The organism is Bradyrhizobium nanningense (assembly GCF_004114535.1).
Classification (GTDB): domain Bacteria; phylum Pseudomonadota; class Alphaproteobacteria; order Rhizobiales; family Xanthobacteraceae; genus Bradyrhizobium; species Bradyrhizobium nanningense.
The window spans coordinates 171636-228001 of sequence record NZ_LBJC01000007.1 but is presented as its reverse complement, the minus strand read 5'-3'; the positions used below and the strand labels follow the sequence as shown (position 1 = coordinate 228001).

The window sequence follows — 56366 nt, the reverse complement described above, 5'->3', positions numbered from 1 at the left end:
CTGAGCGGGCCCATGCCGCGCTATCGCGTCATTTCTCGGCCGAGCTTGCCAAGCGTCTGGCCGCCAGCGGCGAGGGCGAGGGAATCGAAGTGCAGTGGCGAGATGTCGCCACCATTTTCACAGACATTACGGGCTTCACCTCGCTGGTCGAGACCGCCCCGCCCGAGGCATTGGGCAAGCTGCTCAACGAGTATGTCGGCGGCATGACCGAGGTCGTCTTCGCTCACGAGGGGACGGTTGCAAAGATCATCGGCGATGCGATCCAGGTGCTCTTCAACGCGCCCGGGGATCAGCCGGATTATGCCACGCGCGCGGTCGCCTGCGCCCACGCGCTCGATGCCTGGGCGGAGGAGTTTCGCGCGCGGCAGCATGCCCTAGGCATTACCTTCGGTGCCACCCGTATCGGCATTCACGCCGGGCCGGCGCTGGTCGGTAATTTCGGCGGCAACCGCTACTTCGACTACACCGCGTATGGAGATTCCATCAACATCGCGGCGCGGCTGGAGGCCGCCAATAAGCATCTGGGGACGCGCATCTGCGTCAGCGCCAGCGTTGCGGAGTCAGCTGAGAATTTTCAAGGGCGCCCCGTGGGGGAGCTGATGCTGCGCGGACGCAGCGAGCCGTTGCGCGCGTTCGAGCCGCTGCCACAAGCCAAATTCGAAGCGCCGGCAACGGCGCTGTATGCGGAGGCTTTCGCCAAGATGGCGGCCGGCGACGCCGCGGCCATGCCGGCCTTTGCCGCGCTGGTCGGGATGCACGCCGACGATTCCCTGGCCGGCTTTCACCTGAAGCGGCTGCTCAACGGCGCCAAGGGCATTCGCATGCAGCTTGAATAGGAGTGCGTCATGATCCGTGAGTTCTCTGCCGGCAATTACCGCTTCATTCCGTCGGTGTTTCAATATTCAGCGGGCGCCGCCGCGGATGATGGCTACGAGATCGAGCGTGTCCGCTTCGATCGCCTGGTCCCGCTTGCGGAAGGGTTTGCGCTGGCGGCAAAGTTCATCCAGGAGGCAGGCCGTCCGCTGACGGCGTTCTGCGCCTGCGAGCTGCGCTCGCCGGCGGCCTTCAGCGAGGAAGGCTTTCGCGCGTTCAACCTGCATTATGTGAAGACACTCGCTGAATGGGGCATCTTCGACGGCACCACCAATCCGGTGGCGCGCAGTAATGTCTGTCCAGAGATCGATCCGCCGTCCGAACCCTCGTTCTATGCGTTCTCCTTCACGCGACCGACCCGCTCCAAGGCGCCGTCATTCGTGATCGCCGGCGGCGCCGAGGCGCGCGAAGGCGGCGGGACCTATGTCGAGCGTACCGTGCGCTATCGTGATCTCAGCCCGGAGGGGCTGCGGGACAAGGTGCGCTTCACCACCGCGCAGATGGAGACCCGGATGGCGGCCTTCGGCTTCGGCTGGAAGGACACGACCGGCGTGCAGGCCTATTCCGTCCACGACTTCCACCATGCCCTCGTCGACGAGCTGGTTCGCCACGGCGCGCTGCGCTCCGGCCTGACCTGGCATTTCGCCCGCCCGCCGGTGGTCGATCTCGAATACGAGATGGATTGCCGCCGCGTGATGCGGGAAGCGGTGATCTGAGTTCCTCATCCAGACGAGCGGCCATCAGGCCGCGTCTCGAAGGATGGCCGCGAGCGACGGCCTTCATGGTTCGAGACGCGCGCGAAGGGGCGCGCTTCTCACCATGAGGAACTTCTACCGCTGCCTCGGGTCGAGCGCGTCGCGCAGGCCGTCGCCGAGCAGGTTCAGCGACAGCACCACGAGGAAGATCGCAAGTCCCGGCCAGATCGCCATCCACGGCGCCTGTGTCAGGAAGCGTTGCGCGGCGTTGAGCATGCTGCCCCAGGACGGCGCCGGCGGCTGCTGGCCGAGACCGAGGAAGGACAGCGCGGCTTCGGCGATGATGGCGGCGGCGATCGAGAGCGTCGCCTGCACCAATAGCGCGGGCAGGATGTTCGGCAGGATATGCGAGAGCGCGATCCGCCACGGCGGATTGCCGAGCGCGCGCGCAGCCTCGACGTAGTCCTCGGCCTTGACGACGAGCACCTGGCCGCGGGTCAGGCGGACGAAGATCGGCGTCGCCGAAATGCCGATCGCAATCATGGCATTGCCGAGGCTCGGTCCGAGGAACGCCGCGAGCGCGATCGCCAGGATCAGGAACGGGCAGGCCAGCATCGCGTCCGTGATCCGGCTGATCAGCGCATCGATGAAACCGCCGCGATAACCGGCGAGGAGACCGAGCGGCACGCCGATGCCGAGCGCAATCGCAACAGAGATGAGGCCCGCGAGCAGCGAGGCGCGCGCACCGTGGATGACCCGGCTGAGAATGTCGCGGCCGAGCTCGTCGGTGCCGAACCAGTGCGCCGCATTGGGCGGCTTGCGCACCAGGCTCCAGCTCGTCGCGATGGGATCATAGGGCACGACGAGTGGGGCAAGCACGGCGAGCGCGATGAACATCGTGAGCACGACCAGCCCGAACACCGCCGCCTTGCGCTTGAACAGCCGCCGACGTGCACGGCGGGCCGGGCTATCCAGCTCGTCAGCTTGCGTGAGAGGGCCGGGCAGCGCGGCATCGGTCATGGATCTAGCCCCGCAGCCGCGGATTGACGAGGATATAGGCGATGTCGGCAACGAGGTTCAGCGTGATGTAGATCGTTGCCGTCACCAGCACCACGCCCTGCACCACGGCATAATCGCGGTTGAAGACGGCATCCACGATCAGCTTGCCGAAGCCGGGAATGGAGAAGATCTGCTCGGTCAGAACGGCGCCGGACAGCAGCGTGCCGAGCTCGAGCGCGCCGAGCGTGATGACGGGCGTCAGCGCATTGCGCATGGCGTGCTTGAGGATTACGGAGCGCTCCAGGAGTCCCTTGGCGCGCGCGGTGCGGACGTAGTCGCTCTCCAGCACCTGGAGCATGGCGCTGCGCGTATGCCGCATCAGGACCGCGGCAATCGCATTTCCGAGCACGAAAGCCGGCATGATGGTGGCAGCTAAGCTCGCGCGCCAGTTCTCGGTGAGCGGCACGTAGCCGGACGCCGGCAGCCAGCCGAGCTCGATCGAGAACAGGAAGATCAGCATGATCCCGAGCCAGAAATTCGGCGTCGAGATGCCCCACAGCGCAAACAGGTTCGCGCCATAGTCCCAGGCCGAACCTTTCTTCACGGCGGCGACGATGCCGGCGGGAATGCCGATCAGGAAGGCGATCACGATCGCTATCGAGCCGAGCTGCAATGTCACCGGCAGCTTCTGCGCGATCAGCTCACGCACCGGCATCTTGTTGCGCAGCGACTCCCCGAAATCGCCCGAGAGCACGCCCTTGATCCAGTACGCGTATTGCACCGGGATGGGCTGATCGAGCCGGTACTGGCGGCGGATCTGCTCGATCACGGCCGGATCGCGCTCTTCGCCCGCCATCACCAGCGCAGGGTCGCCCGGCAGCAATTGCTGCAGCGAGAAGATCAGCACCGAGACGAAGAACAGCGTCGGCACGATCTGCACGAGTCGGCGGGCGAGAAAGTTCAACATCCTCGCAGCGTCACTTCAGCTTGAGTCCGACCACGCGCACAAGGCCGTCGGGCATCTGCTTGTAGCCTTCGAGCCTGGTCGTGTGCGCGATGATGATGCGGCGGTGGTAGATGTAAAGGAGCGGCTCCTCCTCCTGGACCAGTTTGGCGAGCGTCTCATAGCTCGCCTTGCGCTTGGTGGGATCGGTGACCAGCCGCGCGTCTTCCAGTGCCTTGTCGGCTTGCGGATTGTTCCACGCGCCGTAGTTCTGCGGCGCGCCACTATGCAGGAACACGAAAGTGTTGCCATCGGGGTCGACGCGGCCGCTCCAGGCGAGCATGTAGGCCTGATAGTCGCCGGCCTCGGCCTGCTTCAGCCCGGTTGCGAATTCGGTGAGGCGTATCTTCATGTCGAAGCCGGCTTCGGCCGCCATCGACTGGATCACCTGCGCAGGCGTCTCGGTCTCGGCGCCCTTGGGCACCAGGAAGTCGACGCTGACCGGCGGCGTCACGCCGGCTTCCTTCAACAGCGCCTTGGCCTTCTCGACGTTGCGGGGACGGACCGGAAGCGATTTCTGATAGTAGGGATGATCGGGGTTGACCCATTGATTGCCGACCTGAAACTCGCCGTTGAACACGACCTGGTTGATCGCCTCGCGATCGATGGCGAGGTCGAGCGCCTGCCGTACCTTGGCGGATTGGCTGAGCGGGCCCTTGGCCTTGTCCTTGCCGATGTTGAGCGTGATGCCCTGATAGCCGAGCTCGATCGCGGTCGCGACCTTCAGACGCGAGTCGGCGCGCACCTCCTTCAGATCAGTGGCGAGCACGCGCTCGATCAGGTCGAGGCCGCCGGATTTCAGGTTCGCGAGCCGCACGGTGGCATCGACGATCGGCTGGAACACGATCTTGTCGATGAAGACATTGTCCTTGTTCCAATAATCGGCGAACTTCTCGAACACGATGCGGTCCTGCTGCACCCGCTCGACGAATTTGTAGGGGCCGGCGCAGACCGGGCGCAGGCCGAACTTGTCGCCGGCTTCCTTCGCCGCTTTCGGCGACATCATCATCCCGGCGCGGTCGGTGAGCTGGGCGAGCAGCGGCGAGAATGGCGACTTCAGCACCAGCTTGACGGTGAGGGGATCGACGACCTCGATGTGATCGACCGAGGCGAGCTCGGGCTTGCGGAACGAGCCGGGGAACGTCAGATGGCGCTCCAGTGAGAATTTTGCGGCCTCGGCATCGAACGGCTCGCCGTCGTGGAATTTCACGCCGGGGCGCAGCTTGATGACGAGGGCCTTGCCGTCGTCGACGGTCTCGCTCGACAGCGCGAGCTGCGGCACGATGTTGAGCTTCTCGTCGATGTCGAACAGTTTGTCGCAGAAGGCGGAGAACACGATGCGGCCGACATAGGTGCGCGCCATCGTGGGGTCGAGGATATCAGGGTCTTCGGCGAGGCCGATGCGCAAGCTGGTCTGGGCCTGCGCGGCTCCGATCGACAACAGGACAGCGGCGGCAATTGCGGCCAGGCGAAACATCTTCATCGGCAATCCCCATTGTTTCGGCTATTTCGTTGCGGGCGCGGCGTCTTGTATACCAACCCCGGCGGGGCTCCCGCCTTCCGTCTTTTGGCTGAAGGCCGCCACCAATTTTGCAAGCGCCGGCGAAAACCCGCCGGCCGCCGGCAGAATGGCATCGGCAGACGGCAGCTCCGCGGTGCGGTGACAGGCGGTGGCGTGGCCCGTGCCGTCGGCCAGGAGCGCCGGTGCCTCGTTGCGGCAGCGCTCGATCACGAACGGGCAGCGGGTGTGGAAGCGGCAGCCGGTGGGTGGATTGAGCGCGCTCGGGATTTCGCCCTCCAGCAGGACCGTCGTTCGCTTTGCCTTCGGTTGGGGTAACGGGATCGCGGACAGCAGCGCCCGGCTATAGGGATGACGTGGCGAGGCGAACAACGCGTCGGCCTCCGCCGTCTCGACGATCTGGCCGAGATTCATCACCGCCACGTGGTCGGCGATGTGCTTGACCACGGCGAGGTCGTGCGAGACGAAGATGTAGGCGAGGCCAAGCCGGTCCTGGAGCTCGCGCAGCAGGTTGAGGATCTGCGCGCGGATCGAGACATCGAGCGCCGAGACCGGCTCGTCGCAGATGATCAGCTTCGGCTCGACCGCGAGCGCGCGGGCGATGGCGATGCGCTGGCGCTGGCCGCCGGAGAATTCGTGCGGATAGCGCCGCGCCAGGCGCGGCTCCAGCCCGACCAGCCGCAGCAGGTCGGCGACGCGCGCGCGCCGCTGCGCGGGCGGCATGAGATCGTGCAGGGCCAGCGGCTCGGTCAGGATCTGGCCGACGGTCATGCGCGGATTGAGCGAAGCGTAGGGGTCCTGGAAGATGATCTGCGCGTCGCGGCGGAAGGCGCGTAAGCCGCCGGCGTCGAGTGCGAGCAGGTCGCGCCCGTCGAACCGCACCGTGCCTGCGTCCGGCTCGATCAGCCGCAGCACCAGACGGCTGACGGTGGATTTGCCGCAACCGGATTCGCCGACGAGCGCCAACGTCTTTCCAGCGTCAAGTGAGAAGGAAACGCCATCGACCGCCTTGACGTGCGCCAGCGGCCGGCCGAACAGCGAACGCTCGGTGACGAAATGCTTGACCAGACCCCTGACTTCGAGCAACGCCATCACGACACCAAACGTTCGAGCGGCGCGCGGATGCAGCGCGAGAGGTGGCCGGGGCCGACTTCGATCAATGGCGGCGGTGCATGGGTGCAGGCCTCCAGCACGAAGGGGCAGCGCGCGGCGAAGCGGCAGCCGGCCGGTGGCTGCGCCATGTTCGGGACCATGCCTTCGATCGTCGCAAGCTGTTCGGCGCGATGGTCGAGCCGCGGGATCGAGCCGAGCAGGCCGACGGTGTAGGGATGCTGAGGCGCCGAGAACAAGTCGTCGACCGGGGCGCGCTCGACGATCTCGCCGGCATACATCACCGCGACCTCGTCGCACACTTCTGCAACGACGCCGAGATCGTGGGTGATCAGGATGATGGCGGCGCCGCTCGCGGCTTTCAGCTCGCGCATCAATTCCAGGATCTGCGCCTGCAAGGTGACGTCGAGTGCGGTGGTCGGCTCATCGGCGATCAAGAGGTGCGGATCGCAGGCCAGCGCCATCGCGATCATCACGCGCTGGCGCATCCCGCCGGAGAGCTTGTGCGGATAGTCGTCGATCCGACGCTCGGGCGAGGGGATATGGACGCGGCGCAGCAGCTCGATCGCCCGCTCGCGCGCGCTGCGACGCGAGCCGCCGCGATGGCGCAAGATGGTCTCGATGATCTGGTCGCCGATGGTGAAGCTCGGGTTGAGCGAGGTCATCGGCTCCTGGAAGATCATCGCGAGCCGGTTGCCGCGTAGGTCGCGCAGGGTCTGGTCCGGCGTCTGCAGGAGATCGAGGCCGTCGAACCGGATCGCGCCGGATATCTCCGCGCTTTGCTTCGGCAAAAGGCCCATGATGGCCAGTGACGTCACGCTCTTGCCGCAGCCGGATTCGCCGACGAGGCCGAGCGTCGCGCCGTTGGCGACGCTGAGATCGACGCTGTCGACCGCATGGGTGATGCGGCCGTCGTCGCCGTGGAAGCGGATGCGCAGGTCCCTGATCTCGATGAGGGGGCTCGCGCTCATGATCGTCTTGCGCGCGCGGCGTTGATGCTGGCGTCGATGACGCTGCGGTCGGTGTTGCCGGCCGGATTCTGCCGCGTCGGCATCGACGCGCGAAAGTGCACCCAGAGCTCATGGCTGACGCTTTCGAGCCGTTCGAGCTCGCCGAGCGGATCGGGATGATCGTCGGCGCGAATGTCCAGCGCCGGCCATTCCTCCTCGCCATGGATCAAGAGCGCAGCCGACTGCTTGCCGCGCTTGTCGCCGCCGGCGGCTTCCCCTGCGCGCATCGCCGCGAGCAGGCGGCGCGGGAAGGGCAGGCTGTCGTTGGCGATATAGGTCTTTGCCGTCTCGGCGAGCACGTCGGCGCCCGCGAGCATATTGCCGGCGACCGAGTAGCCACTGCCTGCGATATGCCCGCACCAGTCGACGCAGTCGCGCCCGGTATGTGCGGCGATCGCGCCGCTCGCATCCATGATGTGGACCTGCCGGCTCTCGCGGCCGTCGTCCACCGCGAGCAGCGCGGCGAGCACGCCATGCGCGTTGAGGCGCTCGCGTAAGAGCTTCACCCCGTCGATGCCGTAATAGGGATTGACGAATGCCTGTGTCGCGATGGCGCCGAGACCGGCGGCAATATACGGCACGTGTGCGCCGACGGCGAAGAACCGGGTCGCAACCGCGATGCCGAACTGGCCGGTGGCAGGATCTTTCGCGATGATCGACCAGGTCATATGCTGCCTATCAGCGTCCCGCGGCGTAACCTTGCATGCCGCGCGGATTGGCGGCGGCGCGCCGGCGCGGACCGACACGGGAGGCCGCGGTGAGGCGGCCTTCGGACCAGTCGGGACCGACCTCGACGATATGCCCGCGCTCGCGCAGATTCTCGATCGTCGCCTTCGGCACGCGGTTCTCGACCACGAGCACGCCGGGACGCGCGGTGCGCGGCCAGAACGAGATCGGGAAATGCTCGGAGTGCCAGGCTGGCGCGTCGATGGCTTCCTGCAGATTGAGATTGCAATGGACGTGGCGCAGGAAGAATTGCGTGATCCACTGATCCTGCTGGTCGCCGCCGGGCGAGCCCCAGGCGAGGTAGGGCTCGCCATCGCGCAGCGCCATGGTGGGCGACAGCGTGGTGCGTGGCCGCTTGCCCGGGGCGAGCGAACTGGGTTGGTTCTCCTCCAAATCGAACATTTGTGCGCGGCTGCCGAGGCAGAAACCCAATTCGGGAATGACAGGCGAGGATTGCAGCCAGCCTCCCGACGGCGTCGAGGACACCATGTTGCCAGCCTTGTCGATGATGTCGAAATGCACGGTGTCGCCGCGTACTTCGCCGAAGCGCCCCACAGTCGGTTCACCGGCGCCTAAAGCGCCGACGGCCTCGCGTTGGCCTTCAGCGCGGCGCAGCTTGACCACGCCGCCAAGGCCCTCGATCGCGCCGGGCCGGAGATCGAGCGAAGCCTTGTCGGTGACGAGCTTGCGGCGCTCGTCGTTATAGGCGTCCGACAGCAACGTTGTGATCGGGATCTCGCTGAATTTTGGGTCGCCGTAGAATTTTTCGCGGTCGGCGAAAGCGAGCTTGGCGCACTCGATCTGCAGATGGATGAACTCGGGTCCGGCCGGATCGAGGCCGTCGAGCGCAAAGCCCTTCAGCAGCGCGAGCTGTTGCAGCGTCACCGGGCCCTGGCTCCAGACACCGGCCTTGCAGACGGTGTAGCGGCCATAGTCGTAGGTAAGGGGCGCCTCTACCGTCGGCTGCCAGCGCGCCATGTCGTCGGCCGAGAGCACGCCGCGATGCGGCGAGCCGCTGACGTCCATCACTTCCTGGGTCCGGCAGAACTTGTCGATGGCCTCGGCGACAAAGCCTTGCGACCAGGCTTTGCGCGCGCGCTCGATCTCGGCGTCGCGGTCACCGCCGCCGCTCTCGGCCTCGCTGAGAATCCGGGTGTAGGTCGCAGCCAGCGTCTTGTTGGTGAACAGCGTACCCGGCTTCGGCACCTCTCCGTTCGGCAGGTAGACGGCGGCGGAGGTTGGCCAATGCTTGCGGAACAACCGCTCGACGGTCTGGATCGTGGCGCAGGCGCGCTCGACCAGCGGGTAGCCGTCGCGGGCGTAGGAGATCGCCGGCTCCAGCACGTCGCGTACGCGCTTCGTACCGTAGTCGCGCAGCAGCATCATCCAGGATTCGAAGGTGCCGGGGACGCAGGCGGCGAGCAGGCCGGTGCCCGGCACCATGTCGAGGCCCTCGCTCTTGTAATGCGCGATGGTGGCGCGCGCCGGGGCCGGGCCCTGGCCGCAGATCACCTCAGTGCGGCCGCGCTTGACGTCGTGCACGATGACCGGCACGTCGCCGCCTGGGCCGTTCAGGTGCGGCTCGACCACCTGGAGCGTGAAGGCGGTGGCGACGCCGGCGTCGAAGGCGTTGCCGCCCTTCTCGAGGATGGCCATGCCGACAGCGGTCGCGATCCAGTGTGTGGTGGCGACGACCCCGAACGTGCCCTCGATCTCGGGGCGCGTCGTGAAGGGATCGGGATTGATCTTGCTGGCCATGGGCTACCTCATTTGCGGCGCGCGCAATTGATCACAGCGGCAGGCCGCCGCCAAATGCGCAGGCTGCATGGCACGCGCGCGTCACGCCGGGACCGGCGCGGTGTTAACTGCGTGGCAGGCGACGCCGTTGATCAGTTCCGGGGTCTCCTTGCGGCAGAGATCGAACGCCAGCGGACAGCGCGGGTTGAAGGCGCAGCCAGAGGGCGGGTTGATCGGGTTCGGGATCTCGCCCTTCACGGGGATACGCTGGCGACCGCTCATGGCAAGATCAGGCACGGCGCCCAGCAGCATCTTGGTGTAGGGCATGCGCGGATTGGCGAACAGCTCGCGCCCCTCCGCGATCTCGACGATGCGGCCGAGATACATCACGCCGACGCGGCTCGCCATGTGGCGGACCACGGCAAGGTTGTGGCTGATGAACATGTAAGTCAGGCCGAACTTGTCCTGGAGGTCGCGCATCAGGTTGAGAATCTGCGCCTGCACCGAGACGTCGAGCGCCGAGGTCGGCTCGTCGCAAACGATGAACTCGGCATCCGATGCGAGCGCCCGTGCAATCGCGATGCGCTGGCGTTGGCCCCCGGAGAATTCGTGCGGAAATTTCAGCCGGTCGTCGGGATGCAGGCCGACCAGGGTGAGCAACTCGCCGACGCGGGCCTGGATGTCGCGCTCGCCCTGGATCAGGTCGAAAGCGCGGATCGGCTCGGAGATGATGGCATCGACGCGGAAGCGCGGGTTCAGGCTCGCATAGGGATCCTGGAAGATCATCTGGATGCGGCGGCGAAGCTTTCGCCGCGCCGGCGCCTGCCGCGGATCGGTCATCGAGATGCCGTCGATCAGGACGTCGCCGGCGCTCGGCGGCAGCAGTCCAACGACCATCCGAGCGACCGTGGTCTTGCCGGAGCCGGACTCGCCGACCAGCGCAAACGTCTCACCCTTCCTGATGTCGAAGGTGACGTGATCGACCGCCTTGAGATATTCGAGGTGCCCGCCCTCGAGCACGCGGTTGAGCCAAGGCTTTGAGACGTCGAATACCCGGCGCAAATTCGTGGCCTGAACGAAGGGGGCGCTCATGCCGCGCTCTCCGCCGGTACGCTGTCGTAGAGATGGCAGGCGACTGATTGTGCGCCGCGCGGCAGTGGCTCCGGCCGCTCGACCCGGCAGCGGTCGAAGGCGAAGGCACAGCGCGGATTGAACGAACAGCCGCGGGGGATCGCCGACAGGCGCGGCATCGAACCGGGAATCTGCTGCAGGCGTTTGTCGTCGCCGGCAAGCGTCGGGATCGCGCCCATCAGACCCTTGGCGTAAGGGTGCAGTGGATTTCTGACGACATCCTGAACCGGTCCGATCTCGGCGACCCGGCCGGCATACATCACCGCGACGCGGTCCGAGGTCTCCGCGATCACGCCCATGTCGTGCGTCACCAGCATCACGGCAGTGCCGTGGTCGCGGCCGAGCCGCTTGATCAGCGAGATGATCTGCGCCTGCACGGAGACGTCGAGCGCGGTAGTCGGCTCGTCGGCGATGATCAGCTCGGGTTCGGCGCAGATCGCGAGCGCAATCACGACGCGTTGGCGCATGCCGCCGGAGAATTCATGCGGATAGCCGTCGATGCGCTTTTCCGGCGCCGGAATGCCGACCTCGGCCAGCAGGTCGATGGCGCGGCGGCGGGCGGCCGTCTCGGACAGGTTCAGATGGGTCCTGATCGTCTCGATGATCTGGTCGCCGACCCGGTAGAGCGGATTGAGCGAGGTGAGGGGGTCCTGGAAGATCATGCCGATCCGCTTGCCACGGATGCGGCGCATCTCCTCCGGCGGCAGATTGTCGATGCGGCTGCCGGCGAGATGAATCTCGCCGCCGGCGATGCGGCCGGGGGGATCGATCAGGCCGATCACGGCGAGGCCGGTGACGGATTTGCCGGCGCCGGATTCGCCGACCACGCCCAGCACTTCGCCCTTGGCGATGTCGAAGGAGACCCCGTCGATAGCGCGCAGCGTGCCGCGGCGGGAAGCGAATTCCACCTGAAGGTTGCGCACGGAGAGAATGGTTTCGGTCATGAGCGAGGCGTACTCATCGAGGTGTTGCTCATCGGAGTTTCGGGTTGAGCGCGTCGCGCAACCAGTCGCCGAGCAGGTTGATCGACAGGATCAACCCAGCCAGCGCGAGGCCCGGGAAGGCGACGATCCACCATTCGCCGGCGAACAGATAGTTGTTGCCGATGCGGATCAGCGTGCCGAGTGAGGGCATCGTGTCGGGCAGGCCGACGCCGAGGAAGGATAGCGTCGCCTCGGTGATGATGGCCAGCGCCAGGTTGATGGTGGCGATGACCAGGATCGGACCCATCGTGTTCGGCAGCACGTGCCGCAGCATGATCTTCGGCGCGGGCAGGCCGATCAACTGCGCGGCGGCCACGTAATCCTTGTTCTTCTCGACCATCACGGAGCCGCGCACCGTTCGGGCATACCCTACCCAGAAACTCAGGCCGATCGAGATCACCAGCACCACCAGCATGCTGGTGGCATCCAGCCGGTTGCCAAAGATCGATTTCGCGATGCCGTTGACCAGAAGCGCGATCAGAATGGCGGGGAAGGTGAGCTGCACGTCGGCGATCCGCATGATCACGCCATCGACCGCGCCGCCGAAATAGCCGGCGATCAGGCCGAGCGCGATGCCGAGCGCGCCGGCGAAGATCACGCCGGCAACGCCCACCGCGAGCGAGATGCGCATCCCGTAGAGGATGGCGGAGAACACGTCGCGGCCCTGCTCGTCGGTGCCGAGCAGGAAGGGGCTCTGACCGTCGGCGGTCCACAGCGGCGAGATGCGCGAATTCATCAACTGGAGCTGCGCCGGATCGAACGGGTTCTGCACCGCGAGGGCGGAGGCAAAGATCGCGAGCAGGAAGAACAGCACGGTAATGGCCGCCGCCACCATGGTCAGCTTGGAACGGCGGAACGAATAGAAGATGTCGCTGTCGAGCGCGCGGCTCAGCCAGCTGCGGCCGGCATGAGCGGGCGGCGCGCTCTGCTGGTCGGGATTGGAGGCGACTGCGTCGGACATGCAGGGCTGCCTTATATGGCGCGGCCGACGGTCGCGCGCAGGCGCGGGTCGACCACGGTGTAAAGAATGTCGACCACCAGATTGATGGTGACGAAGATCAGCGAAACCATCAGCAGATAGGCGGCCATGATCGGGATGTCGACGTTTTGCACGGCCTGCACGAATAGAAGTCCCATGCCCGGCCATTGGAACACGGTCTCGGTGATGATCGAAAAAGCAATAACCGAGCCAAACTGAAGTCCGGCCACCGTGATCACGGGAATCAGCGTGTTCTTCAGCGCGTGGCCGAAATGGATGGCGCGGGTGGTCAGCCCCCGGGCGCGGGCGAAGCGGATATAGTCGGTTCGCAGCACTTCCAGCATCTCCGCGCGCACCAACCGCATGATCAAGGTCATCTGGAACAGGCCGAGGGTGATCGAGGGCATGATCAATGCCTTCAATCCCGACAGCGTGAGCAGGCCCGTGCTCCACCAACCGAGCTTGACCACCTCGCCGCGGCCGAACGAGGGCAACCAGCCCAATGTCACAGCGAACAGATAGATCAGGAGAATGCCGATCAGGAAAGTCGGCAACGAGATGCCTATAAGCGAAACCGCCTGGAATAATTTGGTCAGCATGGTGTCGCGCCGGAGCGCCGAATAGACGCCCATCAGGATGCCGAACACCATTGCAAACACGGTGGCGCAGATCGCGAGTTCCAGCGTGGCGGGCATACGCTCCATCAACAGCGTCGAGACCGGCTGGCGGAACTGATAGGAGACGCCGAACTTGAACTGCGCGGCATCGGCGAAATAGCGCGCGAACTGCACCGGCACGGGGTCGTCGAGGCCGAGCGATTTGCGCACGATTTCGCGTTCGGCCGCCGACGTGTCGATCGAGACGATCTGGTTGACGGGGTCGCCGGCGAAACGGAACATCGAGAAGGCGATGATGCCGACGGCGAACATGACGCCGATGGCCTGAACGGCGCGGCGAAGAGTGAAAGCGAGCATGCCTTCCACTATCCTTGGGTGTGCGTGCGGCCGACGACTTTGTCAGCCGGAAAAGGAAAGGTCCCGGACGCCTGGCGCGCCGGGACCTCGTGTTCAACTGATGCTATTCCTTCTTGGTCGCCCAGTGGAACATCACCAGGTTGTCGGCGCGCTGCGGCAGGTTGACCTTTTTCGATACGCCCCAGGCCAGTGCCTGCTGATGCAGCGGGATGTAGGCCCAGTCCTTGATGCTGATTTCGTAGGCCTGCTTGATCAGCTGGTTGCGCTTGGCGGTGTCGGTTTCGACCAGCACCTTGTCGGTGATCGCGTCGAACTCCTTGTTGCAATAGCCGCCGAGATTGGCCTCGCCGCGCGAGGATTTCGCATCGTCGCGGCAGCCCATGATGTCGTAGAGCACGTTGTGAGAGTCCATCGTGCTCGGCGTCCAGCCCAGCAGATAGAACGAGGTCTGGTAGCCGCCCTGTTTGAGCACCTTGGCGAAGTATTGCGCCTTCGGCTGCGCCAAGAGATTGATCTTGACGCCGATGCGGGCAAGCATGCCGACGACGGCCTGGCAGATTGCGGCGTCGTTGACGTAGCGATCGTTCGGGCAGTCCATCGTGACCTCGAAGCCATCAGGGTAGCCGGCTTCAGTCAGGAGCTTCTTGGCGCCGTCAGGGTCGAATTTCGGTCGTGTGAACTCCTTGGACAGCGCGAACAGTTCCGGCGCGATCATCAGGGCCGACGGCGTCGATAGCCCGCGCATCACGCGCGTCTTGATTAACTCGATGTCGATCGCCTTGTAGAAGGCTTCGCGGACACGGGCGTCCTTGAACGGGTTCTTGCCCTTGATGTTGGAGTAGAGCAGTTCGTCGCGGGTCTGGTCGAAGCCGATGAAGATGGTGCGCAGCTCCGGCCCCTTCAGCACCTGGGCGTTCGGGCTGGAATCGACGCGGGAGATGTCCTGGATCGGCACCGGCTCGATGACGTCGACTTCGCCCGAAAGCAGTGCGGCGACGCGCGTGGCATCGGAGGAGATCGGGGTGAAGATGATCTCCTTCAAATTACCTTCCATCTTGCCCCAGTAATTGGGATTCGCCTTGAACACCGTCTTCACGCCGGGCTGATGGCTTTCGATGATGAAGGGACCGGTGCCGTTCTCGTGCAGCGAGGCGTAGCTCGGCGTGGTCGCCGCCACCGGCGTCGGATCGACGACGTTGTTCTCCTCGGCCCATTTCTTGTCCATGATGTACCAGACATCCCACGAATTATGCAGGATGGGATTGGGCGAGGGCAGGACGAAATCGACGGTGTAGTCGTCGACCTTGACGACCTTGACGTCGGGCGCAAGGCGGGTCTGCATATTGGACCCCTTCTTGCGGACGCGATCGGCGGAGAACACGACGTCGTCGGCGGTGAAGGGGTCGCCGTTGTGGAATTTCACGCCCTTGCGCAAATGAAAGCGCCAGCGGGTCGGCTCGGGGGTTTCCCAGCTCTCCGCCAGCGCCGGAATGATCTTGAGCTCTTTGTCGCGCGCGGTGAGGCCTTGATAGACGTGACCGAGATGGGCGTGGGTCGTGCTCTCGTTGAGCGTATAGGGGTCAAGGGACTTCAGGTCACCCTGGTTGGCATAACGTAGTGTCTGGCTCGACGCCGGCGTGACCGCCAACGCAAGCGTACCGGCGAGCGTCGCCGCAAACAGACTTCGACATACTGACATTCTTGACCCTCTCCACACCGCCGCGCCGGTGGTTTTTGATTGTTCGGCCGGCCGATTAGTCCATGTTGCCCAGAGTTCTCGACCGGTGCAAGCGCCATTCCAGCAAGGAACGCGCCAAGTTGCGCCGCTGTGCAGCAATGCTGACCAGCGAATTGGGGGGGGGAAGGCCTGGTGGGAGATATTCGACTTTCGACCTGTGAATTTCCCCGGATCAGGGCGGTGACGCCTTCGCTGCGGGGCGTCGCCAAGGGGTTGATTGACCATACCCCTCGATTGCGGAAACCGGCACCTTGCCGTCCGCCTCAGGTCGCTTGCGTTGCACACCGTGTCGCGGCGATACTCCGCCGGGCCGCTCGAATCTCATCTGGAGGGGACATGAAAGTAAACATCGAAATCGACTGCACCCCTCTCGAGGCCCGCCAGTTCTTCGGCCTGCCTGACGTGGGGCCGATGCAGACGGCGGTGATGGACAAGTTGCAGCAGCAGGTGCTCAGCAACATCGAGAAGGTTTCGCCGGAATCGCTGATCCAGAGCTGGTTCACGTTCGATCCGAAGATCGCCGAGCGATTTCAGGATATGTTCGTCACGATGGCCGGCCTCGGCGGCACGCGCAGCAGCGACAAGAAAAAATAGTGTCGCCCGGACAGGAGGGGAAGCTGGAGCGAGGCCGGCTTCGTCCGCCGGGTCTCGGCATGTTGCTCGCCGAAGCCCGTGGCCTGTTCGAGCTCAATGCGAGCCTCTTGCTGTCGCCGGTCCTGATGCGGGCGCCGAGGGGCGACGGCCATCCGGTGCTGGCGCTGCCAGGCTTTCTCGCCAGCGACCTCTCGATGGCGCCGATGCGCCGCTATCTCAGCGAGCTCGGCTACGAGGCACAGGCCTGGCGAATGGGCCGCAACCTCGGCGGGCTGGAGCGCATGCGGGAAGCCCTGCGCGCCCGTCTTGCCGAGATTCATGCCGTGAGCGGGCGCAAGGTCAGCCTGGTCGGGTGGAGTCTCGGCGGCGTCTATGCCCGCGATCTCGCGCTTTGGGCACCCGACATGGTCCGCTACGTCATCACGCTCGGCAGCCCCTTTGCCAACGACGTGCGGGCGACCAACGCCACGCGGCTCTACGAGGCGCTGTCCGGTGAGCGGGTCGAGGATTTTGCGGAAGCGCGCGAGGCAATCGCCGGCGATCTGCCGGTGCCGACCACCTCGATCTATTCGCGTGCCGATGGTGTGGTCAATTGGCGGACCTGTCTGCTCCGTCCCTCCGACCGTGCCGAGAACATCGAGGTGTACCTCGCAAGCCATATCGGGCTCGGGGTGAACCCCGCAGCGCTGTGGGCGGTCGCGGACCGGCTGGCGCAACCGGAAGGGGAATTCTCGCCATTCGACCGGGCGGGGCCGTTTGCCATTGCATATGCCCCGCCGGAACAGGCAGTATCGGCCTGACGAGAAGCGCCGGGCAAGGCGCCCGTCAAATCTTGCGGGAGGGAACTATGGCTGACGGTAAGAAGCTGTCGTCGCTGGACGCGTCGTTTCTCTATCTGGAAACGCCGGAAATGCCGATGCACGTCGGCAGCATGGCGATCTTTCGCCTGCCCGACGACTACAAGGGCGACTTCTTCGAAGACTTCAAGGCGATGATCGTCTCGCGCCTGCATATCGCGCCGATCCTGAAAGCGCGGCTGGAGAAGGCGCCGCTCGACATCGATCATCCCTCCTGGGTCGAGGACGACCAGTTCGACATCGATCGTCACATCTTCCGCGCCAGCCTGCCGCAGCCGCGCGACCGCGCCACGCTCGAGCGCATCGTCGGCTGGATGCATGCCAAGCTCCTGAACCGCGCCCGGCCGCTGTGGGAGTTCTACGTGTTCGAGGGCATGAAGGACAACGAGGTCGGGCTCTATTCCAAGATGCACCATGCCGCGATCGACGGCGGCGCCGGGGCGGCGCTGACCAACATGATCTACGATATCTCGCCGATCCCGCGGAAGGTCGATCCGCCGGCGGCAGGATCCAAGCCGGGCCAGGAGCCGCGCGACATCGCCGCGAACCTCTTGGATTCCTATCAGCAGCTGTTCAGCCAGCCACTCGATGCCTCGGCGGCGGCGAAGAACCTGCAATTGCCGCGCACCGGCAAGAGCGACATCGGCTCGATCCTGTTCGACAATGCGATGTACCAGATCGAGAGCGCCGTGCGCTTCGCCGGTAACATCCCGACCGTGCTCAAGAGCGTGTCCGACGTGCTCGGCAAGGTCGCCGATCCCAAATCGCGCGAGAGCCTCGCCAGCATGGTGTCGCCGCCGACCATGCTCAACAAGACCATTTCCTCCGAGCGCAGCTTCGCCGGCGTGTCGATCCCGCTGTCGCGGGCGAAGGCGCTCGCCAAGCAGGCCGGCGGCAAGCTCAATGACGTCGTGCTGGCGCTCGCCTCGGGTGTGGTCCGCCGCTATCTCCTGCAATACGGCACGCTACCGGCGAAATCGCTGACGGCTGCGGTGCCGATCTCGCTGCGCGAGGAGGGCAACACCGAGGCCAACAACCAGGTGTTCGGCATGATCTGCGCGATCGCGACCAATGTCGCCGATCCCAAGGCGCGGCTCGAGGCCATCATCGCGCAGTCGACCAAATCCAAGGAGATGTCGCACCCCTTGCGCGCTTTGATGCCGCAGGTCTCCAACATCTCGATGCTGGGCGCGCCCATCATGGTGCAGATCCTGGCCTTGCTCTACAGCCGCTCGAACCTCTCGGACGTGCTGCCGCCGGCCGCCAACATCACCGTGTCCAACGTGCCGGGACCGCGGCAGACGCTCTACGCCGCCGGCGCCGAGCTGCTGCACATCTTCCCGGTGTCGATCTCGACGCACGGGCAGGCGCTCAACATCACTGTGCAGAGCTATCGCGACCAGCTCGATTTCGGCTTCATCGTCGGCGCCAACATCATTCCGCATGTGCAGGTGATGTGCGACATGCTGCCGGAGGAGTTTGCCGCACTGGAAGCTGCCTACGTGCCTCCGGCGGCGGACATCAAGGGCGCCGCCGAGTAGGAATGTTGCCATGATCGAAATGCCGCCGCTCAAGTTCGCGACGACGAACGGAATCCGCATGGGCTATTACGAGGCTGGCCCGGCCGACGACAAGCCGCCGGTGGTGCTGTGCCACGGCTGGCCCGAGCTCGCCTTTTCCTGGCGCCATCAGATCAAGGCGCTGAGCGAGGCCGGGATCCGGGTGATCGCCCCGGACCAGCGCGGCTATGGCGCGACCGACCGGCCTGAGCCGATCGAGGATTACGACATGGAGCATCTGACCGGCGATCTCGTCGGTCTGCTCGATCATCTTGGGATCGGCAAGGCGATCTTCGTCGGTCACGACTGGGGCGGCTTCGTCGTCTGGCAGATGCCCTTGCGGCACCCTTCGCGCGTCGCCGGTGTGGTTGGCGTCAACACGCCGCATTGGGATCGCGCGCCGATCGATCCCATTGCGCTGTTCCGCCAGCGCTTCGGCGACCAGATGTACATCGTCCAATTCCAGGATCCCGCGCGCGAGCCGGACAAGATCTTCGGCAGCCGGGTCGAGCAGACCTTTGACGCCTTCATGCGTAAGCCGGCCGCGCGCCCTCCGGGTGCGCCCGAGGAACAGCCGATTGCCGGCATTGGTGCTTCGCCCCGCATCAACCTGGCGTTCCCGCAGATGATCGCGAATTACGACGCCAGACATGATCCGCGCACGCCGATTCTGTCGGCCGACGAGAAGAAGATGTTCGTCGACACCTTCACGAAGACCGGCTTCACCGGCGGCATCAACTGGTACCGCAACTTCACCCGCAATTGGGAGCGGTCGAAGGGCCTGGACCACCACATCCATGTGCCGTCGCTGATGATCATGGCAGAGAACGACGCGGTGCTGCCTCCCTCGGCCGCCGACGGCATGGAGAAGCTGATCGGCGATCTCGAGAAGTATCTGGTGAAGGATAGCGGCCATTGGACGCAGCAGGAGAAGCCGGAAGAGGTCAGCGCCAAGCTGATCGAATGGCGTAGAAGGCGGTTTGGGTGATCGTCATTGAGCTCGTCATTGCGAGGAGCCCGCGACACATTGCGAAGCAATTTGCGCTGGCGACGAAGCAATCCAGACTGCCGCCGCGGATATATTTCTGGATTGTTTCGCTTCGCTCGCAATGACGACATTGAAGCAGGGGGACTACATTTCGATGTCATCCAAGAACCGTCTGGACCCGATCCCGCATCCGCCGACCAAGCCGGTGGTCGGCAACATGTTGTCGCTGGATTCGGTCGCCCCCGTGCAGCACCTGACACGGCTCGCCAAGGAGCTCGGCCCGATCTTCTGGCTCGACATGATGGGCTCGCCGATCGTGGTCGTCTCCGGACATGATCTCGTCGACGAGCTCTCCGACGAGAAGCGCTTCGACAAGACGGTGCGCGGCGCGCTGCGGCGCGTGCGTGCGGTCGGGGGCGATGGCCTGTTCACGGCCGATACCAAAGAACCGAACTGGAGCAAGGCGCACAACATCCTGCTGCAGCCGTTCGGCAACCGCGCCATGCAGTCCTATCACGCAAGCATGGTCGATATCGCCGAGCAGCTCGTCCAGAAATGGGAGCGGCTCAACGCCGACGACGAGATCGACGTCGTTCACGACATGACCGCGCTGACGCTGGACACGATCGGCCTATGCGGCTTCGACTATCGCTTCAATTCGTTCTACCGGCGCGACTACCATCCCTTCGTCGAGTCGCTGGTGCGCTCGCTCGAAACCATCATGATGACCCGCGGCCTGCCGTTCGAGCAGCTCTGGATGCAGAAGCGCCGCAAGACGCTCGCTGAGGACGTCGCCTTCATGAACAAGATGGTCGACGAGATCATCGCCGAGCGACGCAAGAGCGCGGAGGGGATCGACGACAACAAGGACATGCTGGCCGCGATGATGACCGGCGTCGATCGCGCGACCGGCGAGCAGCTCGACGACGTCAACATCCGCTACCAGATCAACACGTTCCTGATCGCGGGCCACGAGACCACCAGCGGCCTTTTGTCCTACACGCTTTATGCGATGCTCAAGCATCCGGAGATCCTCAGGAAGGCCTATGACGAGGTCGATCGCGTCTTCGGACCCGATGTCGATGCGAAGCCCACCTATCAGCAGGTGACGCAGCTCACCTACATCACGCAGATCCTGAAAGAAGCGCTGCGGCTGTGGCCGCCCGCGCCGGCCTACGGCATCTCGCCGCTGAACGACGAGACCATCGGCGGCGGCAAGTACAAGCTTCGGAAAGGCACGTTCACCACGATCCTGGTGACCGCACTGCATCGCGATCCCTCCGTCTGGGGACCGAATCCCGATGCCTTCGATCCCGAGAATTTCAGCCGTGAGGCGGAGGCGAAGCGGCCGATCAATGCCTGGAAGCCGTTCGGCAATGGCCAGCGCGCCTGCATCGGACGCGGCTTTGCGATGCACGAGGCCGCGCTCGCCCTCGGCATGATCCTGCAGCGCTTCAAGCTGATCGATCATCAGCGCTACCAGATGCACCTGAAGGAGACCCTGACCATCAAGCCGGAAGGCTTCAAGATCAAGGTGCGCCCGCGCGCCGATCGCGAGCGCGGTGTTTATGGCGGGCCCGTTGCGGCTGCACCCTCAGCGCCAAAGGCGCAGCGCAAGCCCACCACGCGGCCCGGTCACAACACGCCGATGCTGGTGCTTTACGGCTCCAATCTCGGCACCGCCGAGGAGCTCGCGACGCGCATGGCGGACCTTGCCGAGATCAACGGCTTTGCCGTGCATCTCGGACCGCTCGACGATTACGTCGGCAAGCTGCCGCAGGAGGGCGGCGTGCTGATCATCTGCGCCTCCTACAACGGCGCGCCGCCTGATAACGCGACGCAGTTCGTCAAATGGCTTGGCGGCGACTTGCCGAAGGATGCCTTTGCCGGTGTGCGTTATGCCGTGTTCGGTTGCGGCAACAGCGACTGGGCCGCGACCTATCAATCGGTGCCGCGCCTGATCGACGAGCAATTGTCGAAGCATGGCGCGCGCGCGGTCTATCCGCGCGGCGAAGGCGATGCGCGCAGCGATCTCGACGGCCAGTTCCAGAAATGGTTTCCAGCAGCCGCCCAGGTCGCGACCAAGGAATTCGGCATCGACTGGAATTTTACGCGGACCGCGGAGGACGATCCGCTCTATGCGATCGAGCCGGTGGCCGTGACCGCGGTCAACACCATCGTGGCCCAGGGCGGAGCGGTGGCGATGAAGGTGTTCGCCAACGACGAGCTTCAAAACAAGGCTGGACCCAATCCGTCGGAGCGCTCGACGCGTCATATCGAGGTGCAGCTGCCGTCCAACGTCAGCTACCGCGTCGGCGATCACCTCAGTGTCGTCCCGCGCAACGATCCGACGCTAGTCGATTCGGTGGCCCGCCGTTTCGGCTTCCTGCCAGCCGACCAGATCAGGCTGCAGGTTGCCGAGGGACGCCGCGCGCAATTGCCGGTAGGCGATGCGGTGTCGGTTGGCCGCCTGCTCAGCGAGTTCGTCGAGCTGCAGCAGGTCGCGACGCGCAAGCAGATCCAGATCATGGCGGAGCACACGCGATGCCCTGTCACCAAGCCGAAGCTGCTGGCCTTCGTCGGCGAGGAGACGGAGCCGCTCGAGCGTTATCGCGCCGAGATCCTTGCCAAACGCAAATCGGTGTTCGACCTGCTGCTCGAATATCCCGCCTGCGAGCTGCCGTTCCATGTCTATCTGGAGATGCTCTCGCTGCTGGCGCCGCGCTATTACTCGATCTCGTCCTCGCCGTCGGTCGATCCGTCGCGCTGCAGCGTCACGGTCGGCGTGGTCGAGGGGCCGGCTGCTTCCGGCCGCGGGGTCTACAGGGGCATCTGCTCGAACTATCTCGCCAATCGTCGGGCGGGCGACGCGATCTACGCGACCGTGCGCGAGACCAAGGCCGGGTTCCGACTTCCCGACGATCCGGCGGTGCCGATCATCATGATCGGCCCGGGCACCGGCCTTGCGCCGTTCCGCGGCTTCCTCCAGGAGCGCGCCGCGCGCAAGGCGAAGGGCGCCGCGCTCGGGCCATCGATGCTGTTCTTCGGCTGCCGCCATCCCGATCAGGATTTTCTCTATGCGGAGGAGCTGCAGGTGCTTGCCGCAAGCGGCATCACCGAGCTGTTCACCGCGTTCTCTCGCGCCGACGGACCGAAGACCTATGTGCAGCACGTGCTTGCCGCGCAGAAGGACAAGGTCTGGCCGCTGATCGAGCAGGGCGCGATCATCTATGTCTGCGGCGACGGCGGCAAGATGGAGCCCGACGTGAAGGCGGCCCTCGTTGCGATCCATCGCGAGAAGAGCGGCAGCGACGCGACCGCCAGTGCGCGGTGGATCGACGAGATGGGGACGAAGAACCGCTATGTGCTCGACGTCTGGGCGGGAGGGTAGGCGAGGATCACCCTGTAGCCCGTATGAGCGAAGCGACATCCGGGATTTCGCCTCACGAGCGGTCCCGGGTATCGCTTCGCTCACCCGGGCTACGAATTATTCGTGCTAAACGTCAGGGATGATTCCCTGGGAAAAGCTCGACACCGCAAAAATCCCCGGCTCCGACGAGGAGCTCCGCCTGATGCGGCGGGGTAAGGAGTTTTCCATCAAGCTCGGCACCAACGAGCTGATGAACAATCGCTTGTCCGGCTCGGAGGCCGCGCTGGCGACGCTCGCGGCGAAGCAAATCGAGAAGGTTGCCAAGCCCGTCGTCCTGATCGGCGGCCTCGGCATGGGCTTTACGCTGCGTGCGGCGCTCACTGTGCTTGGGCCCAAGGCGAAGATCGTGGTGTCCGAACTGGTACCGGCGGTGGTGGCCTGGGCGAAAGGTCCGATGGCTGAGGTCTTCGGCGACAGCCTCGACGATGCCAGGGTGAACGTCCGGGAGATCGACGTCGGTGAAATCATCCGCGCGCAGCGGTCGGCCTTCGACGCCATTCTCCTCGACGTCGACAACGGGCCGGAAGGGCTGACCCGCAAGTGCAATGATGCGCTCTACAGTGCGAGCGGGCTCTCGGCGGCGAAGGCGGCGCTGCGGCCGGCCGGCGTGCTCGCGGTCTGGTCGTCGGGACCCAACCCCGCCTTCACCAGGCGTCTCCGTACCGCCGGCTTCGACGTGAATGAAGTCAATGTCCGCGCCACCGGACGAGGCGGTGGCGCGCGCCACGTGATCTGGATCGCGCGGAAGGCTTAGGCGGCCTGTGCAGCCGCGCCATGCGCGTGCTTGTCGATGGCGCCGATGATCTCGGGCCAGAAGCGCATCGGTAGGGCGTGCCCCATGCCTTCGATCATCAACAATTTTGCGTTCGGGATTGACGCCGCCGTGTCCTTGCCGCCCTCCGGCCGCACCAGCGGATCGGCGGTGCCGTGAATGACCAGTGTCGGTGTCTTCACGGCGTGCAGCCTTTCCTTGCGGCTGCCGGACGCCAGCACGGCGCGGAGCTGTCGGCCGACGCCGGCCGGATTGAGTCCGCGCGCGAACACGCGCTCGGCACGCTCAGCGTCGAGCGCTTCCTCCTCCGGAAAATGTCCGGCGCGGAGGACCTTCCAGGTCTGGCCGTAGCGGACCATGAATTCCTCCTTGCTGCGCGGTGGCGGCGCCATCAGCATCGCGGCAGCCTCGCGCGACGGCGGCGGTATGCGCGGATTGCCTGTCGTCGACATGATCGATGTCAACGAGCGGACCCGGTGCGGAAACGACAGCGCCGCCTCCTGCGCGATCATGCCGCCCATGGACGCCCCGACCAGATGCGCCGATTTGATGCCGAGCGCATCCATCAGCCCGACCGTGTCCTTCGCCATGTCGATCAGTCTGTAGGTCGCGGCGACGGGAATCCTGAGGAAGCGCAGCTTCAGCAGCTCGAGCGGCGTCAGGCGCTTGCCGCCGATGAGATGGCTGGATTTGCCGATATCGCGGTTGTCGAAGCGGATCACGCGGAAACCGCGCGCGGCGAGCTGCTCGCAGAACGCATCGTCCCAGTGGATCATCTGCGCTCCGAGCCCCATGATCAGCAGCAGCGGTTCGGCATTGTCGTTGCCAAAAATCTCGTAGCAGATGTCGATGCCGTTGGCGCGGACGGTCTGGGGCGGCTGATGGGTGGTCACGGGTCCCTCCTGCTGATCGATGCTGTATCGCACGGTTTGCCGCAACAAAGAAGCTGTGCGCGACACCGGGCCTCTGCTTCCCGGTTGACCACTCCCCCGCAACGGTGTCGTATGGCGGAAAAGAAAGGGCATCGAAGCTCTCGATTTCAGGAGGACGCCGATGACCGACAAGATCAACGACCCCGTCGCCATGTGGCAGAAGATGGTCGGCGAGATGGAGAAGGGGTTCAACTCTTTCGCCAATCAAGCCATGTCGTCGCCAGAATTTTCACAGGCGATGAACCGTGCGGGCGGTGCTGCTGCAGGTGCTCAGAAGCAGCTCGGCGAGCTCATGGAGAAATACCTCGTCACGATGAACCTGCCGAGCCGGGAGCAGGTCACCGGTCTTGCGGAGCGGCTGCAGTCGATCGAGGCTCAGATCGGCGAGATGAAGTCGATGTTGAGCCAGATGGCGGCGAGTTCCGGCATCACGCAAGGCTTCGATAGCGCGCCGCGGCCGCCGCGCACCAAGCGTCCGCCCTCCGAGAACGGAGAGCCGACATGAATGCGCCGGCGGGACTTGATTTCGCGTCCATCCCGGAACGCATCCAGTCCGAGGTGCAGCGCGCAATCCAGCGCAGCATCAAGGGTGTCGAGTATTTCTCGACCTCGGGACCTTCGCTCGGCTCGACGCCGAAGGACGTGCTGCATTCGCGCGGCACCATGAACCTCTATCACTACCGGCCGATGTCGGACGAGATCTACCGCGTGCCGGTGCTGATCGTGATGGCGACCACCAACCGCGGCTACATCCTCGACCTCGTCCCCGGGCAGAGCTTCATCGAGTTCCTGCTCAAGCGCGGTTATGACGTCTACATGCTCGACTGGAGCGCGCCGCGGCCCGAGGAAAAGAGCCTGCGGATGGAGGACTATGTCCTCGACTTCATCCCGGATTGCGTCCGCCGCGTGCAAGCCGATTCCGGCGAGCAGGACGTCTCCGTCATCGGCTACTGTTTCGGCGGCGTGCTGTCGCTGCTCTACGGCTCGATCCACAAGGACGGGCCGATGAAGAACCTGATCTGCTTCACCACCCCGATCGACTTCCGCGAGATGAAGCTGTTCTCGAACTTTTCCGACCGTCGCTATTTCGACGTCGACCATCTCGTCGACAGCGTCGGCAACGTGCCGCCGGAAATGATCCTGTCCTCGTTCGAGATGCTGCGCCCGGCCTCGCGCACGGTGAGCCAGATCCAGCTTTGGGAGAACATCTGGAACGACGAGTTCGTCAAGTCGTATCGCATGTTCGACCGCTGGGCGACCGACACGCTGCCGCTCGCGGGCGAATATTTCCGCACCATTACCAAGGACCTGATGTGGGACAACAAGCTGTTCAACGACACCATGTCGGTCGGCGGCCGTGCGGCGAAGCTCGAAGACATCAAGGTGCCGATCCTGCATGCGGTCGCCGAGCACGACCACATCGTGCCGTATGAGGCCGCCAAGCACCTGATCGCGAAGATTGGATCTGCGGACAAGGAAGAGGTGATGCTGAAGGGCGGTCACGTCTCGCTGGTCGCGGGTGCCAACGCCGTGAAGCGGCTATGGCCGAAACTGGATTCCTGGCTGGGAAAGAGGTCGACATGAGCGAGCAGCGTTCTTATCCGCGCCACGTCAAGACGGACGCCGGCGATATCGAGATTCGCCTGATGGCACCTTCGGACGAGGCCGCAGTGCTCGCGTTCGGTAAGGGCCTGCCGACCCACGACTTGCTGTTCCTGCCTCGCAATATCAGCGAGCCGAAGGTGCTGTCGGCCTGGATCAAGGAGATCGAGCGCGGCGCGATCACGAGCCTGCTCGCGGTCAAGGACGGCAAGGTCGTCGGCTGCGGCACGCTGGTGCGCGATCCCCATTCCTGGTCGCCCCATGTCGGCGAGATCCGCATGGTGGTCTCGCTCGATGTGCGCGGGAAGGGGGTGGGGCGGGCGCTGTCGCAGGAGACCTTTGCGCTCGCGCTCGGGGCGGGCCTGGAAAAGCTCTCGGTTCAGATGACAGTCGACCAGCAGGCGGCGATCACCGTGTTCGAGAGCCTCGGCTTCAAGGCCGAAGCCTTGCTGCGGGACCACGTCCGGGACGTCGACGGCAAGACCCACGACATCGTGGTGCTCGGTCACAACATCGCGCAGGTCCAGGCCCAGATGGAAGCCTACGGGCTGCCGGGCGCGGTGCAGCACTAGAGGCCGCCCCAGAAGGCGGCTCGCGCCGTCGGAGGCCAAGTGGCCAGGGAGGCATCAGGATGCCTCCTATTAGGTCGTTCACGATTTCGTGATATCGCGCTGCAATATGTATATTGCATCGCACAATTAACTGTGCCATATAAGTCATGCCCCGGGCCAATGCGGACGGGGTGAGCCCATAGCTCAGACCAATGAGGATGGAGAGAACCCCATGACCGCTGAAACCAACACCGCTTTCGAGGGCTTCAAGGACGCTTTCAAGAACATCCAGAATCTGGAAGTTCCCGAGGCCGCCCGCGAGTTCGTCAAGAAGACCGCCAACACCGCCAAGGACCGTGCTGCCGAGGCTTTCGCAGGCTCGGAGCGCGTGACCGCCGCCGTCGAGAACGCGGTGACCGAATCCGTTGCCGAGGCCGGCAAGATCAGCCGCAACATCCAGCAGGCGATCTACGAGGACGCCGAGGCGTTCTTCTCGAGCATCGACAAGCTGGCGTCCGCCAAGTCGTTCAGCGAGGCCGTCGAGATCCAGTCGGGCCTGCTCCGTTCGCGTGGCGAAGTGTTCGTCTCGCGTGCCAAGGCGACCGCCGACTATTTCGGCAAGCTCGCTGCTAATGGTGCGAAGTCCGCCCAGGACAATTTTGCCAAGGTCTACAACAAGACCGCCTGATCCGGCGCCCTGCGCAGAAACTGGAATTTGAGGCCCGCTTCGGCGGGCCTTTTGTTTTTGGTTTGCGTTCCCCGGATGCAGTGCAGCGCGCCGCCTGGCGATGCGAAGCGTCGTCCAGGTGGCGTGGTGCACTGCTGATCCGGGGTCCACGCTGGGTCCCGGCTCTGCGGCGCATCGCTTCGCGCTGCACCGCGTCCGGGACACGGGAAGATCGACGCGCTAAGTATCTACAATGAACGCACCCGCCACCTTGTCCTTCGACACCCCCGGCGATGCCGACCGCGCGGCCGAACTGCGCCGCGTCAAGGCGCTGGCGATGCTGGTGCTGGCGTCGACGCTTGCGCTCTTCATCGTCGCAAAATGGCTCCTGCCGGTGCATCCCGTCTTTGGCTTCATCGCCGCCTTCGCGGAAGCCGCGACCATCGGCGGCCTCGCCGACTGGTATGCCGTGGTCGCACTGTTCAAGCGGCCGCTGGGCCTGCCGATCCCGCATACCGCGATCATCCAGAGCAATCAGGCCCGCATTGCCGACAAGCTCGGCGAATTCATCCAGGTGCATTTCCTCGAGGCAGGTCCCGTCGAGGCCAAGTTGAACGAGATCGATTTCGGCTCCTTCGTGGCCGACTGGCTGCGCGACCGCAAGCGCAGCGATGATCTTGCGCGCTTCGCGCTGCGGCTGTTGCCCGAGGCCGTCTCGGCGACGGAGAGCTCGGGCCTGATGACCTTCATCATCCGCCGCATGTCATCGCAGGTCCAGGCGATCGATCTTGCGCCGCTTGCCGCCGGCACGCTGCGCGGCTTCGTGGCGGAGGGACGCCACCAGATCCTGTTCGACGATCTCCTGCGCGTGATGCACGAGACGCTGACCCAGAAAGAGACGATGGGGATGATCCGCGAGAAAGTACGCGCGGAGTTGCCGACCCTGCTCCGGCTCTATCGCGCAGACAAGTTTCTGGTGAACAAGATCGTGGCATCGGCGACCGCGTTCTTCAACGAGGTGCGCAGCGATGCCAAGCATCCGTTCCGCGGCGAGTTCGACCGCATGGTGCTGAGCTTCGTCGACCGGCTCGGCACCGATCAGGCCTATATCGACCGCATCGACGGCTTGAAGCGTGACCTGCTGGCGCGGCCCGAGCTCGCGGATCTCGCCCGTACCGTCTGGGCCAACACGCGCTCCTTCATCGAGCGCAGCGCCTCAGGCGAAACTCAGGTGCTGCAGCATCATCTCGCCGGCATGTTCGTCGCGGCAGGCGAAGCGCTCGCGGGCGATGCCGAGCTGCGCGGCGAGATCAACAAGGGCCTGGTGACGGTGCTGCGCAGCTTCGTCGCCGACCAGAAGAGCGGCGTTTCGATCTTCATCTCCGATCAGGTCAAGGCGTGGGATATGGCGCAGCTGATTTCGCTGATCGAAATCAACATCGGGCGCGACCTGCAATACATCCGCTTCAACGGCTCGCTGATCGGCGGCCTCGCCGGGCTCGCGCTCTACTCCGTAGAATTCCTGCTTCGATGGCTGTGACTTTTGCGTCACGGCCGTTAGCATTAACGCGCGGGCCTATTGTCGCCCCGCATCTCTCCCGCTTGAATGTCGGGAACCGGCCGCCTAGCTGATTCATGTTGCGCTGCGGAACGATCAAGAAGCCGGCGTATTGGAATTCATGCCCATTTGCCGGCCATCGCGGCCGGCGTCTTCCCAGGGGAAACATTGATGACCGCTACTGCCCAGACGCTGCGCCCGCCGTCCAGAACTCTGATGTTTCTGGAAGGGCGCGCGATCCACGAGTTCGGCGCATTCCTCGGCGCGCTGCCGCTGCTGAGCCTCGCGCCGCGTGGCGACGGGCATCCGGTTTTGGTCCTGCCGGGCCTGGTGGCGTCCGATGCGTCGACGCGCGCGCTGCGCGGGTTTCTGACCAGCAAGGGCTACGCGGTGAGCGGCTGGCGCCAGGGCCGCAATTACGGCCTGCGCGACGGCGTGCAGCACGCGATGGTCGATCTGGTCCAGGAGCTCAACGAGACCCACGGCCGCAAGATCAGTCTTGTGGGCTGGAGCCTAGGTGGCCTCTATGCACGGCAGCTCGCCAAGATGATGCCCGAGCACGTGCGCCAGGTGATTACGCTCGGCAGCCCCTTCGCCGGCAATCCACGCTCCACCAACGCCTGGCGCGTCTATGAATGGGCGAGCGGTCGGAAGTCTGACGAGGTCGATCCGCAGTTCGGCGGCGAGCTCGCCGTCCCGCCGCCGGTGCCGACCACCGCCATCTTCAGCCGCACCGACGGCGTCTGCGCCTGGCAGGGCTGCATGGAGAAGACGGGAGCGCAGACCGAGAGCATCGAGGTCGAGAGCAGCCATTGCGGCATGGGCCATCATCCCGCCGTGGTCTACGCGGTGGCCGACCGCCTCGCACAGAAGGAAGGCCAGTGGCGTCCGTTCGATCGCAGCGGCTGGCGCAGCCTGGCTTATCCCGATCCGCATCGGTAGTTTCTTCGCCTCTCCCCGCAAGCGGGGAGAAGGAGAAGTAGCGGCGTCGCTCCCGTCCATTGTCGCGCCCGCACCAAACGCGCTATGCCTCGCGCATGGCGCATCCGCTCTCTCGCATCATCGACCAGCTCAAGCGCGAACCGTCGCGCACTGGCTCCATCGTCATCACCGTGTTCGGCGATGCCATCGTGCCGCGCGGCGGCGTGGTGTGGCTCGGCACACTGCTGGAATTCTTCGAGAGTCTGGACATCGACAATGGGGTCGTCCGCACCGCGATGTCGCGGCTTGCGGCAGATGGTTGGCTTACCCGGGAGAAGGTCGGTCGCAACAGTTTCTATCGGCTTGCCGATAAGGGACGCCAGACCTTTGAAGCTGCCACGCGCCACATCTACGATCCGCCGCCGTCTGACTGGACCGGACGCTTCGAGCTGCTCCTGATCGGCAACGGCGAGGATCGTGACGTCTCGCGCGAAGCGCTTCGCAACGCCGGCTTCGGCAGTCCGTTGCCGGGGGTTTGGGTTGCGCCGTCGGGCGTGCCGGTGCCGGAAGAAGCCGCGGGCGCCATCCGTCTCGAGGTCTCGGCGGAGGATGACAGCGGGCGTCGTCTGCTCAGTGCGAGCTGGCCGCTGAATCGCACCGCGGACGCTTATCTGAAATTCATGAAAACGTTCGAGCCGCTGCGCGCCGCGATCGCGCGCGGCACGGCTTTGTCTGAGGCCGACGCCTTCACCGCGCGCATCCTGCTGATCCACTATTATCGCCGTGTCGTGCTGCGCGATCCCTTGCTGCCCGAAAGCTTATTGCCGGCGGACTGGCCGGGCAGGGCGGCCCGCGAGCTTTGCGGTGAGATCTATCGCGCGCTGCTCGCTCCATCCGAGCAATGGCTCGATGGTCATGGAACCAACGAAAAGGGGCCATTGCCGCCGGCGCGAAAACTCCTGGAACGAAGGTTCGAGGCCTGATCTTTATGTTACAGAAATATCTTGCATGAGCTAATTCTTGTTATATATTGCCTCTCAATTCATCGGGAGGATGCGCATGTATACCCAGGCGCTCAACACGGCCGAGACCGACGACCGCGGTCTGGAAGACGCAGCCAAGGCTGCGCAATTCCAGGCCCGCATCGACGCCGAGGAGCGCATCGAGCCGAACGACTGGATGCCGGCGGCCTATCGCAAGACGCTCACCCGCCAGATCTCCCAGCACGCCCATTCCGAGATCGTGGGCATGCTGCCGGAAGGCAATTGGATCACGCGCGCACCGACGCTGCGCCGCAAGGCCGCGCTGCTCGCCAAGGTGCAGGACGAGTGCGGCCACGGCCTCTATCTCTACGCCGCCGCCGAGACGCTCGGCGCCTCGCGCGAGGAGCTGGTCGACGCGATGCTCGCAGGGAAGGCCAAGTATTCCTCGATCTTCAATTATCCGACGCTGACCTGGGCCGATATCGGCACCATCGGCTGGCTGGTCGACGGCGCCGCGATCATGAACCAGATCCCGCTGTGCCGCTGCTCCTACGGTCCCTATGCGCGCGCGATGATCCGGGTCTGCAAGGAGGAGTCCTTCCACCAGCGCCAGGGCTACGAGATCATGCTGACGCTGTGCCGCGGCTCGGACGAGCAGAAGGCGATGGCGCAGGATGCGCTGAATAGATGGTGGTGGCCGGTGCTGATGATGTTCGGCCCGCCCGATGCCACGAGCCAGCACAGCGACACCTCGACCCGATGGAAGATCAAGCGCTTCTCCAATGACGAGCTGCGCCAGAAGTTCGTCGATGCCACCGTGCCGCAGGCGCAATATCTCGGTCTCACCATTCCCGATCCCGGCATGATTCAGGACGCCGAGGGACACTGGCGCTACAGCGAGATCGACTGGGCCGAATTCAAGCAGGTGCTCGCCGGCAACGGCCCTTGCAATCGCGACCGCATGGCGGCGCGCCGCAAGGCGCATGAAGACGGCGCCTGGGTGCGCGAGGCGGCCGCAGCCTATGCCGCGAAGCGCACGCAGCGTCAGACCGCGCAAGCCGCCGAATAGGGAGATCGAGATGGCCACGCCGAACACGCCGCTGTGGGAAGTCTTCATTCGCAGCCGCAACGGGCTCGCGCACAAGCATGTGGGATCGCTGCATGCGAGCGACGCCACGATGGCGGTGCAGGCCGCCCGCGACATCTACACCCGCCGCGGCGAAGGCCTGTCGATCTGGGTCGTGCCGTCCAGCGCGATCACCGCGAGCGATCCCGCTGAGAAGGCCATGATGTTCGAGCCGGCGGAATCGAAGATCTACCGGCATCCGACGTTTTACGAGGTGCCCGAGGAAGTGGGGCATATGTGATGGCGACCGCCAACATCGAGGTCTCCGAAACGCCTCTGGTGCTGTACGCGCTGCGCCGCGCCGACGATGCGCTGATCCTCGGCCATCGGCTGTCGGAATGGTGCGGGCACGCGCCGATGCTGGAAGAGGATATGGCGCTCTCCAACATCGCGCTCGACCTGATCGGCCAGGCGCGCGAGCTCTACAGCTACGCGGCCAAGGCGGAAGGCGGGGACAACGACGAGGACAAGCTCGCTTACTTGCGTGATGTCAGGCAGTACCGAAACCTGCTGCTGGTCGAGCAGCCCAACGGCGACTTCGCCCAGACCTTGGTGCGGCAGTTTTTCTATTCCGCCTTTGCCGACCTCTACTGGCGCGCGATGATGACCTCGCGCGACACGACGCTGGCCGCGATCGCCGCCAAGTCGGAGAAGGAGAGCGCCTATCATCTGCGCCACGCCTCGGAGTGGCTCATCCGGCTCGGCGACGGCACTGATGAGAGCCATGCCCGCGCGCAAGCCGCGATCGATCACCTCTGGGCCTTCACTGGCGAGATGTTTGCCGTCGATGACGGCGCGCGTGGTCTGATCCATGCCGGCATCGCCGTCGATCCCGGTCCGTTACGCGGCCGCTGGCTGCAGACGATTACCGATGTCGTCAGCGAAGCCACCCTGGTCCTGCCGCAGAACGACTGGATGCAGCAGGGCGGCCGCGCGGGCCGCCACAGCGAGCATCTCGGCCATCTCCTGTCCGAGCTGCAATCGATACAGCGCACCTTTCCGGGGTTGACATGGTGAGCGTGCTGGAGCGCGACAGCGAGCTGCGCCGGCGCGCCTGGGACGCCGCGGCGAGCGTGGTCGATCCGGAGATACCCGTCTTGACCATCGCCGATCTCGGCGTGCTCCGCGATGTCGTCGTCGACGGCGACCATGTCGAGGTTGCGATCACCCCGACCTATTCGGGCTGTCCGGCCATGAATATGATCGCGCTCGAAATCGAGATCGCGCTGGAGCGCGCTGGTTTCCATCATCCGACGGTGCGAACCGTGCTGTCGCCGGCCTGGACCACCGACTGGATGAGCGAGGAGGGGCGCCAAAAGCTGCGCGCCTATGGCATCGCGCCGCCGCAGGCCGCGAGCTCGCGCCGCGCGCTGTTCGGCGCGCAGGCCGTGGCCTGCCCGCAATGCGGCTCGGAAAACACCGAGCTGCTCTCCGAATTCGGCTCGACCTCCTGCAAGGCGCTGTGGCGCTGCAGATCGTGCCGCGAACCTTTTGACTATTTCAAGTGTCATTGAGGCACACAATGCCAACCCCATCGTCATTGCGAGCGCAGCGAAGCAATCCAGTCTGCTTCTGTGGTGACACTCTGGATTGCTTCGTCGCAAGGGGTCCTCGCAATGACGGCGGAGAGACCAATGTAGGATATCTCTGATGTCAGCAGCCGCACCACGCTTCCATCGCCTGGCCGTCCGCGACCTCCGCCGCGAGGCATCCGACGCCGTCTCGATGACCTTCGCCATTCCCGGCGAGCTCGCGCGCGATTACGCCTTCACGCCCGGCCAGTATCTCACGCTCCGCACCACGCTGGACGGAGAGGAGGTGCGCCGCTCTTATTCGATCTGCTCCGGCCCCGACGATGGCGAGATCCGCATCGCCGTGAAGAAGGTCGACGGCGGCGCGTTTTCGAGCTGGGCAGCCGAAGAGCTCAAATGCGGCGACGAGCTCGACGTGATGACGCCGACCGGGCGCTTCGGCGTGGTCCCGCCGGCAGACCGGGCGCGCGTTCATGTCGGCTTCGCCGCAGGCTCCGGCATCACCCCGATCCTGTCGATCATCAAGGCCGTGCTTGCGCGCGAGCCGGACAGCCGCTTCTTCCTGTTCTACGGCAACCGCACCACCGACAACATCATGTTCCTCGAAGCGCTCGAGGAGCTGAAGGACCGCTTCATCGATCGTCTCTCGATCTTCCACGTCATCTCCGGCGAGGAGCAGGACATCCCGATCCTGCATGGCCGGCTCGACGGCGACAAAGCGAGGGTGCTGCTGCGCTCGCTGGTGCCCGCGGCCAGCGTCGATCATCTCTATATTTGCGGGCCGCTTGGCATGAGCGAGGACATCGAGGCAACCTGCCGCGAGCTCGGCATCGTGCAAGACCGCATCCACGTCGAGCGCTTCGTCTCCGAATTCGGCGGCAAGCCGCGGCCGAAGAAAGTGTTTGCGCCCGATGCGCCGCCGAAAGCGATCGCCTCGCTGATCATCGACGGCAAGCGCCGCGACGTGCCGGTGGCCGAGGACGAGGCGATCCTCGATGCCGCGCTGCGCGCCGGCGTCGATCTACCCTTTGCCTGCAAGGGCGGCATGTGCTCGACCTGCCGCGCCAAGCTGGTCGAGGGCGAGGCGCCGATGGATATCAACTATTCGCTGGAGCCGTGGGAGCTGAAGGCGGGCTTCATCCTGACCTGCCAGGCCAAGCCGTCGTCGGAGCGCGTCGTGGTCGATTATGACCATGTCTGAGTAGGCGCATCAGACGCCGGCGATGCAAATGCGTCGCATTATTTGACAGTCTTGGCCAACCAGCAGAACATCATGTGCAAGCATTTGACCGGGAGAGGCGCGTGAACCTCAAAGCCGCTTTGTCGCCTGAGAATGTTGCCCGTGCCTGCGCTGACGCGATGTGGGCGGACGACGATGCCTCCAAGGGGCTCGGCATGGAGATCGTCGAGATCGGCCCGGGCTTCGCGACGCTCGCAATGACGGTGCGGCCGGACATGGTCAACGGCCAGCGCATCGCTCATGGCGGCTTCATCTTCACGCTCGCCGATTCCGCCTTCGCGTTCGCCTGTAACTCGCACAATGATCGCGTCGTTGCGGCGCAGGGACAGATCACCTTCATCAGGCCGGGCAAGCTCGGAGATCGTCTCGTTGCGAAGGCGCGCGAGATCACGCGCGCGGGGCGCTCCGGCATCTATGACGTGCGCGTCACCGTCGGCGACGCAACAATTGCGGAATTCCGCGGACATTCACGGGTCATCCCCGGCACGTGGCTGCCGACCGAAGAACCGTAAAATCAATAACACAATGAAAAGAAAACCGATGATGTGGGGAAACGAAGATGAACCTGACGAGGCTCAAGCAAGGCGGCGGCTATAGCCCCGAGATGGATGCGCATGAGCGTGCCTCGCGCGACGAGATCATGGCGCTGCAGAAGCGGCGGCTGGCCTGGTCGCTGAAGCACGCCTATGACAACGTCGCACATTATCGCAAGGCTTTCGACGCGGCAGGCGTGCATCCGTCCGACTTTCGCGATCTGCCCGATCTCGCGAAGTTTCCGTTCACCGTGAAGACCGATTTGCGCGACAATTATCCCTTCAACATGTTCGCCGTGCCGCGCGAGAAGCTGGTGCGCGTGCACGCCTCCTCCGGCACGACGGGCAAGCCGATCGTCGTTGGGTATACGCAAGCCGATATCGACACCTGGTCCGAGGTGATGGCGCGATCGATCCGTGCCGCCGGCGGCCGCACCGGCATGATCATCCACAATGCCTATGGCTACGGTCTCTTCACCGGTGGGCTCGGCGTGCACTATGGCGCGGAAAAACTCGGCTGTACCGTGGTGCCGATCTCCGGCGGCATGACCGAGCGGCAGGTTCAGCTCATCAACGATTTCCGGCCCGACATCATCACGGTGACGCCGAGCTACATGCTGGCGATCCTCGACGAGTTCAAGCGCCAGAGGCTCGATCCGCGCCTGTGCTCGCTCAAGGTCGGCATCTTCGGCGCCGAGCCCTGGACCAACGCCATGCGCGGCGAGATCGAGGACGCCTTCGACATGGACGCGACCGACATCTATGGCCTGTCCGAGGTGATCGGCCCCGGCGTCGCGCAGGAATGCATCGAGACCAAGGACGGCCTGCACATCTGGGAGGATCATTTCTACCCCGAGGTGATCGACCCCGAGACCGGTGCGGTGCTGCCGGATGGGGAGAAGGGCGAACTGGTCTTCACCTCGCTGACCAAGGAAGCGTTCCCGGTGATCCGCTATCGCACCCGCGACCTGACGCGGCTTCTTCCCGGCACGGCACGCCCCGGCATGCGTCGCATGGAGAAAGTGACCGGTCGCTCGGACGACATGATCATCCTGCGCGGGGTCAATCTGTTCCCGACCCAGATCGAGGAGGTGCTACTCGCTACCGATTGGTGCGGCGGGCACTTCATCCTGGAACTGACCCGCGAAGGCCGCATGGACGAATTGACCATCATCGCCGAGGCGCGGCCCGAAAGCTGGGACGGCCGGGGCCTCATCGACCACGCCGACCGGATCTCGACCCATATCAAGAACACGATTGGGATTAGCTCCAAGGTGAGGGTGGTCGCGCCCGCCACGCTGGAGCGCTCGCTCGGCAAGGCCAAGCGGCTCTACGACAAGCGGCCCAAAGACTAAGTCTCCCCCCTCATGGTGAGGAGGCGCGTTAGCGCCGTCTCGAATCATGCAGGCCCGGCTCGCGCTGCGGGCCTTCATCCTTCGAGACGCCTGCTTCGCAGGCTCCTCAGGATGAGGAGAGGCGGTTGACTCGACCGGTCCCAAAGGCGACAAGGCCCGCGAGAAATCGCGGGTCTTTTCATGTCGCCAGTTGATGCCAAATCGGTCGAAGCGCGCTGCGTGCGCCTCAAGGCCAAGGCCGAAAACGCCGCCGCGCTTGCGCCGGTGGTCGAGCGTCACGTGCTAACGCGCGGTTCGAACGATCTCCTGATCGAGGTGAAGGCCGCCGCCGTAAATCCCTCCGATGTGAAGGCCGCAACCGGGCTGATGCCCTATGCCGTGTTCCCGCGCACGCCGGGCCGCGACTATTCCGGCATTGTCATCGACGGGCCAGCCGGCACCGTCGGCCGCGAGGTGTTCGGCTCCTCCGGCGATCTCGGCATCCGCCGCGACGGCACCCATGCCAGCCATTTCGTCGTCGAGGCCGATGCCGTGGTGGAAAAGCCGAAGAAGGTGTCATGGGAGGAGGCAGCCGGCATCGGTGTGCCCTTCGTCACCGCGATGGAAGGCTTTCGCCGCGCCGGCGTGCCGAAGAGCGGTGAGACCGTGCTGGTGTTCGGCGTCAACGGCAAGGTCGGCCAGGCCGCGGTGCAGATCGCGACATGGCAGGGCGCGAATGTCATCGGTGTGGTGCGCAGGGCCGAACCTTACGAAGGCCACAGCAACGCACCGATCGAGGTGATCGATGCCTCCGCGACGGACGTCGCAGCGCGCGTGCGCGCATTAAGTGGCGGCAAGGGCGCCGACATTGTCTTCAACACGGTGGGCGATCCCTATTTCCAGGCAGCGCACAAGTCGCTCGCCTTGCGCGGTCGCCAGATCCTGATTGCCGCGATCGACCGTATCGTGCAGTTCAACATCCTCGAATTTTATCGTGGCCAGCACACCTATGTCGGCATTGACACGCTCGGCCTGTCCTCAGTCGCAACTGGCGCGGTGCTGCGCGACCTGGGTGCGGGCTTTGCGAGCGGCCAGCTGAAACCGTTTCCGATCAAGGCGAATGCCGTCTATCCGCTTGAGCGTGCCAGGGAGGCCTATGTCGCCGTCGCCGGCTCATCGCGGGATAGGATAATTCTGCGGCCATGAAGTTCGTCATTGCGAGCGCAGCGAAGCAATCCAGCGGCTTTCCGCAGTGGCAGTCTGGATTGCTTCGCTGCGCTCGCAATGACCGAGAATGGCGAGAGGTCTGAGAATAATCGATGGAATCCTCCCAACTCGTCATCCTCGCCGGCCTCGGCATCGGTCTCGTTTACGGCGCCGTGGGTTTGCTCAGCGGCTTCTGCCTGATGAGCAGCATGCGCGGCTGGCTGGCCGAGGGAGATGGACGGCTGGTGCGGACCTATGCGCTGGCAATCGCGGTGGCGATCGCCGCGAGCCAATTCCTCGCCGGCAATGGCATGGTCGATCTCGGCAAGACGATCTACCTGCAACAATCGTTCTCGGCGCCGGTTCTATTCCTCGGCGGCCTGCTGTTCGGTTACGGCATGGTGCTGTCGAACGGCTGCGGCTCACGCGCGCTGGTGCTGCTCGGCCGCGGCAATCTCCGCTCGTTCGTCGTTGTGATCGTGCTCGCCATCGCCGCCCAGATGACACTCAAGGGCCTGATCGCGCCGGCGCGCATCGCGCTGGTTCAGGTCTCGCAAACCACGGTCAGCGTGAATTCGCTGCCGTCCCTGCTAGCGATGCTCGGTCTGACGGAAGCGGTTTCGCACGCGCTGGCCGCTGCCGTGATGGTCGTCGCGTTGATCCTGTTCGCCTTCACGCATCCGGCGTTCCGCCGCTCGCCCGGTCAGATCGTCGCGGGCATCATCGTGGGCCTGCTCGTCGCCGGCGGCTGGTACGTCACCGGCTATCTCGGTGCCGACGACTTCAATCCCATCCCGGTGACCTCGCTTACCTTCATCGCGCCGATCGCCGATAGCCTGCAATACGCCATGCTCTCGACCGGCCTGACGCTGAACTTCGGCATTGCGACGGTCGCCGGCGTCTTCTCCGGCAGCCTGGTCACCGCGCTTGCCACGGGCCGCTTCAAGCTCGAAGGCTATTCCTCGCCAAGCCACATGCTGCGCTCGGGGAGCGGCGCCGCGCTGATGGGCATTGGCGGCGTGATGGCATTCGGCTGTTCGATCGGGCAAGGGCTCACCGGCGTGTCGACGCTCGCACTGGGCTCGTTCGTCGCGCTCGCAGGCATCATGCTCGGAACCACGGCAGGCCTGCGCGGCGTGCTCCGGGTTCAGCCGCTCGCTGTGGCCTGACTTCGCAGGAACCGGTCGCCTAGCGTCGCAAGGCCGATGCCGCTGACGATCAGCCCGGCCGCGACAGCGAGACTCACGTCGATGGGCTCACCGAGCAGGATCGCGGCGCTGGCAATGCCGACGAGCGGCGTTCCCGTGGTGCCGAGCGCCGTCGTCAGCGCCGAGATGCTCTTGTTGACCATCGACATCGCCCAATAGGCCAGCGCTGTCCCGATCAGGCCGGAATATAGAAACAACAAGACGAGTCTCCACGACCATTCCGCATGCGGCAGGCCATCCGTGACCAATGCTGACCCCGTCAGCACGATCGTCGCGACGAGCACCTGCCAGATCAGGAGTTGGAGGGGCGATGCGATCCAGCGGTGCGCGCGGATGTAGATGATGTTCGCGGCCCAGCAGATCGCGGCGAGGATCACCATGCCGGCGCCGGCCAGGACGTTGAGATTCGCCCAGTCGATCGATGTCGGGTTCAGGATCACGACGAGCCCGACCAATCCGAGCAGGGCGCCGGCGAGCTTCGGCGCGGTCAGCATATCCTTGCCGAGCAGCGGCGCGGCGATCGCAACCCAGAGCGGCGTGGTGTAGCCGAGCACGATGGCCTTGCTCGCGGGCAGGAAGCGCACACCGGCCGCCACCAGGACCGAGAACAGCGTCATGTGCAGCAGCGCCACGCTCAGGACGACAGGAATGTCGCGCCGCTCCGGGATCACCAGGTTCTTAGTCAGTCCGAGGATCACGAACAATCCAGCCAGCGCGATCCAGCTGCGGATCGCTGAGGTCCACAATGGCGGAAGGACCTGGACGAGATGCTTCGTGACCGACCAGTTCACGCCCCAGGCCAGCACGACGATGAGGAACAGGCCGATGGCGGCGCGGGGGGACAGGGAGTTCATCGCAAGGTCCTTGAAGCAGTCCAGTCCGGTGGATAGCATTTCGTCTGGCTCCTGAAAAAGTGCCAGAGCGGAAAGGAATAAGGTGCCAGTCTCGGAAGGTATGATCTCTGCCCTGATCGATCTGAGGCGGGTCGACGGCGAAAGGCTTGTGGTGCAACTGACAGGCCAGCTTCGAAGCCTGATCGCGACCGGACGTCTCGGCAAAGGCCGCGCATTGCCGTCGAGCCGACGGCTTGCAAGCGATCTCGGCGTTTCGCGCAACACCGTCACTTATGCGTTCGAGCAGCTTGCCGCCGAAGGATACCTCGAAGCGTCGCACGGTCGCCGTCCGGTGGTCACGTTTGACGGCGGCGAACGGGTCCAAGGTCCGCGCGTTGTCACGTCGCGCCTGGGCTCTCGCAATCCGCGGCTCTCGCCCTGGGCTTCGAGGCTCAAGCAGACCGACTGGCCGATGTCCTATCAGGCGCCGCTAAAACCGCTGCGTCCGGGGCATGGAGATTTCCGGGAATTTCCAAACGATGTTTGGGCCCGCTGCCTGCGCCGCAGCATCGTGCGTGCGGCCAAACGTGATCTCGGACTGGTGAACCGAACGCGCCTGCGCGAGGCGCTGGCGCATTATCTGGCGACCAGCAGGGGCGTCCGCGCCACGGCGGAGCAGATCCTGATCTTGCCGAGCGCGCAGGCCGCCCTGACCTTGATTGCGGCGGCGCTCATCACGCCCGGTGACGAGGTCTGGGTCGAGAACCCCGGTTACCCCGGCGCCACGGCTGCCTTCCGGGCGTCCGGCGCGCGCGTGACCGGCATCGGTCTCGATGGACAAGGCATGCAGCGAATGCCGGGGCTGCCGCCTCCGGCGCTGATCTTCATGACTCCCTCGCACCAGCATCCAACCGGACGGCTGATGTCGCTTTCCCGCCGCACCGAGTTCCTTGGGCCGAGCAGGCCCGACAAGGCATGGATCGTCGAAGACGACTACGATGGCGAATTTCACTATGACAGCCGGCCGGTGCCGGCCTTGCAGGGGCTCGATGCCCATGGTCGCGTGTTCTATGTCGGAACGTTTTCGAAGGCGATGACGTCGGATATCCGGCTCGGTTATCTCGTTGCGCCGCCGGCGCTGGCCGGCACCTTGGAGATTGCGCAGCGGCACATCGGCCTGATCGCCGCCAGCCACATTCAGGAGGCGCTCGCCGAGTTCATTGTCGACGGCCATTTCCTCGCGCATCTGCGCAGGATGCGCCGACTCTATCACGCGCGCCGCGATCACCTCGTCGAGGGACTTCAGCGCCATCTGGGCGAGGTGCTCTCGGTCGAAGTGCCCTCCGGCGGCATCCAGCTTGTGGCTCGCCTCAAGCACGGGCGCGCCGATCAGGCGGCGGTCAAGCGGCTGATCGACGCCGGCGTTGAAGCGCGGGCATTGTCCAGCCTGTCGCTGGGCCGGCCGCGTGACCATGGCTTGCTGCTCGGCTTTGCGGCTTGGCGAGAGAGCGAAATCAATGCGGCATTGCGGACGATGGCATCGTGCTTCTAAAGCAGCATGGCTTTACGTTGAATCGATTGTCGCGGGTCGTTCACCTCTCCCGCTTGCGGGAGAGGTCGGCGCGAAGCGCCGGGAGAGGGCTTTCTCCTCTTGGGCACTGTCCCACTGAGGATACACCCTCTCCCCAGCCCTCTCCCGCAAGCGGGAGAGGGAGTGCACTTCCGTCGTTGCCGCGATAAAGCCTCATCCCATCGTGCTTCTAGCGATCGCGCGCTAATCCGTGGCCTTCGTCACGATGCGGATCTCCGACGTCAGCGTCCGGTGCACCGGACACTTGTCCGCGATCTCCATCAGCTTCTTGCGCTGCTCGGCATCGAGCACGCCGTCGATCGTGATGTCGCGTTCGATCTGGTCGAGCATGCCCTCGCGTGTGTCGCACTCCGCACAGTCCTTGGCGTAGATCTTGGAGTGCTTCAGCCTGACGGTGACGCGGTCGAGCGGCAGCGACTTGCGGTCGGCATAGAGGCGCATGGTCATAGAGGTGCAGGCGCCCAAGCCGGCAAGCAGGAAATCGTAGGGCCCGGGGCCTGCATCTTCGCCGCCGGCAGCGATCGGCTCGTCCGCCACAAGCCGATGCGGGCCGACGGTGATGATCTGGTTGAACTTGCTCTTGCGGGTCTCCTGCACCACGACCTGACGCGGCGCCTCGGGGAGGTCCATCGCCTTCGCAGGCTGTGCCGCGTCGATGTAGCGGTTCGCCCAGGCCGCGATCACGTCGGCCGCGTAGAGCGCGTCGGCGGGCTTGCTCAGCAGATGATCGGCGTGATCGAGCGAGACGAAGCTCTTGGGGTGCCTGGCGGCAACGAAGATCTTGGTGGCGTTGTCGATCCCGACGGTGTCGTCGACCGGTGAGTGCATCACCAGCAGCGCTTTGTGCAGGCCGGTGATATCCCTCATCAGCTCGTGCTCGGCGATGTCCTCGAGAAATTCGCGCTTGATCCGGAACGGGCGTCCCGCAAGCGAGACCTCGACCTCGCCCTGCGCGCGGATGTCGTCGAGATGCTCCCTAAAGAGGCCGGTCACGTGCGCCGGGTCGGAGGGGGCCGCGATGGTCGCAACCGCCCTGGCTTCCGGGATCTTCCCGGCGGCCGCAAGGATTGCGGCGCCGCCGAGGCTATGCCCAATCAGGATCGACGGCGCCCTGCGGACGCTGCGCAGATGATCGGCGGCGCGCACGAGATCGGCGACGTTGGAGGAAAACGTCGAATTGGCAAAATCGCCCTCGCTCGAGCCGAGCCCGGTGAAGTCGAAGCGCAGCACCGCGATGCCCTTGGCGGCGAGCGCGACCGCGATGCGCTTGGCCGCCAGCGTATCCTTGCCGCAGGTGAAGCAGTGTGCGAACAGCGCGTAGGCCGCGGGCTCGCCGTCTGGCAACTCCAGCGCGGCCGCCAACTGATGGCCGCCTTCGCCCGTGAATTGAAAGCGTTCCGTCGGCATGGGCTTCCCCTTGTTGCTGCTTGAAGTCTAGTCGCCTGAATAGCGCTGCTCGGCCCAGGGATCGCCGCGGTTATGATAGCCGCGGACCTCCCAGAAGCCCGGCGCGTCCTCGGTCAGGAATTCGATGGCCTGCAGCCATTTCGTGCTCTTCCAGAAATAGAGATGCGGCACGACCAGCCGCACCGGGCCGCCATGCTCCTCCGTCAGCGGCTGGCCGGACCAGCTATGGGCGAGCAGCGCATCCTCGGCGGCAAAGTCTTCCAGTGCGAGGTTGGTGGTGTAGCCGTCATAGGAATGCAGCGCCACGAAGCGTGCATCCTCGCGCGGTTGGCAGGTCGCGAGCAGCTCGCGCGTGGCGAGCCCTTCCCAGTCGTTGTCATAGCGCGACCAGGTCGTCACGCAATGGATGTCGGAGGTGAACCGGGCCTGCTTCTGCGCCGCGAACTCCGCAAAGGTCCAGAACACGGGGCTCGCGATTGCACCGTAGACGTCGAGCCGCCAGCGCTCGCGCGAGATTGGCGGCACGACGCCGAGGTCGAGCACCGGCCAGTCCTTGGTGAGATGCTGGCCCGGCGGCAGGCGCTGGTCTTCCGGGCGTGCGATCTTGCCCGTGAGGAAGCGGCCTTCGCGCGCCCACTTCTCCTTGGTGCGGGTCAGCTTGCTGTCGGGCGGCTCGTTGTCGTCAGACATGGCCAACTCTTGCCGATGCCTCGATCGCCGCTTGGCATTGGCGACGTCGAAATGCTCGGAGGTCGGTTGGGTTGCCTGCTCAGTCACGTCCGGCCTCTCCGCTGTCTGGAAAGGCTTACATCGCCTTTCCGAGCAAAAATGGCAACTGGCGGGGGCCTCGCACCGTGCCTTGCGACCAGGTCACCGTGCCTGCCGGATCGAGCCGGAAGTCCGGAATGCGCTTCAACCATTCCTCCAGCGCAACCTGCATCTCCATACGCGCCAGGTTGGAACCGACGCAGCGATGGATGCCGAGGCCGAAGGCGGCGTGGCGATTTTCGCGGCGGTCGATCACGACTTTGTCAGCATCCGGAAACATCTTCGGATCGCGGTTGGCGGCCGGGAAGGACAACAGCACCATGTTGTTCGCCTTGACGGGGCAGCCCGAAATCGTGGTGTCCTTGACGACCTCGCGGGCCATCGTCACCGGCGAATAGGCGCGCAACAATTCCTCCACCGCGGTCGGGATCAGTGCGGGTTCGGCGATCAGCCGCTCGCGGTCGGCTGGCGTCTTCGCCAGATGCCAAAGTGAGGACCCGATCGCGCTCCAGGTGGTGTCGATGCCGGCGATCAGAAGCAGGCGCAGCGAGCCAAGCACGTGGGAATCTTCGAGCGGGTTGCCCTCCCTATCCCTGGCGTTCATCAGGTAGGAGATGAGATCGTCGGTCGGCTTGTTCTTGCGCTCCTCGATATGCGCGCCGAAATAGGCGCTCATCTCCTGCACGGCCTGGAGCAGCTTGGTCTCGTCCTTGATGCCGAGTTCGAGGATCATGTGAATCCAGTTGATGAAGAGATCGCTGTCGCTCTCGGGGATGCCCAGCATGTGAGCGATGGCTCGAACCGGGATGTACTTGCTGTAGCGCGCTGCGGCATCGACCTTGCCGTCGGCGATGAACCCGTCGATCAGCTCGTTGCAGATCGCGCGCATCCGCGGTTCCAGCTTCTTCATCGCATCCGGCGTGAACGGCGGCAGCAGGAGCTGCTTGGCCGGCTTGTGCACGGGCGGATCGGACGTGATCGGCGGGGCGGCGTTCCTGCTGGTGATCTCCGGCCGCACGTCGCGCACGATGATTCGGCGCGAGGAGAAATGTTCGGTGTCGTTGGCGATCTCGCGCACGGCTTCATAGGTCGTCGGCATGTAGCAGCCGAGGAAGCGCTCGGTGTGCACGACCGGGCTTGCGCCGCGCATCTCCTCCCAGATCGGGAACGGGTCTTCCGTCCATTGCGGATCGGTGTGGTCGAAATCGTTGACCCAGTCGATGACGGGCGGATGGGCGACAGGCTGGCTGACGTCGGACATCTCGAGAATCCCTTGGCTCGTGTTCGCTGATAGGATGCAAGCGGCGGAGGCCGCGCTACTCCTCGATCACATCGATTGCGATTTCCGGGCAATTGGATTTGGCAAGCCAGGCCTTGTCTTCGAGGCCCGGCGGGACAATGCCGTCGCCGGCTTCGTGCGCGTTGCCAAATTCGTCGAGCTCGAAAAGTTCCGGCGCGAGTGCCTTGCAGCGCGCGTGGCCCTGGCATTTGTCGGGATCGACGTGAACCCTCAGTCGCTCGGTCATGGCGGCATCCTCGGTGCGTATGCGCGGGCCGCGAGAGGCGGCGCGCGTTCCTCATCTGAATCTTATCTAAGTTATATTATATTACATTCGCGACAGGCTTCCCCTGTCAAGCGCAAACTTATAGGCTCTGCCGCAACATGCGCTCACAACTCCCCCGCAAGCCCGCGAACACCTACCACCATGGCGATCTTCGCGATGCTTTGATCAGGGCCGCGCTGCGCGAGGCGGAGCAGGGCGGCGCCGAGGCGATCAGCATCAAGGGGCTGGCGAAACAGCTCGGCGTCTCGCAGCCGGCGCCATATCGGCACTTTGCCGATCGCGAGGCGCTGCTTGCGGCGGTGACGGCGGAGGCGTTCCGGCAGCTCAGCGCGACGCTGCGCGAGGCGATGGCCAAGCCGTCGAAGCAATCGAAGCTGTCGCGGCTGGCACAGGCCACTCTTGATTTCGGCCTGCGCCGTAACGGCATCTACCGCCTGATGTTCGCATCGCGCACCGTCTCATGCGCGGCCAAGGGCAGCGAGCTGCACCAGGCCACGCGCGAGACGTTTGGGCTCGTGATCGAAGCGCTGGAAGCGCCTGCCGTCGGCTATTTGCGCGAGCGGCAAGCGCTCAAGATCTGGGCGGCGCTGCACGGCGTCGTCATGCTGGCCGAGCAGGGCTTGTTCACAGGCGAGGCCGCCCATGCCACGCGCGAGGAACTGGTCGAGGATTTCGTCAACGAGACGAAGGCCGCGCTCGCGGTCGCGATCAAGGACGCGCGGCGTCGAAAGGCGACTGGGACCTAAGCCTTCACTCCCAACAGCGTCATCAGTTTGTCGACGGCGCTGCCGGGCGTGGTCACGACAGGACGACCAGTGGCTTCTGCGACCAGCGGTGCCGTTGCCGCGATGCTGAACTGCGCCAGCGCGATGACGTCGCAATCGCGCAGGTCCTTTGACGCTTCGACGATCAGCCGGTCGTGCGTGGCGCGATCGCCGCGGTCGAGCGCCGCCAGCGCGCCCTCGGCGAGTTTCGGAACCACCTGGACCGAGGCCGGAAACTCCGGCGGCATCGAAGCCAACGTCGGCGGAAAGGTGGAGAGCAGGCCGATGCGCCTGCCCATCGTCACCGCGCGCTCGATCATCGCCTCGTTGGGCTTGAGCACCGGCATCGGCGCCTGCGCGCGCGCGACCGCCTCGATGCAGGGGCCGAAGGCCGAACAGGTGAACAGAACCCCATTCGCGCCGGTCGCCGCCGCATAATCGCCGAGTGCCAGGAAGCGCTCGGTCATGGCGTCGTTGAGCTTGCCGTCGCGCGCCAGATCCGCCGACAAGCTGTCGTCGAGCAGGTTCATCAGTCGCGCCGCCGGCCACGCGGCCGCGAACGCCGCCTCGATCGGGGCGATGGAGTGCTTGAGGGCGTGGATCAGGGCGATGCGAGGGGGCGTCGTCATTGAAGTGACTACCTGACAGGTCTCGTGCCCCGGACGCCGCGCAATGCGAAGTATTGCGCTGCAGAGCCGGGACACGAGGACTGTTTACTTGAACGGCACGGCGTACATCAAGCCGCCCTTGCTCCAGAGGCCGTTGAGGCCGCGATCGAGCTTGAGCGGGCTCGCCTTGCCGACATTGCGCTCGTAGATCTCGCCGTAATTGCCGGTGGCCTTGATCGCGGCGACCAGCCATTTGTTGTCGAGCCCGAGCCGGGAGCCGAGATCGCCGGAGGCGCCGAGCAGACGCTGGATCGCAGGCGTTTGCGACTTCGTCATCTCCTCGACATTGCCTTGCGTGACGCCGAGCTCCTCGGCCTCGATCAGGCCGTAATGCAGCCAGGTGATGATGTCGCTCCAGACCTCGTCGCCGTTGCGGGTGAAGGGCCCGAGCGGCTCCTTGCTGATGGTCTGCGGCAGCACGACGTAATCGGCGGGGTTCGGCGCCGCGGTGGTCACGGCGCCGGCGAGCGCGGAGGCGTCCTGGGTCATCGCATCGCAGCGGCCGCCGAAGAAGGTCTGGTACATGGTGTCGACGCGGTCGAACACCAGCGGCTTCCAGTCGATGCCGTTGGCGCGGCCGTAATCGCCGAGCGTGACTTCGTGCGTGGTGCCCTGCGCGACGCAAACGGTGGCGCCTTTGAGGTCCTTGATGTCCTTGACGCCCAGATCCTTCTTCACGACGAAGCCCTGGCCGTCATAGAAGTTGATCGGGCCTTGCCGCAAGCCCAGCGTCACGCCACGCAGATAGGTCTGCGTCGAGTTGCGGTAGAGCACGTCGATCTCGCCCGACTGCAGGGCGGTGAAGCGATTCTGCGCGGTCAGCGAAACGTAACGCACCTTGCTGGCGTCGCCGAGCACGCCGGCCGCGAGCGCGCGGCAATAATCGACGTCGAGACCTTTGTAATTGCCTTGCGAGTCCGGCGCGGAGAAACCGGCAAAGCCGGCGCTGACGCCGCACACCAGCGTGCCACGGCTCTTCACCGTGTCGAGCGTCGCGGCCGACGCGACAATTGTCGATGCAGCGATCACACTCGCCGCGATAACCACTATCCTCATGATGCTACTCCCCTCAATGATTGGCACTACGCAACACGTTGTCGACGGCCGAGCCGAGCTTGTCGACGATCAGGTCGATCTCGTCGGCCGAGGCGATATAGGGCGGCGCCAGCAACACGTGGTCGCCGCGCACGCCGTCCACGGTGCCCCCGCCCGGATAGCAGCCGAGCCCATTGGCGAAGGCTTCCGCCTTGATCTTCTGATGGAGCTTGAGCGCGGGATCGAACGAGGCGCGGCTGGCGCGATCGGCGACCAGCTCGATCGCCCAGAACAGGCCGCGGCCCCTGATGTCGCCGACATGCCGGTGATTGCCGAAGCGCTCGGTCAGCCGCTGCTCGAGCTGCCGGCCGCGCTCCTTGACGCAGTCGAGCAAGCCATCTTCGCGGATCACCTCCTGCACCGCGAGTGCGGCCGCGCAGGCGAGGGGATGTGCCAGATAGGTGTGGCCGTGCTGGAAGGCGCCCGAGCCGGCGCGGATGGTGTCGATGACCTTGCCGCTGGCGAGCATCGCTCCGATTGGCTGGTAGCCGCCGCCGAGCCCCTTTGCGATGGCCTGGATATCCGGCGCGATGCCTTCCTGCTCCCAGGCATGCGTGGTGCCGGTGCGGCCCATGCCGCACATGACCTCGTCGAGGATGAGCAGCGCGCCGTGCCGGTCGCAGATCTCGCGCATCGCCCTGAAGTAGCCGTCCGGGGCCGTCACGGCGCCGGCGGTGGCGCCGACGACCGGCTCGGCGAGGAATGCCGCGACGGTCTCAGGGCCAAGCCGCTGGAACTCGGACTCCAACTCGGCGGCCAGCCGGGCCACGAACTGTGCATCGGATTCACTGTCGTGCTTCTCGTGATAGGCGAAGGCCGGGGTCACGTGGCTGAAAGCGGCCGAGAGCAGCGGCGCGTAGGGCGCACGCCGCCAGGCATTGCCGCCGGCGGCGAGCGCACCGAGCGTGTTGCCGTGGTAGCTCTGACGCCGCGCGATGAAATGCTGCCGCTGTGGCTCGCCGCGTTCGAGGAAATATTGCCGCGCCAGCTTGATGCTCGCTTCGATCGCCTCGGACCCGCCGCTGACGAAATAGGCGTAAGCGAGACCGCCGGGCTCGTGCCCGACCAGCGTCTCCGCGAGGGCTTCGGCGGGCTCGGACGAGAAGAAGGCGGTGTGCGCATAGGCCAGGGTCGAGGCCTGCTTCGCCATCGCCGCGATCACGCGGGGATGCTGATGGCCGAGGCACGAGACGGCCGCGCCGCCGGAAGCGTCGATGATGCGCCGCCCGTCCTCGGCGAAGAGATAGATGCCTTCGCCGCCGATCGCCTTGGGCGGCGTCTCGCGCAACGAGCGGTGCAGCACGCGGCTGGTGCGGGCGGCCATGGGTCAACCTTTCTCTGAAACGTAGGTGGAGGCGGCGGCGAGGCGCGCCTCGGTATTCTCGAGGCGCTTCTTCGCGGCGGCGCCGCCGAGCGAGAACGTCACTGCGGCCAGCGACTGCGCGATCGCGATCGCGCCGGTGAGGCTGGGGAAGAAGCCGGGAGAGGAGGCCGCTTCGAACAGCAACACGTGATCGGCGCCTTCCGCCATCGGTGCCGAGAGGCTGTCCGCGATCGCGATCAGCGTTGCGCCAGCGCGATGAGCGGCTTGCGCGACGCGGACGCTCGCATGGGTATAGGGCAGGAAGCCGATGACGATGACGGCCTCGCCGGGCCGGAACGCGCCGAGATCGAGATCGTCGGGGCCGGAGACGCCAACGATTTGCACCTGCTCGGGTCGGAACAGCCGCAGCTCGTAGTTCAAGAGCTCCGCAACGCTGCGGCAGCTCCGGTAACCCGCGATCCAGATCCGCTTGGCCTCGTGCAGCGCGCGGGCCGCCTCTGCGATCGGTTGGGCCGGAATCCGCGGAAGGCCGGCGGCCTCCGCCTCGAGCTTGTCGGTGACGAGCGCGACATCGGCGTTCGGGCCAGGCCTGCGGCTTCTGGCGCGGCCGGAGAAGGGCGAGGTCTGGGACGGTCGCCGTGCCTCGGTCAGCGCCGCTCGCAATTCGTCCCAGCCGGAATAGCCGATCGCCTTGGCGAGGCGCGTGAAGGCGGCGGGGTCGGCGCCGGCCTCTGCCGCGAGGTCGCGCATCGAACGGGTGGTGGCGTCGTAATCGTTGGCGGCGACGAAGCGTCCGACCTCCTGCAGCCGCATCGGGAGCGATGGCAATGCAATGCGCAGTTCGCTCAACGGCGAGGATTTCGCGGGCTCAGCCATGAAACATTTGTTGCATGGATTTTGGATCGGTGCAACAGTTGACGTGCGCTGCCGGAAATCGTCGCTATCGAGAAGGATTTTTGCGCTGTGACCATCGACGCCCGGAGACCGCCGCCGCGCCGCCTGTTCGGCGCATGGGGACGCCGCGAGCTGCAAGGCCTGTTCTGGCAGGTGCTGGTGGTCGGGATCGCGGTCGCGGTCATCGGCTTCCTCTGGTCCAACACCGTCACCAACCTCTCGGCTCGCCGCATCACGACCGGCTTTGCCTTCCTCGGCCGCGAGGCCGGCATGCCGATCGCCGACAGCTTGTTCGCCTATAATCCCAAAGACACGTATCTCTGGGCCTTCGTCGTCGGCGTCGGCAACACCTTACGCGTTGCCGTGATCGGGATCGTGCTCGCGACCGTCCTCGGCACGCTGATCGGCATCTCGCGCTTGTCGGCCAACTGGCTGCTGTCGCGCCTCGCCGCCGTCTATGTCGAAACGCTCCGCGACATCCCGCTGCTGCTCCAGCTCCTGTTCTGGTACGTGCTGATGCAGGCGCTGCCGGCCGCCCGCGCGGCATGGCGGCCTGTCGAAGGCGTGTTCCTTTCCAATCGTGGCCTGATCCTGCCGGCAATTCCGATTGGCCCGCCGCAGCTTTGGGTGCTCGGCGCTGCTGTGCTCGGATGTGCCGGGTTCTATCTCATCAGGAGGCGGCTGATCGCGCAGCAGATGCGCGACGGCAGGCCGCGGCCGGCCTGGCCGTTTGCGCTCGGCCTTATCATCGTGCTGCCGGCAGCCCTCTCGCTGGTGCTTGGCGTGCCCTGGACGATCGAGTGGCCCCAATTGCGGGGCTTCAACTTCGTCGGCGGGCTGACGCTCGCCCCGGAATATTTCGCGCTGCTGATCGCGCTCGTGACTTACACCTCGGCCTTCATTGCCGAGATCGTGCGCAGCGGCATCCAGTCCGTGCCGCGAGGGCAGTGGGACGCCGCCAACGCACTTGGCCTGCGCCGCAGCTTCATGCTGCGAAAGATCATCCTGCCGCAGGCGCTGCGCGTGATCGTGCCGCCGATGACGAGCCAGTATCTCAACCTGACCAAGAATTCCTCGCTCGCGGTGGCGATCGGCTACCAGGACGTGGTCTCGGTCGCCAACACCACGCTGAACCAGACCGGCCAGGCGATCGAAGCCATCGCGCTGATCATGGCGGTGTTCCTGACGATCAGCCTTTCCATCAGCTTCTTCATGAACTGGTACAACGCGCGCATCGCACTGGTGGAGCGCTGATCATGACCGTGATCGCCGACATTCCGGACGCACCGCGCGCCGCCCGCCGTCCGCAGAGCGGAAACCCCGTGCTGCGCTGGCTGCGCGCCAATCTGTTCTCATCGATCCCGAATGGCATTCTCTCGGTCGTGCTGCTCGCGATTCTCGCCAAGGGCATCTTCAGCTTCGTGCAGTGGGGTATCGCGAATGCAGTGTGGCTGACGCCTGCAAACGATTCCAGTGCCTGCCGGGCGGCGCGTGGCGTCGGCGCCTGTTGGGCGATCATTCCCGAAAAGTATCGCTTCATCCTGTTCGGCACCTATCCGTTCGACGAACAGTGGCGGCCGGCACTAGCCGTGCTGCTGTTCATTGCACTGTTCTATCTCTCGACCCGCCGCGCTTTGTGGCGGCGCGAACTCGTCTTGCTCTGGATCGGAGCGCTCGCGCTGATCAGCGTGTTGATGTGGGGCGGGGTGCTCGGGCTGTCCTTCGTCCCGCAAGATCGCTGGGGCGGATTGCCGGTCACGCTGATCCTTGCGACCTTCGGCCTCGCATTCGGCTTTCCGCTCGGCATCCTCGTCGCGCTCGGCCGACGCTCGAAACTGCCGGCGATCCGCTCGCTCAGCGTGCTCTATGTCGAGCTGATCCGCGGCGTGCCGCTGGTCAGCCTGCTGTTCATGGCGAGCGTCATGTTCCCGCTGTTCATGCCCAGCGGATTCAACATCGACAAGCTGTTGCGCGCGCAGATCGCGATCATCCTGTTTGCGGGCGCCTATCTCGCCGAGGTCATCCGCGGCGGGCTTCAGGCCGTGCCGCGCGGGCAGTACGAGGCAGCGGACGCGCTCGGGCTGTCCTACTGGCGCAAGAACCGGCTGATCATCCTGCCGCAGGCGATCCGCCACGTCATCCCGCCGCTGGTCAACACCTTCATCGCCTTCTTCAAGGACACCAGCCTCGTCCTCATCATCGGCATCTTCGACCTGCTGACGACGGCGAAGACCGCGATCATCGATCCGGCGTGGCAACAATTCTCGGTCGAGGTCTATATCTTCGTCGCCGCGATCTATTTCGTGTTCTGCTTCGCGATGTCGCGCTACAGCCGCGGTCTGGAAGCGACGAGGGGAAGGTGAGAGTTTCGTGTCCCGGACAAGGTGCGGCGCGTCAGCGCTGCGCCGCCGAGCCGGGGACCCAGGGACGCACGGCAAGTCCTCGGCGAGATGGGCCCCGGCTCTGCAGCGCACCGCCGAAGAGGCGCTGCGCTGCGTCCGGGGCATCAGCTACTTGCTCGCTTTCGGATCGATCGGCGTCGTGCCGCGCAGGCCCAGAATATCCTCCAGCAGCTTCGCGCCGGCGAGCACGTCCGCATCGCCCCTGGGCGCGCCGACCACCTGAACGCCGACCGGCAAGCCGGACGCCGTGAAGCCGCATGGCAGCGACAGCGAGGGGCAGCAGGCGAGCGTGATGGCGTAGACGATGCCGAGCCATTCGACATAGTTGTTGAACCTCTTGCCGGCGCATTCGGCGACATAGCGGTGCTCGATCGGGAAAGGCGGCACGATCGTGGTGGGTGTCAGCAGCAAATCGTAGGTCTTGAAGAATTCGACCGCGCGTGCGGTCATGCCGACGCGCTGGGCCTCGGCGCGCTCGAGCTGCTCGACCGTGAGCTTGAGGCCTTCCTCGATGTTCCAGATCACCTCGGGCTTGAGCAGGTCGCGCTTGGTTCTCAGCAATTGCGCCTTGCTGATCGCGAAATCGAATGCGCGCAGCACGTGGAAGCACTCGTGCGCCTCGCGCCAGTCCGGATGGGCTTCCTCGACGATCGCGCCAGCCTCGGCAAAGCGTTCCGCCGCCTTGCGCGTGATCGCCTTCACCTCGGGATCGACAGGCGTGATGCCGAGATCGGGCGAATAGGCGATGCGCTTCGGCTTCCTGCCTGACTGTGCCGCCGACAGGAACGAGGTCGCGGGCGCTGGCAGCGACAGCGGATCGGCGGCATAGTCGCCGCTCATGGCATCCAGCAGCAGCGCGAGATCCTCGACGTTGCGCGCCATCGGGCCCTGCACGCCGAGATTGCGATCGATGCCCGCCTTCGGCGTATGCGCGACCCGGCCGATGCTCGGCCGCATGCCGACGATGCCGCAGAAGGCCGCCGGACTGCGCAAAGATCCGCCCATGTCGGAGCCCTGCGCCAGCCAGGCCATGCCGGTCGCCAGCGCCACCGCCGCACCGCCGGAAGAGCCCGCCGCGGATTTCGTCGTATCCCAGGGATTGAGCGTCGCTCCGAACACCTCGTTGAAGGTGTTGGCGCCGGCGCCGAATTCCGGCGTGTTGGATTTGGCGTAGACGACCCCGCCGTTGGCCTCGAGGTTCTCGACCATCAGGTCGGACTTGGCGGGAATATTGTCCTTGAAGATCGGCGAGCCCTGCGTGTTCAAGACGCCTGCAACGTCGGTCAGATCCTTGATCGGCACGGGCAGGCCCGCGAGCAGCCCCCGCGCGCCGGCGGGCTTGCGCATCAAGGCCTTGGCGCTGTCCCGCGCGCGATCGAAACAGAGTGTCGGCAGTGCATTGACCTTGCCGTCGACTTCACTGATGCGCTTCTGCAGGACGTCGAGCAGTTCGAGCGGCGAGACGTCGCCGGAGCGCAGCTTGTCGACGACGGCGCACGCGGTTTCGCGGATCAGATCTTGAGACAATTACTTTGCTCCTAAGCCCATTCTCGGTTCGCAATGACGAGGATAGAGTTAACCCCAGCCTGCGCTGATGCCGCCGTCCACCGTATAGATCACCCCAGACGTGTATCCGGCGCGGTCCGACGCCAGGAATGCCATGAGGTCGCCGATCTCGCGCGCATGCGCGGGGCGACCGAGCGGCAGGCTCTTCTGGAATTCCTTGTAGCGGCTCTCGTCGCCGAACTGGTGCTTGGCCCGCGTCTTCAGCAGCGTGACGTGGCGATCGGTGCCGACGGGGCCCGGATTGATGCCGACCACGCGGATGTTGTCGGCGAGGCTTTTGCCCCCGAGCGCGCGGGTGAAAGCCATCAGCGCGGCATTGCCGGCGCTGCCGCAGATGTAGTTGGCGTCGAACTTCTCGCCGGCCGCGCCAATGTCGTTGACAATGACGCCGCCGCCTTTGGCCTTCATCTGCGCGTAGATATGGCGCGTGAGGTTGATATAGCCGAACACCTTCAATTCCCAGGCGTGACGCCAGGTCGCCTCGTCAATCTTGTCGATCGAGCCGCCGGGGATGTCGCCGGCATTGTTGACGAGCACGTCGATGTCGGCGGCTTCTTTCGCCAGCCGCGCCACGTCCTCTTCCTTGCGCAGATCGACGATGCTCGTTGCAGCATCGATCTGGTGCGCGGAACGCAAGCGCTCGGCCAGCGCCTTGAGCTGGTCGCCGCTGCGGGCGGCGAGCAGGAGATGTGCGCCTTCCTCGGCGAACGCCTCGGCCGCGGCGGCGCCAATGCCCTTGGACGCGCCCGTGATCAGGACACGCTTGCCACGCAGATGCAGGTCCATGAGAGGTACTCGCAGGATGGGAACGGGATCAAATCAGTAGGCGCTTGGTCGCGCCATGGTCAACATTGCAGTGCAGCGTTGCACTGCCGACGCGTTTGGTCCATTGCAGTGCGGTCAAAAAGGCGGCGGCTGCCGGACCAAAGAGGGACGTTCTCAATGAGCAAGAAACAATACCGGATCGCGGTCATTCCCGGCGACGGCATCGGCAAGGAAGTGATGCCCGAGGGCCTGCGTGTCCTGGAGGCGGCGGCGAAGAAGCATGGCGTCGCCCTGCATTTCGACCATTTCGACTTCTCGTCCTGGGACTATTACGAGAAGCACGGCCAGATGATGCCCGATGACTGGAAGGAAAAGATCGGCAAGCACGATGCGATCTATTTCGGCGCGGTCGGCTGGCCAGCGAAGATTCCGGACCACGTCTCGCTGTGGGGCTCCCTGATCAAGTTTCGCCGCGAGTTCGACCAGTATGTCAACCTGCGCCCGGTGCGGCTGATGCCCGGGGTGCCGTCGCCGCTGGCGGGCCGCAAACCCGGCGACATCGATTTCTGGGTGGTGCGCGAGAACACCGAAGGTGAATATTCCTCCGTCGGCGGCCGCATGTTCCCGGACACTGATCGCGAGTTCGTGACGCAGCAGACGGTGATGACCCGCATCGGCGTCGACCGCATCCTGAAATTCGCCTTCGAGCTCGCGCAGTCGCGGCCGAAAAAGCACCTGACCTCGGCGACCAAGTCCAACGGCATCTCCATCACCATGCCCTATTGGGACGAGCGCGTGGAGGCGATGGCCAAGAAATTCCCCGGCGTGAAGTGGGACAAGTACCACATCGACATCTTGACTGCGAATTTCGTGCTGCATCCGGACTGGTTCGACGTCGTGGTCGGCTCCAATCTGTTCGGCGACATCCTGTCCGACCTCGGCCCGGCCTGTACCGGCACGATCGGCATCGCGCCGTCAGGCAACATCAATCCCGAAGGTAATTTCCCCTCGGTGTTCGAGCCGGTGCACGGCTCGGCGCCTGATATCGCCGGCCAGGGCATCGCCAACCCGATCGGCGCGATCTGGTCGGGCGCGATGATGCTCGAACATCTCGGCGAAAAGGAAGCCGGCAAGTCGATCGTCGAGGCGATCGAGCGCACGCTGGCCGAACGCACGCTGCGCACCAAGGATCTCGGCGGCAATGCCGACACCACGGCCTGCGGCAAAGCCGTCGCGGATATGGTGGATTGAGGCGGGGCGCTTGATGAAGGCTCGCTCCGGCGTTGCAACAAACTCCCCTGTCGTCCCTGCGAAAGCAGGGACCCATAACCCCAGGGAGAGGTTGTTGCCCGAGCTGGTAACCGCGAGTCTTCGCCAGACCACGTCCTTATGGGTCCCGGATCTGCGCTGCGCTTGTCCGGGACGACACCGTTATAGTGTTCAACCCGCGATCTTCTCGATCGCCGCCTGATCGAGCCCGAACTTCTTCCCGGCCTCCAGAATCTCCTGCCAAGTGGTCGGGTCGACCGGAATGCCTTCGGCAAGGCGCTTCTTCTTGGTCTCGCGCTCTGGCTCGCCGGCGATCTTGACCTTGTCGACGCCGGAGGCGGGCGGCGAGCCCGTGTGCCAGGCCACAAAACTCTCGACCTCACGT

Annotated in this window: 54 protein-coding genes (2 of these 54 cut by a window edge); 29 read left to right on the top strand and 25 right to left on the bottom strand. The window is 65.0% G+C overall.

From position 1 onward, the window contains the following. Positions 1–836, top strand: the 3' portion of a protein-coding gene (locus tag XH84_RS05005; protein WP_128948015.1) for an adenylate/guanylate cyclase domain-containing protein. It extends 415 nt beyond the left edge of the window; the window shows 836 of its 1251 coding nt (coding positions 416–1251); the start codon falls outside the window, past its left edge; the stop codon is at positions 834–836. Positions 837–845: 9 nt separating this feature from the next. Continuing rightward, entirely contained in the window at positions 846–1589 is a 744-nt protein-coding gene (gene cnbZ, locus XH84_RS05000; RefSeq protein ID WP_128916955.1) for a 2-amino-5-chloromuconate deaminase CnbZ, read from the top strand. Positions 1590–1703: 114 nt separating this feature from the next. On the opposite strand, the gene XH84_RS04995 is transcribed toward cnbZ, so the two are convergent. The 12 genes from XH84_RS04995 to XH84_RS04940 form a co-directional block, all read right to left on the bottom strand. Next, positions 1704–2588: an ABC transporter permease gene (locus tag XH84_RS04995; protein ID WP_128916956.1), complete on the bottom strand. Its 885-nt coding sequence runs from the start codon at positions 2586–2588 to the stop codon at positions 1704–1706. Positions 2589–2592: 4 nt separating this feature from the next. Continuing rightward, positions 2593–3534: an ABC transporter permease gene (locus XH84_RS04990; protein ID WP_128916957.1), complete on the bottom strand. Its 942-nt coding sequence runs from the start codon at positions 3532–3534 to the stop codon at positions 2593–2595. Between the two features lie 10 nt (positions 3535–3544). Beyond that, entirely contained in the window at positions 3545–5053 is a 1509-nt protein-coding gene (locus tag XH84_RS04985; protein ID WP_128916958.1) for an ABC transporter substrate-binding protein, read from the bottom strand. A 21-nt stretch (positions 5054–5074) separates the two neighbouring features. Beyond that, entirely contained in the window at positions 5075–6181 is a 1107-nt protein-coding gene (locus XH84_RS04980) for an ABC transporter ATP-binding protein (protein ID WP_164935917.1), read from the bottom strand. After that, positions 6181–7170, bottom strand: coding sequence for an ABC transporter ATP-binding protein (locus XH84_RS04975; RefSeq protein WP_128916960.1), 990 nt, complete (start codon positions 7168–7170; stop codon positions 6181–6183). The genes XH84_RS04980 and XH84_RS04975 overlap by 1 nt, the downstream gene beginning before the upstream one ends. Then, positions 7167–7877 carry a DUF1028 domain-containing protein gene (locus XH84_RS04970; RefSeq protein WP_128916961.1) on the bottom strand — a complete coding sequence of 237 codons (711 nt, stop codon included), beginning with the start codon at positions 7875–7877 and terminating at the stop codon, positions 7167–7169. The genes XH84_RS04975 and XH84_RS04970 overlap by 4 nt, the downstream gene beginning before the upstream one ends. A 10-nt stretch (positions 7878–7887) precedes the next feature. Beyond that, on the bottom strand, positions 7888–9693 hold the full coding sequence (locus XH84_RS04965) for a gamma-glutamyltransferase family protein (RefSeq protein ID WP_128916962.1): 1806 nt from the start codon (positions 9691–9693) through the stop codon (positions 7888–7890). A gap of 81 nt (positions 9694–9774) precedes the next feature. Then, positions 9775–10764, bottom strand: coding sequence for an ABC transporter ATP-binding protein (locus XH84_RS04960; protein WP_128916963.1), 990 nt, complete (start codon positions 10762–10764; stop codon positions 9775–9777). Beyond that, the gene (locus XH84_RS04955; RefSeq protein WP_128916964.1) at positions 10761–11747 is read right to left on the bottom strand and encodes an ABC transporter ATP-binding protein; all 987 of its coding nucleotides are present in this window, start codon (positions 11745–11747) and stop codon (positions 10761–10763) included. The genes XH84_RS04960 and XH84_RS04955 overlap by 4 nt, the downstream gene beginning before the upstream one ends. Positions 11748–11775: 28 nt before the next feature. After that, positions 11776–12747, bottom strand: a complete 972-nt coding sequence (locus tag XH84_RS04950; RefSeq protein WP_128916965.1) for an ABC transporter permease — start codon at positions 12745–12747, stop codon at positions 11776–11778. 11 nt (positions 12748–12758) lie between these two features. Beyond that, positions 12759–13739, bottom strand: coding sequence for an ABC transporter permease (locus XH84_RS04945; protein ID WP_128916966.1), 981 nt, complete (start codon positions 13737–13739; stop codon positions 12759–12761). Positions 13740–13842: 103 nt separating this feature from the next. Beyond that, a complete protein-coding gene (locus tag XH84_RS04940; RefSeq protein WP_128916967.1) occupies positions 13843–15438 on the bottom strand; it encodes an ABC transporter substrate-binding protein in 1596 nt (531 codons plus the stop codon). A gap of 375 nt (positions 15439–15813) precedes the next feature. On the opposite strand from XH84_RS04940, the gene XH84_RS04935 reads away from it, so the two are divergent. From XH84_RS04935 to XH84_RS04910, 6 genes are all read left to right on the top strand, one after another. After that, positions 15814–16071 carry a DUF6489 family protein gene (locus XH84_RS04935; RefSeq protein WP_028135213.1) on the top strand — a complete coding sequence of 86 codons (258 nt, stop codon included), beginning with the start codon at positions 15814–15816 and terminating at the stop codon, positions 16069–16071. 59 nt (positions 16072–16130) lie between these two features. Further along, complete coding sequence (locus XH84_RS04930) at positions 16131–16871, top strand: esterase/lipase family protein (RefSeq protein ID WP_164935949.1); 741 nt, start codon at positions 16131–16133, stop codon at positions 16869–16871. A gap of 47 nt (positions 16872–16918) precedes the next feature. Then, positions 16919–18469: a wax ester/triacylglycerol synthase family O-acyltransferase gene (locus XH84_RS04925; RefSeq protein WP_128916969.1), complete on the top strand. Its 1551-nt coding sequence runs from the start codon at positions 16919–16921 to the stop codon at positions 18467–18469. A gap of 10 nt (positions 18470–18479) precedes the next feature. Next, positions 18480–19475, top strand: a complete 996-nt coding sequence (locus tag XH84_RS04920) for an alpha/beta fold hydrolase (RefSeq protein WP_128916970.1) — start codon at positions 18480–18482, stop codon at positions 19473–19475. A gap of 154 nt (positions 19476–19629) precedes the next feature. Next, positions 19630–22866, top strand: a complete 3237-nt coding sequence (locus tag XH84_RS04915) for a bifunctional cytochrome P450/NADPH--P450 reductase (protein WP_128916971.1) — start codon at positions 19630–19632, stop codon at positions 22864–22866. Between the two features lie 118 nt (positions 22867–22984). Continuing rightward, a complete protein-coding gene (locus XH84_RS04910; protein ID WP_128916972.1) occupies positions 22985–23659 on the top strand; it encodes a spermidine synthase in 675 nt (224 codons plus the stop codon). On the opposite strand, the gene XH84_RS04905 is transcribed toward XH84_RS04910, so the two are convergent. Beyond that, the gene (locus tag XH84_RS04905) at positions 23656–24570 is read right to left on the bottom strand and encodes an alpha/beta fold hydrolase (protein WP_128916973.1); all 915 of its coding nucleotides are present in this window, start codon (positions 24568–24570) and stop codon (positions 23656–23658) included. The two genes, XH84_RS04910 and XH84_RS04905, sit on opposite strands and share 4 nt — an antisense overlap. Before the next feature lie 160 nt (positions 24571–24730). Here XH84_RS04905 and XH84_RS04900 point away from each other — a divergent pair, with 160 nt between their 5' ends. From XH84_RS04900 to XH84_RS04820, 16 genes are all read left to right on the top strand, one after another. Next, positions 24731–25114 (top strand): hypothetical protein, encoded by a 384-nt coding sequence (locus tag XH84_RS04900; RefSeq protein WP_128916974.1) that lies wholly within the window; start codon positions 24731–24733, stop codon positions 25112–25114. Continuing rightward, positions 25111–26193: a PHA/PHB synthase family protein gene (locus XH84_RS04895; protein WP_128916975.1), complete on the top strand. Its 1083-nt coding sequence runs from the start codon at positions 25111–25113 to the stop codon at positions 26191–26193. Before XH84_RS04900 ends, XH84_RS04895 begins: the two co-directional genes overlap by 4 nt. After that, positions 26190–26783 carry a GNAT family N-acetyltransferase gene (locus XH84_RS04890; protein ID WP_164935918.1) on the top strand — a complete coding sequence of 198 codons (594 nt, stop codon included), beginning with the start codon at positions 26190–26192 and terminating at the stop codon, positions 26781–26783. The genes XH84_RS04895 and XH84_RS04890 overlap by 4 nt, the downstream gene beginning before the upstream one ends. Positions 26784–26994: 211 nt before the next feature. Further along, a complete protein-coding gene (locus tag XH84_RS04885) occupies positions 26995–27450 on the top strand; it encodes a phasin (protein WP_128916977.1) in 456 nt (151 codons plus the stop codon). A gap of 232 nt (positions 27451–27682) precedes the next feature. After that, positions 27683–28969, top strand: a complete 1287-nt coding sequence (locus tag XH84_RS04880; RefSeq protein WP_128916978.1) for a DUF445 domain-containing protein — start codon at positions 27683–27685, stop codon at positions 28967–28969. A gap of 189 nt (positions 28970–29158) precedes the next feature. Continuing rightward, positions 29159–29929: an esterase/lipase family protein gene (locus tag XH84_RS04875; protein ID WP_128916979.1), complete on the top strand. Its 771-nt coding sequence runs from the start codon at positions 29159–29161 to the stop codon at positions 29927–29929. 95 nt (positions 29930–30024) lie between these two features. Further along, positions 30025–30891 (top strand): phenylacetic acid degradation operon negative regulatory protein PaaX, encoded by an 867-nt coding sequence (paaX, locus tag XH84_RS04870; RefSeq protein WP_128916980.1) that lies wholly within the window; start codon positions 30025–30027, stop codon positions 30889–30891. A gap of 76 nt (positions 30892–30967) precedes the next feature. After that, the gene (gene paaA, locus XH84_RS04865; protein WP_164935919.1) at positions 30968–31960 is read left to right on the top strand and encodes a 1,2-phenylacetyl-CoA epoxidase subunit PaaA; all 993 of its coding nucleotides are present in this window, start codon (positions 30968–30970) and stop codon (positions 31958–31960) included. 10 nt (positions 31961–31970) lie between these two features. After that, complete coding sequence (gene paaB, locus XH84_RS04860) at positions 31971–32258, top strand: 1,2-phenylacetyl-CoA epoxidase subunit PaaB (RefSeq protein ID WP_128916982.1); 288 nt, start codon at positions 31971–31973, stop codon at positions 32256–32258. Next, positions 32258–33034, top strand: coding sequence for a 1,2-phenylacetyl-CoA epoxidase subunit PaaC (paaC, locus tag XH84_RS04855; RefSeq protein ID WP_164935920.1), 777 nt, complete (start codon positions 32258–32260; stop codon positions 33032–33034). The genes paaB and paaC overlap by 1 nt, the downstream gene beginning before the upstream one ends. Next, complete coding sequence (gene paaD / locus XH84_RS04850; RefSeq protein ID WP_128916984.1) at positions 33028–33531, top strand: 1,2-phenylacetyl-CoA epoxidase subunit PaaD; 504 nt, start codon at positions 33028–33030, stop codon at positions 33529–33531. Before paaC ends, paaD begins: the two co-directional genes overlap by 7 nt. Positions 33532–33667: 136 nt before the next feature. Continuing rightward, positions 33668–34750 (top strand): 1,2-phenylacetyl-CoA epoxidase subunit PaaE, encoded by a 1083-nt coding sequence (paaE, locus tag XH84_RS04845; protein ID WP_128916985.1) that lies wholly within the window; start codon positions 33668–33670, stop codon positions 34748–34750. Positions 34751–34851: 101 nt separating this feature from the next. Next, positions 34852–35301, top strand: coding sequence for a hydroxyphenylacetyl-CoA thioesterase PaaI (paaI, locus tag XH84_RS04840; protein WP_164935921.1), 450 nt, complete (start codon positions 34852–34854; stop codon positions 35299–35301). A gap of 47 nt (positions 35302–35348) precedes the next feature. Then, a complete protein-coding gene (gene paaK / locus XH84_RS04835) occupies positions 35349–36677 on the top strand; it encodes a phenylacetate--CoA ligase PaaK (protein WP_128916987.1) in 1329 nt (442 codons plus the stop codon). A gap of 180 nt (positions 36678–36857) precedes the next feature. Beyond that, positions 36858–37862, top strand: coding sequence for a quinone oxidoreductase family protein (locus tag XH84_RS04830; protein ID WP_128916988.1), 1005 nt, complete (start codon positions 36858–36860; stop codon positions 37860–37862). Positions 37863–37975: 113 nt separating this feature from the next. Further along, positions 37976–39031, top strand: coding sequence for a YeeE/YedE family protein (locus XH84_RS04820; protein WP_128916990.1), 1056 nt, complete (start codon positions 37976–37978; stop codon positions 39029–39031). On the opposite strand, the gene XH84_RS04815 is transcribed toward XH84_RS04820, so the two are convergent. After that, positions 39010–39924 carry a DMT family transporter gene (locus XH84_RS04815; protein WP_128917184.1) on the bottom strand — a complete coding sequence of 305 codons (915 nt, stop codon included), beginning with the start codon at positions 39922–39924 and terminating at the stop codon, positions 39010–39012. The genes XH84_RS04820 and XH84_RS04815 overlap by 22 nt on opposite strands. 100 nt (positions 39925–40024) lie before the next feature. Between XH84_RS04815 and pdxR the strand changes: the two genes are divergently transcribed. Beyond that, complete coding sequence (gene pdxR / locus XH84_RS04810) at positions 40025–41455, top strand: MocR-like pyridoxine biosynthesis transcription factor PdxR (RefSeq protein WP_206734074.1); 1431 nt, start codon at positions 40025–40027, stop codon at positions 41453–41455. 222 nt (positions 41456–41677) lie between these two features. Here pdxR and XH84_RS04805 read toward each other — a convergent pair whose 3' ends face one another. The 4 genes from XH84_RS04805 to XH84_RS04790 form a co-directional block, all read right to left on the bottom strand. After that, the gene (locus XH84_RS04805) at positions 41678–42901 is read right to left on the bottom strand and encodes a bifunctional alpha/beta hydrolase/OsmC family protein (protein WP_128916992.1); all 1224 of its coding nucleotides are present in this window, start codon (positions 42899–42901) and stop codon (positions 41678–41680) included. A gap of 27 nt (positions 42902–42928) precedes the next feature. Continuing rightward, the gene (locus XH84_RS04800; RefSeq protein ID WP_128916993.1) at positions 42929–43591 is read right to left on the bottom strand and encodes a sulfite oxidase-like oxidoreductase; all 663 of its coding nucleotides are present in this window, start codon (positions 43589–43591) and stop codon (positions 42929–42931) included. A gap of 115 nt (positions 43592–43706) precedes the next feature. After that, entirely contained in the window at positions 43707–44930 is a 1224-nt protein-coding gene (locus XH84_RS04795) for a cytochrome P450 (RefSeq protein ID WP_128916994.1), read from the bottom strand. Positions 44931–44985: 55 nt separating this feature from the next. Continuing rightward, positions 44986–45195, bottom strand: coding sequence for a ferredoxin (locus XH84_RS04790; RefSeq protein ID WP_128916995.1), 210 nt, complete (start codon positions 45193–45195; stop codon positions 44986–44988). Positions 45196–45332: 137 nt separating this feature from the next. Between XH84_RS04790 and XH84_RS04785 the strand changes: the two genes are divergently transcribed. Next, a complete protein-coding gene (locus tag XH84_RS04785) occupies positions 45333–45980 on the top strand; it encodes a TetR/AcrR family transcriptional regulator (protein WP_128916996.1) in 648 nt (215 codons plus the stop codon). Here XH84_RS04785 and XH84_RS04780 read toward each other — a convergent pair. The 4 genes from XH84_RS04780 to XH84_RS04765 form a co-directional block, all read right to left on the bottom strand. Continuing rightward, positions 45977–46627 (bottom strand): aspartate/glutamate racemase family protein, encoded by a 651-nt coding sequence (locus XH84_RS04780; protein ID WP_128916997.1) that lies wholly within the window; start codon positions 46625–46627, stop codon positions 45977–45979. The two genes, XH84_RS04785 and XH84_RS04780, sit on opposite strands and share 4 nt — an antisense overlap. A gap of 84 nt (positions 46628–46711) precedes the next feature. Then, positions 46712–47725: an amino acid ABC transporter substrate-binding protein gene (locus XH84_RS04775; protein WP_128917185.1), complete on the bottom strand. Its 1014-nt coding sequence runs from the start codon at positions 47723–47725 to the stop codon at positions 46712–46714. Positions 47726–47735: 10 nt separating this feature from the next. After that, complete coding sequence (locus XH84_RS04770; protein WP_128916998.1) at positions 47736–49085, bottom strand: aspartate aminotransferase family protein; 1350 nt, start codon at positions 49083–49085, stop codon at positions 47736–47738. Between the two features lie 3 nt (positions 49086–49088). Beyond that, positions 49089–49961 carry a MurR/RpiR family transcriptional regulator gene (locus XH84_RS04765; protein WP_128916999.1) on the bottom strand — a complete coding sequence of 291 codons (873 nt, stop codon included), beginning with the start codon at positions 49959–49961 and terminating at the stop codon, positions 49089–49091. Positions 49962–50048: 87 nt separating this feature from the next. Between XH84_RS04765 and XH84_RS04760 the strand changes: the two genes are divergently transcribed. Beyond that, complete coding sequence (locus XH84_RS04760) at positions 50049–51233, top strand: amino acid ABC transporter permease (RefSeq protein WP_128917000.1); 1185 nt, start codon at positions 50049–50051, stop codon at positions 51231–51233. A 2-nt stretch (positions 51234–51235) separates the two neighbouring features. After that, positions 51236–52342 (top strand): amino acid ABC transporter permease, encoded by a 1107-nt coding sequence (locus XH84_RS04755; protein ID WP_128917001.1) that lies wholly within the window; start codon positions 51236–51238, stop codon positions 52340–52342. A 147-nt stretch (positions 52343–52489) separates the two neighbouring features. Here XH84_RS04755 and XH84_RS04750 read toward each other — a convergent pair whose 3' ends face one another. After that, positions 52490–53908 carry an amidase gene (locus XH84_RS04750; protein WP_128917002.1) on the bottom strand — a complete coding sequence of 473 codons (1419 nt, stop codon included), beginning with the start codon at positions 53906–53908 and terminating at the stop codon, positions 52490–52492. 48 nt (positions 53909–53956) lie between these two features. Next, positions 53957–54733: an SDR family oxidoreductase gene (locus tag XH84_RS04745; RefSeq protein WP_128917003.1), complete on the bottom strand. Its 777-nt coding sequence runs from the start codon at positions 54731–54733 to the stop codon at positions 53957–53959. 156 nt (positions 54734–54889) lie between these two features. Here XH84_RS04745 and XH84_RS04740 point away from each other — a divergent pair, with 156 nt between their 5' ends. Beyond that, complete coding sequence (locus XH84_RS04740) at positions 54890–55963, top strand: tartrate dehydrogenase (RefSeq protein WP_128917004.1); 1074 nt, start codon at positions 54890–54892, stop codon at positions 55961–55963. Positions 55964–56152: 189 nt separating this feature from the next. Here the strand turns inward: XH84_RS04740 and XH84_RS04735 are convergent, their stop codons facing one another. Continuing rightward, positions 56153–56366, bottom strand: partial view of a malate/lactate/ureidoglycolate dehydrogenase gene (locus tag XH84_RS04735; RefSeq protein ID WP_128917005.1) — the 3' portion only. It continues 860 nt past the right edge of the window; the window shows 214 of its 1074 coding nt (coding positions 861–1074); its start codon lies beyond the right edge, outside the window; the stop codon is at positions 56153–56155.

Excerpts from the sequence above, each read along its gene's own strand:
- paaE (WP_128916985.1), top strand. The coding sequence starts at position 33,668 with ATGTCAGCAGCCGCACCACGCTTCCATCGCCTGGCCGTCCGCGACCTC.
- XH84_RS04900 (WP_128916974.1), top strand. The coding sequence starts at position 24,731 with ATGACCGACAAGATCAACGACCCCGTCGCCATGTGGCAGAAGATGGTC.
- XH84_RS04980 (WP_164935917.1), bottom strand. The coding sequence starts at position 6,181 with ATGGCGTTGCTCGAAGTCAGGGGTCTGGTCAAGCATTTCGTCACCGAG.
- XH84_RS04740 (WP_128917004.1), top strand. The coding sequence starts at position 54,890 with ATGAGCAAGAAACAATACCGGATCGCGGTCATTCCCGGCGACGGCATC.
- paaX (WP_128916980.1), top strand. The coding sequence starts at position 30,025 with ATGGCGCATCCGCTCTCTCGCATCATCGACCAGCTCAAGCGCGAACCG.
- XH84_RS04790 (WP_128916995.1), bottom strand. The coding sequence starts at position 45,195 with ATGACCGAGCGACTGAGGGTTCACGTCGATCCCGACAAATGCCAGGGC.
- XH84_RS04940 (WP_128916967.1), bottom strand. The coding sequence starts at position 15,438 with ATGTCAGTATGTCGAAGTCTGTTTGCGGCGACGCTCGCCGGTACGCTT.
- XH84_RS04950 (WP_128916965.1), bottom strand. The coding sequence starts at position 12,747 with ATGTCCGACGCAGTCGCCTCCAATCCCGACCAGCAGAGCGCGCCGCCC.
- XH84_RS04965 (WP_128916962.1), bottom strand. The coding sequence starts at position 9,693 with ATGGCCAGCAAGATCAATCCCGATCCCTTCACGACGCGCCCCGAGATC.
- XH84_RS04805 (WP_128916992.1), bottom strand. The coding sequence starts at position 42,901 with ATGCCGACGGAACGCTTTCAATTCACGGGCGAAGGCGGCCATCAGTTG.
- XH84_RS04815 (WP_128917184.1), bottom strand. The coding sequence starts at position 39,924 with ATGAACTCCCTGTCCCCCCGCGCCGCCATCGGCCTGTTCCTCATCGTC.
- XH84_RS04970 (WP_128916961.1), bottom strand. The coding sequence starts at position 7,877 with ATGACCTGGTCGATCATCGCGAAAGATCCTGCCACCGGCCAGTTCGGC.
- XH84_RS04915 (WP_128916971.1), top strand. The coding sequence starts at position 19,630 with ATGTCATCCAAGAACCGTCTGGACCCGATCCCGCATCCGCCGACCAAG.
- pdxR (WP_206734074.1), top strand. The coding sequence starts at position 40,025 with ATGATCTCTGCCCTGATCGATCTGAGGCGGGTCGACGGCGAAAGGCTT.
- XH84_RS04935 (WP_028135213.1), top strand. The coding sequence starts at position 15,814 with ATGAAAGTAAACATCGAAATCGACTGCACCCCTCTCGAGGCCCGCCAG.
- XH84_RS04960 (WP_128916963.1), bottom strand. The coding sequence starts at position 10,764 with ATGAGCGCCCCCTTCGTTCAGGCCACGAATTTGCGCCGGGTATTCGAC.
- paaA (WP_164935919.1), top strand. The coding sequence starts at position 30,968 with ATGTATACCCAGGCGCTCAACACGGCCGAGACCGACGACCGCGGTCTG.
- XH84_RS04895 (WP_128916975.1), top strand. The coding sequence starts at position 25,111 with ATGAATGCGCCGGCGGGACTTGATTTCGCGTCCATCCCGGAACGCATC.
- XH84_RS04930 (WP_164935949.1), top strand. The coding sequence starts at position 16,131 with ATGTTGCTCGCCGAAGCCCGTGGCCTGTTCGAGCTCAATGCGAGCCTC.
- XH84_RS04975 (WP_128916960.1), bottom strand. The coding sequence starts at position 7,170 with ATGAGCGCGAGCCCCCTCATCGAGATCAGGGACCTGCGCATCCGCTTC.
- XH84_RS04795 (WP_128916994.1), bottom strand. The coding sequence starts at position 44,930 with ATGTCCGACGTCAGCCAGCCTGTCGCCCATCCGCCCGTCATCGACTGG.
- paaK (WP_128916987.1), top strand. The coding sequence starts at position 35,349 with ATGAACCTGACGAGGCTCAAGCAAGGCGGCGGCTATAGCCCCGAGATG.
- XH84_RS04880 (WP_128916978.1), top strand. The coding sequence starts at position 27,683 with ATGAACGCACCCGCCACCTTGTCCTTCGACACCCCCGGCGATGCCGAC.
- XH84_RS04745 (WP_128917003.1), bottom strand. The coding sequence starts at position 54,733 with ATGGACCTGCATCTGCGTGGCAAGCGTGTCCTGATCACGGGCGCGTCC.
- XH84_RS04875 (WP_128916979.1), top strand. The coding sequence starts at position 29,159 with ATGACCGCTACTGCCCAGACGCTGCGCCCGCCGTCCAGAACTCTGATG.
- XH84_RS04990 (WP_128916957.1), bottom strand. The coding sequence starts at position 3,534 with ATGTTGAACTTTCTCGCCCGCCGACTCGTGCAGATCGTGCCGACGCTG.
- XH84_RS04945 (WP_128916966.1), bottom strand. The coding sequence starts at position 13,739 with ATGCTCGCTTTCACTCTTCGCCGCGCCGTTCAGGCCATCGGCGTCATG.
- XH84_RS04800 (WP_128916993.1), bottom strand. The coding sequence starts at position 43,591 with ATGTCTGACGACAACGAGCCGCCCGACAGCAAGCTGACCCGCACCAAG.
- XH84_RS04890 (WP_164935918.1), top strand. The coding sequence starts at position 26,190 with ATGAGCGAGCAGCGTTCTTATCCGCGCCACGTCAAGACGGACGCCGGC.
- XH84_RS04780 (WP_128916997.1), bottom strand. The coding sequence starts at position 46,627 with ATGACGACGCCCCCTCGCATCGCCCTGATCCACGCCCTCAAGCACTCC.
- XH84_RS04925 (WP_128916969.1), top strand. The coding sequence starts at position 16,919 with ATGGCTGACGGTAAGAAGCTGTCGTCGCTGGACGCGTCGTTTCTCTAT.
- paaB (WP_128916982.1), top strand. The coding sequence starts at position 31,971 with ATGGCCACGCCGAACACGCCGCTGTGGGAAGTCTTCATTCGCAGCCGC.
- cnbZ (WP_128916955.1), top strand. The coding sequence starts at position 846 with ATGATCCGTGAGTTCTCTGCCGGCAATTACCGCTTCATTCCGTCGGTG.
- XH84_RS04770 (WP_128916998.1), bottom strand. The coding sequence starts at position 49,085 with ATGGCCGCCCGCACCAGCCGCGTGCTGCACCGCTCGTTGCGCGAGACG.
- XH84_RS04955 (WP_128916964.1), bottom strand. The coding sequence starts at position 11,747 with ATGACCGAAACCATTCTCTCCGTGCGCAACCTTCAGGTGGAATTCGCT.
- XH84_RS04755 (WP_128917001.1), top strand. The coding sequence starts at position 51,236 with ATGACCGTGATCGCCGACATTCCGGACGCACCGCGCGCCGCCCGCCGT.
- XH84_RS04820 (WP_128916990.1), top strand. The coding sequence starts at position 37,976 with ATGGAATCCTCCCAACTCGTCATCCTCGCCGGCCTCGGCATCGGTCTC.
- XH84_RS04885 (WP_128916977.1), top strand. The coding sequence starts at position 26,995 with ATGACCGCTGAAACCAACACCGCTTTCGAGGGCTTCAAGGACGCTTTC.
- XH84_RS04765 (WP_128916999.1), bottom strand. The coding sequence starts at position 49,961 with ATGGCTGAGCCCGCGAAATCCTCGCCGTTGAGCGAACTGCGCATTGCA.
- paaC (WP_164935920.1), top strand. The coding sequence starts at position 32,258 with ATGGCGACCGCCAACATCGAGGTCTCCGAAACGCCTCTGGTGCTGTAC.
- XH84_RS04920 (WP_128916970.1), top strand. The coding sequence starts at position 18,480 with ATGATCGAAATGCCGCCGCTCAAGTTCGCGACGACGAACGGAATCCGC.
- XH84_RS04910 (WP_128916972.1), top strand. The coding sequence starts at position 22,985 with ATGATTCCCTGGGAAAAGCTCGACACCGCAAAAATCCCCGGCTCCGAC.
- XH84_RS04995 (WP_128916956.1), bottom strand. The coding sequence starts at position 2,588 with ATGACCGATGCCGCGCTGCCCGGCCCTCTCACGCAAGCTGACGAGCTG.
- XH84_RS04985 (WP_128916958.1), bottom strand. The coding sequence starts at position 5,053 with ATGAAGATGTTTCGCCTGGCCGCAATTGCCGCCGCTGTCCTGTTGTCG.
- XH84_RS04830 (WP_128916988.1), top strand. The coding sequence starts at position 36,858 with ATGTCGCCAGTTGATGCCAAATCGGTCGAAGCGCGCTGCGTGCGCCTC.
- paaD (WP_128916984.1), top strand. The coding sequence starts at position 33,028 with ATGGTGAGCGTGCTGGAGCGCGACAGCGAGCTGCGCCGGCGCGCCTGG.
- XH84_RS04785 (WP_128916996.1), top strand. The coding sequence starts at position 45,333 with ATGCGCTCACAACTCCCCCGCAAGCCCGCGAACACCTACCACCATGGC.